At 35.1% G+C, this 57,671-nt stretch carries 48 protein-coding genes, 2 tRNA genes and 1 pseudogene (2 of these 51 cut by a window edge); 23 read left to right on the top strand and 28 right to left on the bottom strand.

Annotated elements, in window-relative coordinates:
• The 3 genes from KKG99_10610 to KKG99_10600 all read left to right on the top strand — a co-directional run.
• Positions 1–329, top strand: the 3' portion of a protein-coding gene (locus tag KKG99_10610) for a hypothetical protein (GenBank protein MBU1013447.1). Its footprint begins 142 nt before the window's first position; only the last 329 of its 471 coding nucleotides appear in the window; the start codon falls outside the window, past its left edge; it ends in the stop codon at positions 327–329.
• A 307-nt stretch (positions 330–636) separates the two neighbouring features.
• A complete protein-coding gene (locus KKG99_10605) occupies positions 637–1,305 on the top strand; it encodes an OmpA family protein (GenBank protein ID MBU1013446.1) in 669 nt (222 codons plus the stop codon).
• Positions 1,306–1,764: 459 nt separating this feature from the next.
• Complete coding sequence (locus tag KKG99_10600) at positions 1,765–2,172, top strand: DUF134 domain-containing protein (GenBank protein ID MBU1013445.1); 408 nt, start codon at positions 1,765–1,767, stop codon at positions 2,170–2,172.
• A gap of 54 nt (positions 2,173–2,226) precedes the next feature.
• Here the strand turns inward: KKG99_10600 and sucC are convergent, their stop codons facing one another.
• On the bottom strand, positions 2,227–3,414 hold the full coding sequence (gene sucC / locus KKG99_10595) for an ADP-forming succinate--CoA ligase subunit beta (protein ID MBU1013444.1): 1,188 nt from the start codon (positions 3,412–3,414) through the stop codon (positions 2,227–2,229).
• Positions 3,415–3,571: 157 nt separating this feature from the next.
• Between sucC and KKG99_10590 the strand changes: the two genes are divergently transcribed.
• From KKG99_10590 to KKG99_10580, 3 genes are all read left to right on the top strand, one after another.
• The gene (locus tag KKG99_10590) at positions 3,572–4,225 is read left to right on the top strand and encodes an ABC transporter ATP-binding protein (protein MBU1013443.1); all 654 of its coding nucleotides are present in this window, start codon (positions 3,572–3,574) and stop codon (positions 4,223–4,225) included.
• Between the two features lie 108 nt (positions 4,226–4,333).
• A complete protein-coding gene (locus KKG99_10585; protein MBU1013442.1) occupies positions 4,334–6,622 on the top strand; it encodes a hypothetical protein in 2,289 nt (762 codons plus the stop codon).
• Between the two features lie 120 nt (positions 6,623–6,742).
• Positions 6,743–8,203, top strand: coding sequence for an aminotransferase class V-fold PLP-dependent enzyme (locus KKG99_10580; GenBank protein MBU1013441.1), 1,461 nt, complete (start codon positions 6,743–6,745; stop codon positions 8,201–8,203).
• 242 nt (positions 8,204–8,445) lie between these two features.
• Here KKG99_10580 and KKG99_10575 read toward each other — a convergent pair whose 3' ends face one another.
• Positions 8,446–9,789, bottom strand: coding sequence for a metallophosphoesterase (locus tag KKG99_10575; protein ID MBU1013440.1), 1,344 nt, complete (start codon positions 9,787–9,789; stop codon positions 8,446–8,448).
• A 381-nt stretch (positions 9,790–10,170) separates the two neighbouring features.
• On the opposite strand from KKG99_10575, the gene KKG99_10570 reads away from it, so the two are divergent.
• The 9 genes from KKG99_10570 (at position 10,171) to gldM (ending at position 21,329) form a co-directional block, all read left to right on the top strand.
• The gene (locus tag KKG99_10570) at positions 10,171–11,613 is read left to right on the top strand and encodes a response regulator (GenBank protein MBU1013439.1); all 1,443 of its coding nucleotides are present in this window, start codon (positions 10,171–10,173) and stop codon (positions 11,611–11,613) included.
• 1 nt (position 11,614) lies between these two features.
• Positions 11,615–12,259: a response regulator transcription factor gene (locus KKG99_10565; GenBank protein MBU1013438.1), complete on the top strand. Its 645-nt coding sequence runs from the start codon at positions 11,615–11,617 to the stop codon at positions 12,257–12,259.
• 168 nt (positions 12,260–12,427) lie between these two features.
• Positions 12,428–12,994, top strand: coding sequence for a hypothetical protein (locus tag KKG99_10560; GenBank protein MBU1013437.1), 567 nt, complete (start codon positions 12,428–12,430; stop codon positions 12,992–12,994).
• 181 nt (positions 12,995–13,175) lie between these two features.
• The gene (locus tag KKG99_10555) at positions 13,176–13,751 is read left to right on the top strand and encodes a hypothetical protein (protein MBU1013436.1); all 576 of its coding nucleotides are present in this window, start codon (positions 13,176–13,178) and stop codon (positions 13,749–13,751) included.
• Positions 13,752–14,056: 305 nt separating this feature from the next.
• Positions 14,057–14,620: a hypothetical protein gene (locus tag KKG99_10550; protein ID MBU1013435.1), complete on the top strand. Its 564-nt coding sequence runs from the start codon at positions 14,057–14,059 to the stop codon at positions 14,618–14,620.
• A 475-nt stretch (positions 14,621–15,095) separates the two neighbouring features.
• Entirely contained in the window at positions 15,096–15,887 is a 792-nt protein-coding gene (locus KKG99_10545; protein ID MBU1013434.1) for a hypothetical protein, read from the top strand.
• 256 nt (positions 15,888–16,143) lie between these two features.
• Positions 16,144–19,185 (top strand): hypothetical protein, encoded by a 3,042-nt coding sequence (locus KKG99_10540; GenBank protein ID MBU1013433.1) that lies wholly within the window; start codon positions 16,144–16,146, stop codon positions 19,183–19,185.
• A 36-nt stretch (positions 19,186–19,221) separates the two neighbouring features.
• Positions 19,222–19,716, top strand: coding sequence for a hypothetical protein (locus KKG99_10535; GenBank protein ID MBU1013432.1), 495 nt, complete (start codon positions 19,222–19,224; stop codon positions 19,714–19,716).
• 5 nt (positions 19,717–19,721) lie between these two features.
• Positions 19,722–21,329: a gliding motility protein GldM gene (gene gldM, locus KKG99_10530; GenBank protein MBU1013431.1), complete on the top strand. Its 1,608-nt coding sequence runs from the start codon at positions 19,722–19,724 to the stop codon at positions 21,327–21,329.
• A gap of 100 nt (positions 21,330–21,429) precedes the next feature.
• Here the strand turns inward: gldM and KKG99_10525 are convergent, their stop codons facing one another.
• Positions 21,430–21,948 (bottom strand): class IV adenylate cyclase, encoded by a 519-nt coding sequence (locus KKG99_10525; protein MBU1013430.1) that lies wholly within the window; start codon positions 21,946–21,948, stop codon positions 21,430–21,432.
• A gap of 140 nt (positions 21,949–22,088) precedes the next feature.
• Here KKG99_10525 and KKG99_10520 point away from each other — a divergent pair.
• The 3 genes from KKG99_10520 to KKG99_10510 all read left to right on the top strand — a co-directional run bounded on the left by KKG99_10520 (position 22,089) and on the right by KKG99_10510 (position 23,344).
• Positions 22,089–22,177: transfer RNA gene (locus tag KKG99_10520), tRNA-Ser, on the top strand.
• A gap of 300 nt (positions 22,178–22,477) precedes the next feature.
• Positions 22,478–22,552: transfer RNA gene (locus KKG99_10515), tRNA-Pro, on the top strand.
• Positions 22,553–23,107: 555 nt separating this feature from the next.
• Positions 23,108–23,344: a CDGSH iron-sulfur domain-containing protein gene (locus KKG99_10510; GenBank protein ID MBU1013429.1), complete on the top strand. Its 237-nt coding sequence runs from the start codon at positions 23,108–23,110 to the stop codon at positions 23,342–23,344.
• Between the two features lie 209 nt (positions 23,345–23,553).
• Here KKG99_10510 and KKG99_10505 read toward each other — a convergent pair whose 3' ends face one another.
• The 7 genes from KKG99_10505 to KKG99_10475 form a co-directional block, all read right to left on the bottom strand.
• Positions 23,554–24,087: an archaemetzincin family Zn-dependent metalloprotease gene (locus KKG99_10505; GenBank protein MBU1013428.1), complete on the bottom strand. Its 534-nt coding sequence runs from the start codon at positions 24,085–24,087 to the stop codon at positions 23,554–23,556.
• Between the two features lie 95 nt (positions 24,088–24,182).
• Complete coding sequence (locus KKG99_10500; protein ID MBU1013427.1) at positions 24,183–25,526, bottom strand: sigma-54 dependent transcriptional regulator; 1,344 nt, start codon at positions 25,524–25,526, stop codon at positions 24,183–24,185.
• A 10-nt stretch (positions 25,527–25,536) separates the two neighbouring features.
• On the bottom strand, positions 25,537–27,156 hold the full coding sequence (locus KKG99_10495) for a HAMP domain-containing protein (GenBank protein MBU1013426.1): 1,620 nt from the start codon (positions 27,154–27,156) through the stop codon (positions 25,537–25,539).
• Positions 27,157–27,294: 138 nt separating this feature from the next.
• On the bottom strand, positions 27,295–28,014 hold the full coding sequence (locus KKG99_10490) for a glycine cleavage system protein H (GenBank protein MBU1013425.1): 720 nt from the start codon (positions 28,012–28,014) through the stop codon (positions 27,295–27,297).
• A 43-nt stretch (positions 28,015–28,057) separates the two neighbouring features.
• Positions 28,058–29,287, bottom strand: a complete 1,230-nt coding sequence (nrfD, locus tag KKG99_10485) for a polysulfide reductase NrfD (protein MBU1013424.1) — start codon at positions 29,285–29,287, stop codon at positions 28,058–28,060.
• Positions 29,280–30,143 (bottom strand): 4Fe-4S dicluster domain-containing protein, encoded by an 864-nt coding sequence (locus KKG99_10480; protein ID MBU1013423.1) that lies wholly within the window; start codon positions 30,141–30,143, stop codon positions 29,280–29,282. The genes nrfD and KKG99_10480 overlap by 8 nt, the downstream gene beginning before the upstream one ends.
• A gap of 45 nt (positions 30,144–30,188) precedes the next feature.
• A complete protein-coding gene (locus KKG99_10475; protein MBU1013422.1) occupies positions 30,189–31,865 on the bottom strand; it encodes a hypothetical protein in 1,677 nt (558 codons plus the stop codon).
• Between the two features lie 449 nt (positions 31,866–32,314).
• Between KKG99_10475 and KKG99_10470 the strand changes: the two genes are divergently transcribed.
• A complete protein-coding gene (locus tag KKG99_10470) occupies positions 32,315–34,936 on the top strand; it encodes a carbohydrate binding family 9 domain-containing protein (protein ID MBU1013421.1) in 2,622 nt (873 codons plus the stop codon).
• Between the two features lie 212 nt (positions 34,937–35,148).
• Here the strand turns inward: KKG99_10470 and KKG99_10465 are convergent, their stop codons facing one another.
• The 18 genes from KKG99_10465 to KKG99_10380 all read right to left on the bottom strand — a co-directional run bounded on the left by KKG99_10465 (position 35,149) and on the right by KKG99_10380 (position 54,871).
• Positions 35,149–36,072 (bottom strand): DMT family transporter, encoded by a 924-nt coding sequence (locus KKG99_10465; GenBank protein MBU1013420.1) that lies wholly within the window; start codon positions 36,070–36,072, stop codon positions 35,149–35,151.
• A 126-nt stretch (positions 36,073–36,198) separates the two neighbouring features.
• Positions 36,199–36,639 carry a CGGC domain-containing protein gene (locus KKG99_10460; protein ID MBU1013419.1) on the bottom strand — a complete coding sequence of 147 codons (441 nt, stop codon included), beginning with the start codon at positions 36,637–36,639 and terminating at the stop codon, positions 36,199–36,201.
• A 146-nt stretch (positions 36,640–36,785) separates the two neighbouring features.
• Positions 36,786–37,169, bottom strand: coding sequence for a NifB/NifX family molybdenum-iron cluster-binding protein (locus tag KKG99_10455; protein ID MBU1013418.1), 384 nt, complete (start codon positions 37,167–37,169; stop codon positions 36,786–36,788).
• A 12-nt stretch (positions 37,170–37,181) separates the two neighbouring features.
• Complete coding sequence (locus KKG99_10450) at positions 37,182–37,370, bottom strand: DUF5320 family protein (GenBank protein ID MBU1013417.1); 189 nt, start codon at positions 37,368–37,370, stop codon at positions 37,182–37,184.
• A 1-nt stretch (position 37,371) separates the two neighbouring features.
• Positions 37,372–37,659, bottom strand: coding sequence for a DUF134 domain-containing protein (locus KKG99_10445; GenBank protein MBU1013416.1), 288 nt, complete (start codon positions 37,657–37,659; stop codon positions 37,372–37,374).
• 95 nt (positions 37,660–37,754) lie between these two features.
• A complete protein-coding gene (locus tag KKG99_10440; protein ID MBU1013415.1) occupies positions 37,755–39,719 on the bottom strand; it encodes a GNAT family N-acetyltransferase in 1,965 nt (654 codons plus the stop codon).
• Positions 39,720–39,818: 99 nt separating this feature from the next.
• Positions 39,819–40,466, bottom strand: a complete 648-nt coding sequence (locus KKG99_10435; GenBank protein MBU1013414.1) for a response regulator transcription factor — start codon at positions 40,464–40,466, stop codon at positions 39,819–39,821.
• A 2-nt stretch (positions 40,467–40,468) separates the two neighbouring features.
• The gene (locus KKG99_10430) at positions 40,469–42,562 is read right to left on the bottom strand and encodes a Cache 3/Cache 2 fusion domain-containing protein (GenBank protein ID MBU1013413.1); all 2,094 of its coding nucleotides are present in this window, start codon (positions 42,560–42,562) and stop codon (positions 40,469–40,471) included.
• A gap of 43 nt (positions 42,563–42,605) precedes the next feature.
• The gene (hydE, locus tag KKG99_10425; protein MBU1013412.1) at positions 42,606–43,688 is read right to left on the bottom strand and encodes a [FeFe] hydrogenase H-cluster radical SAM maturase HydE; all 1,083 of its coding nucleotides are present in this window, start codon (positions 43,686–43,688) and stop codon (positions 42,606–42,608) included.
• On the bottom strand, positions 43,678–44,886 hold the full coding sequence (gene hydF / locus KKG99_10420) for a [FeFe] hydrogenase H-cluster maturation GTPase HydF (GenBank protein MBU1013411.1): 1,209 nt from the start codon (positions 44,884–44,886) through the stop codon (positions 43,678–43,680). Before hydF ends, hydE begins: the two co-directional genes overlap by 11 nt.
• An 11-nt stretch (positions 44,887–44,897) precedes the next feature.
• A complete protein-coding gene (gene hydG, locus KKG99_10415) occupies positions 44,898–46,325 on the bottom strand; it encodes a [FeFe] hydrogenase H-cluster radical SAM maturase HydG (protein ID MBU1013410.1) in 1,428 nt (475 codons plus the stop codon).
• Positions 46,326–46,336: 11 nt separating this feature from the next.
• Positions 46,337–47,458 carry a HAMP domain-containing histidine kinase gene (locus KKG99_10410; protein MBU1013409.1) on the bottom strand — a complete coding sequence of 374 codons (1,122 nt, stop codon included), beginning with the start codon at positions 47,456–47,458 and terminating at the stop codon, positions 46,337–46,339.
• A 2-nt stretch (positions 47,459–47,460) separates the two neighbouring features.
• Positions 47,461–47,859, bottom strand: a complete 399-nt coding sequence (locus KKG99_10405; protein ID MBU1013408.1) for a response regulator — start codon at positions 47,857–47,859, stop codon at positions 47,461–47,463.
• Positions 47,860–48,047: 188 nt separating this feature from the next.
• Positions 48,048–50,027: a 4Fe-4S dicluster domain-containing protein gene (locus tag KKG99_10400; protein ID MBU1013407.1), complete on the bottom strand. Its 1,980-nt coding sequence runs from the start codon at positions 50,025–50,027 to the stop codon at positions 48,048–48,050.
• A gap of 11 nt (positions 50,028–50,038) precedes the next feature.
• Positions 50,039–51,763 (bottom strand): [FeFe] hydrogenase, group A, encoded by a 1,725-nt coding sequence (locus tag KKG99_10395; GenBank protein ID MBU1013406.1) that lies wholly within the window; start codon positions 51,761–51,763, stop codon positions 50,039–50,041.
• A gap of 17 nt (positions 51,764–51,780) precedes the next feature.
• A complete protein-coding gene (locus tag KKG99_10390; protein ID MBU1013405.1) occupies positions 51,781–53,730 on the bottom strand; it encodes an NADH-quinone oxidoreductase subunit NuoF in 1,950 nt (649 codons plus the stop codon).
• A 3-nt stretch (positions 53,731–53,733) separates the two neighbouring features.
• On the bottom strand, positions 53,734–54,192 hold the full coding sequence (gene nuoE / locus KKG99_10385) for an NADH-quinone oxidoreductase subunit NuoE (GenBank protein MBU1013404.1): 459 nt from the start codon (positions 54,190–54,192) through the stop codon (positions 53,734–53,736).
• A gap of 178 nt (positions 54,193–54,370) precedes the next feature.
• A complete protein-coding gene (locus tag KKG99_10380) occupies positions 54,371–54,871 on the bottom strand; it encodes a response regulator (protein MBU1013403.1) in 501 nt (166 codons plus the stop codon).
• Between the two features lie 489 nt (positions 54,872–55,360).
• On the opposite strand from KKG99_10380, the gene KKG99_10375 reads away from it, so the two are divergent.
• From KKG99_10375 to KKG99_10360, 4 genes and pseudogenes are all read left to right on the top strand, one after another.
• Positions 55,361–55,906, top strand: a complete 546-nt coding sequence (locus KKG99_10375) for a hypothetical protein (GenBank protein MBU1013402.1) — start codon at positions 55,361–55,363, stop codon at positions 55,904–55,906.
• 223 nt (positions 55,907–56,129) lie between these two features.
• Positions 56,130–56,461: pseudogene (locus KKG99_10370) on the top strand (KilA-N domain-containing protein).
• 470 nt (positions 56,462–56,931) lie between these two features.
• The gene (locus tag KKG99_10365) at positions 56,932–57,534 is read left to right on the top strand and encodes a hypothetical protein (GenBank protein MBU1013401.1); all 603 of its coding nucleotides are present in this window, start codon (positions 56,932–56,934) and stop codon (positions 57,532–57,534) included.
• A gap of 20 nt (positions 57,535–57,554) precedes the next feature.
• Positions 57,555–57,671, top strand: partial view of a PRC-barrel domain-containing protein gene (locus KKG99_10360; GenBank protein ID MBU1013400.1) — the 5' portion only. The gene runs 411 nt beyond the window's last position; only the first 117 of its 528 coding nucleotides appear in the window; its start codon is at positions 57,555–57,557; its stop codon lies off the right edge, out of view.

Genomic DNA, 57,671 nt, shown 5'->3' with positions numbered 1-57,671 from the left:
CACTCGAATTTTTAGTAGCAAGCCGATGGCACGGATTTAGCCTCACAGGTCTTTATGAAATTCATAATCAAGCTTTTAATGCAGATGGCTTAAAATGGTACTATGGTGTTGGAGTTCATGTTGGGTTCTGGAATGGAAAGCATGTAAAATGGGCAGATGACGATGTTGCATATACGGTTATTGGATTCGATGGGATTCTTGGTTTGGAATATAGCTTTCCTGATATCCCAATAAATATTAGTATCGACTGGAAACCTGAACTGAATGTAAGCGGTTACTCTGGATTTTGGGGAGATGGAGGTGCAATTTCTATCAGGTATATCTTCTAAATAATTAGAAGATTTTCCAATAATTCAACTCTTTAAAATCAATGCACCGCACATAGGAAAAAAGTGCGGTGTTTTATTATCCTAACCCATCAGAAATTATCATTAATGAAAAGTAAAATATTTTTATCATATGTAGGTCAAAAATCGCAATCTCACTGTAAATGTTCATAGGATGTATTATTCTACGTATTAATTTGTAACAATCAGAGATAATATATGCCAATTTATACTGGTAAAAACTTAATAATTAGAATACTTAAAAGCAAAAATCAATTCAAAAACATTAATAGTATTAAACACGATAATTATGAAACAATTAAGAAGGAGTATGATCATGGTTTTAATTACAACTATGATATTTTCAAGCTGCGCATCTTTAAATAAAACACAAAAAGGCGGAGCAATTGGAGTTGTTGCAGGTGGTGCTATAGGCGCCGTGGTTGGTAAAGCTGCTGGTAATACTGCCTTGGGTGCAGTTATTGGAGCAGCCGTAGGAGGTACAACAGGTGCCGTAATTGGCCATAAAATGGACAAACAGGCCGAGGAAATTAAGCAATCGGTACCTGATGCAAAAGTTGTGCGAGTTGGCGAAGGAATTATTGTAGAATTTAGCAGTAATGTTTTGTTTGGCTTTGACAGCTCAAATCTTTCTGCTGATGCAAAAACCAACCTTGACAAACTTGTTAAAGTTCTAAATAGTTATGTAGATACAGATATTGAAATAAGAGGACATACCGACAGTAAAGGAAGTCAGGTATACAACCAAATCTTATCGGAAAACAGGGCAATGGAGGTTTCATTATATCTACATAATAAAAATATCTCCAGCAACAGAATTACAACAAGAGGTTATGGCGAGAATTCGCCAAAATATGAGAACAATACTGAAAATGGACGATCTCAAAACCGAAGGGTTGAATTTCTGATCACTGCTAATGATAAGATGAAAGCTGATGCTGAAAAAGAGGCTAGATAATAAAAATCCTGAATAAAAAATTCAGGACTCTCTTAAGTTTTAATCCTCCTTCGCGTTCGCTTTACATAAATGTCTCTGTCTTTCATGTTGTTACTCGTTTTGTGTAACGCTATTTCAGGACGTGACATCATTAATAAATAAAACGTCTTCCACTTAAAATGGAAGGCGTTTTTTATTAGATTTAATTTATTTTACGAACCTACGTTCATTATCTTTATCTAAAAATAAACCTTATGAAAACTTCTCTAATAATAAAATTCTGTATTGTTCTTCCTATTGCTTTTTGTTGATTATGTCATCATGGTCCTATTGGGATGTGCCTCTTGCTTATTTGGATTTAGAACAGATTTTTTTGTAATTCGTATTGCATTGTTGGAAAAATAATTTTAGGACTGTCACTGGCTTTCTTTTTATTTTTAATATTGCCTGATATTAAAGCATTATTTAAAATAACTAAAAATGCCGCGACCGCAGAAAAGTAGGAAAGTTTGTCTTCCGCCTAAAATGCTTGGATTCAAACCATTTGGCATTGCAGTTCGAGATACGGTAACGATAGTATTACAATATGATGAATATGAAACGATCAAATTAGTAATCTATGACAATCTTTCTCAGGATGAAGCGGCGGAACGTATGGAAGTTTCACGCCCAACTCTTACACGAATTTATAATAGTGCATTGAGCAAAATTGCAATTGCTTTCATCGAAGGAAAATCAATTATTATCGAAGGAGGTAATTTTGAATTTGATAAAGATTGGTATCGATGCAAAAAATGTCACAAATTAATTGAGGGCATCGAGAATCACACTAAATGTGAGAACTGTCCATTATTTGGTGTAGATGAGCTAATTAGTTTAAATAAATAAAAAGGACGCTATCTCAAACGGGATAGCGTCCTTTTTCTCTATTATATTTTTTAATTATTTCAAAACTTTAGTTACTAAATTAGCTGCATCCTGCAAAGCGATTGCCGATCGCACTTTGATTCCACTTTCATCAATCAGTTTTTTACCTTCTACTGCATTGGTTCCTTGTAAGCGAACAATTAAAGGCAAGGTCAAGTTAACTGATTTAGCAGCTTCAACTACTCCTGCAGCTACCCTGTCGCATCGTACTATGCCACCAAAAATATTAATCAAAATAGCTTCAACATTCGGATCTTTTAAAATAAGCCGAAAAGCTTCTTCAACACGTTTTGCATCTGCCGAACCACCCACATCTAAAAAGTTAGCAGGATCGCCACCCGATAGTTTAATGATATCCATGGTGGCCATTGCCAAACCGGCACCATTTACCATACAGCCAACGTTACCATCTAATTTAACATAATTCAAATCGAATTTGGAAGCTTCAACTTCAATCGGATCTTCTTCCATCAAATCTCGCATCTCTGCAATATCAGGATGACGGAATAAAGCATTATTGTCGATTGCCACTTTGGCATCAACAGCTAAAATTTTATTATCGGAAGTTTTAACAACCGGATTTATTTCGAACAAGGAAGCATCTGACTCGACATAAGCCTGATATAAGGAAGCTACAAACTTCACCATCATTTTATAGGCAGTACCTGTTAACCCATAATTATAGGCAATTTTAGCACATTGAAATGGTAAAAGACCCACCGCGGGATTAATTTCCTCTTTAAAAATAAGTTCCGGAGTTTCTTCCGCAACTTTCTCGATATCCATTCCTCCTTTAGGCGAATAAATGATCATATTTCGCCCTGCCTTACGGTTAAGCAAAACACTGATGTAAAATTCCTGAATTTCAGATTCACCGGGATAATATACATCCTGTTGGATCAGAACTTTACTTACCAACTTACCATCAGCTTTGGTTTGTGGGGTTACCAGCCTCATTCCAATAATATTACCGGCCAATGTTTTAACCTCATCCAGAGATTTAGCAAGTTTTACTCCTCCCCCTTTGCCACGGCCACCTGCATGAATCTGGGCTTTTACTACCCAAAATTTTGTACCGGTTTCCTTAGCCAAAAGCTGGGCCATTTCAACTGCTTCTTCAGGAGTTTCTGCTACATATCCTTCAGGTACGGCAACTCCATATTTTTTCAGTATGGATTTACCTTGATATTCGTGAATGTTCATCTGTTCAGATTAATTTTATGAAAAATTTATTTAACAAAAATAGTATATTAATTTTACAATCATTGAATAGTCAGGGTCATATATTGGAATTTATACATGCATATAAATAAAGAATATTCTCTACGGATTTTTTTACCTTTGTTCTAAAGCTCATTACATGATTAAAGCCTTAGGAATTACGAAATCATTTGCCTCACTTCAGGTATTAAAAGGGATTGACCTTGAAATCCAGAAAGGTGAAATCGTTAGTATTGTAGGTGCTTCAGGTGCCGGAAAATCAACCCTTTTGCAAATTATAGGCACCCTCGATCGGGCCGATAAAGGCAGTATTCACATCAATAATCGATTGATCCAGAATCTATCTGATCGCCAACTATCGGAATTTAGAAATAAAGAAATTGGATTTGTATTTCAATTTCATCATTTATTGCCCGAATTTACAGCACTCGAAAATATTTGCATTCCTGCATTTATTGCGAAAACATCAAAACGTGAAGCCGAGAAAGAAGCCATGAAACTCATGGAATTTTTAGGTTTGCAAGATCGGGCAAATCATAAACCTTCCGAATTATCGGGTGGGGAACAACAGCGTATTGCAGTTGCAAGGGCTTTAATAAACAGACCTTCGGTTATTCTGGCCGACGAACCTTCAGGCAATCTGGATTCGAATTCAGCAGTTGATTTACATCAATTGTTTTTCCGCCTGCGCGATGAATTTAAACAAACTTTCGTTTTGGTGACTCATAATACAGAATTGGCAAACATGTCGGATCGAATTCTCACCATTAAAGATGGGGTTATTGAAAATTAAAATGACAATAATAAGAAGGATAAACCGTTGCTAATAATTAACATCCTAATCGTATAACATAATTTGAAGCTTCAAAACTACATAGCCCATTCTTCCCTGATCATAATTATGATTCTGGTATCAGGCTTTACGTTTAAGGGATTTACACAAGAAACGATCGACTATCAAAAGATAATCCTAACCGCCGATTCACTTTTTAACAAAGGCAATTATATTGATGCCAAAGCATACTATCAATATGCCCTGAAGCTTCAACCAAATAATCAGGATATTAAATCACGTTTGACTAAATCAATTGAATTATTGAAAAGTCAGGGTAAAGAAAGGGAAACTTATACCGATTATATATTAAAAGCTGATCATTTTTATAAAAAGGAAGATTTAGAAAATGCTTTTAATACTTATCAGCAGGCCATTGAGCTTTTCCCTTTCGAAAAATACCCAAATAAACAGGTAGAGAAAATCAAGAACAGGATTCAGGAAAAACAACTTTTAGAACAGGAATATCAATCAGTGATTCATACAGCCGATACTTATTTCGACAATGCTGAATATAAAAAAGCAAAAATAGAATATCAGTTTGCAATCAGCTTGATTCCTGCCGAAGCCTATCCTAAAACCAAATTAAATGAATTAAACCGATTAATTGCAGATCAATCCTTCATGCTTAAAATATATGCAGAAACTATTTTAATAGCCGATTCATCCTTTGCAAAACTAAATTATAATTACGCTAAAGAATATTATCAAAAAGCCGCAGATTTACAACCTAACGAAATATATCCACGAGACCAAATAACACAAATCATCCTCCTCTTAAATCCAATTAACGAATATAATAGCTTGATTGAACAGGCTGATAATTATTATATGGTCAAGGATTTTACGAGTGCCAGGAATTTTTATGAATCGGCTGCGCAATTAAAACCGGCAGATCCCTACCCTGCCGAAATGATCAGTAAAGTAATTGAAGCAATTGAGAGCAAAGCTACCAGCGATCAGGAAGATTTTGAGAATGCCATAAAAACAGGAAATCAGCACTTTTCGAACAATGAATTGAAGGAGGCAAAACTTCAATTTGAATTTGCAAATCGCATTAAACCCGATGGAATTTACAGTAAAAATAAATTGATCGAGATTGATCAGCTAATAGATTCAATTCAAAATATTGGATTAATAGATGTTAAATACACAGAGGCAATTCAAAAGGCTGATCTGTTCTTTTCGGCCAACGAATTACTCAAAGCAAAGGGCATTTATTCCGAAGTGTTGAGTTTTAAATCAAATGATGTCTATGCTCAAGAAAAACTGAAAGAAATCGAAAACGCATTTAGGATTATTGAGGATCAAAAAAACCTTGAAACCTCTTATGCCAACACCCTCAGCAAAGCTGAAGATTTTTTAATCAAAAAAGATTATGGTTCAGCTAAAACTGAGTTTCAATATGCTGCCACTTTAAAACCAAACGAAGACTATCCGAAAACCAAAATTGTAGAAATTGATTCAATTTTGATTCAAATCGAAGCAAGTCAAATGGCAGAGGAGAATTATTTAAAAACGATTAAGGAGGCTGATGTCCTATTTGAACAAAATCTATACACGTCTGCACAAAACTCCTATAAAAAAAGCTTGAATTATAAACCCGAAGAAGAATATCCTAAGAATAAATTAGCAGAAATTCAGCAAATTTTTCAAATTCAAAGAGAAGAACTAGACAAGGCTTATAATTTGGCTATTTCAAATGCTCAGAATGACATTGCGAAAGGGCAACTTCAATCGGCTAAAACATTTTTAAACGAAGCACTTACCCTAAAACCGGAAGAAACCTACCCTAGAATCACTATTCAACAAATAGACAATCAAATTGCTGAAAGCAAACAAAGAGCACTTGCACAATATCAGCCTTTATTGGTTGAAGCGGATCAATATTTCAAGCAAAAAACCTATGATCGGGCTTTAAGTTTTTATAATCAAGCATCTGATTTATTGCCCGATGAATTATATCCTGCAAGCAGAATAAATGAAATACTTCAAATTATTAGAGATGCAACCAATATTGTTTTAGTAGATTCATCTACTTTAATTGAGAATAACCAATTGCGTCAATTCAATTTTGAACAGGTTGCCATTACTGATAGAAAGTCAAATTATATATTATTAAGCATGTGCAACACAGATGCTGCGCGCAATCTTAAAATCATATTAAATTTCGGAAAGGACCAATTGAAAAACGGGGGCATCATCATTCGGCTGAATGAAAAAACTTCCTCTCAGGATTATTTAATCAATATAGGGAACCAATATAAATGGTTTAGTGAGAACAATAACTGGATCAGCATCCAAACTGAAGGTGGCGCCGTTGAGATCTCAAAAATCAGTATTTCAAAGATTAATTAAGTTGGGTCACCCGAATCTTGTCCCTATCTGTCTTAGTAATGTGATTGATTTAGATAAAATCCTTAATTTTACAGTCACTATACTAGCGCATAAAATCCTTATTTTTTAACATCAGCTTACATGGAAAAATACTTCAAGAAATTCAGAAAACGGATCATTGGTAATAAGGTAAAATTCAATACTCCATATGGAAGTAAAGAAATGATTTATGCTGACTGGATTGCAAGTGGTCGTTTATATCAGCCAATTGAAGATAGAATTTCTAAAGTTATCGGGCCTTATGTTGGTAATACCCACACCGAAACAAGTGAAACCGGAACATTGATGACCAAGGCTTATCAATATTCACATAAGCTTATAAAAGAACATGTAAATGCAGGTCCGAACGATGTGATTATTACAGCAGGATCAGGTATGACAACTGTTATAAATAAATTACAACGTATACTGGGGTTAAAAACCTGTGGATTCCTTTCTAATCAAATATGTCAAAAAGAAAGAGTGCGTCCCATTGTTTTTATTACACATATGGAACATCACTCAAATCAAACTTCATGGTACGAGGTAAATGCTGATGTTGAAGTGATACCGCCGGATATGGATCTGCTCATTGATTTAGATGCACTGAGAGCACTTCTAGAAAAATATAAAGATCGTGATTTCAAAATAGGTAGTTTTTCAGCCTGTTCGAATGTAACCGGCATTATTACTCCGTATCATGAAATGGCCAAAATCGTACATGAATATGGAGGTGTTTGTTTTGTAGATTTTGCTGCCTCAGCACCATACGTTGATATCAATATGCACCCTGAAGATCCGATGGAAAAATTAGATGGGATATTCTTTTCGCCTCATAAATTTTTAGGTGGCCCGGGTACTTCAGGAGTTTTAATCTTTGACTCATCATTGTACCATAGCAAAACTCCCGACAATCCCGGAGGAGGAACTGTAGACTGGACCAATCCATGGGGTGAATATAAATACATTGATGATATCGAAACCAGAGAAGATGGAGGTACACCGGGGTTCTTACAATCAATCAGAGCGGCCTTATGTATTGAATTAAAGAATCAGATGGGCACGCAAAACATTCATAAACGCGAACAAGAACTTACAAAACTGGCATTTAAAGGATTCTCTAAAATTAAGGGGATGCATATTTTAGCCGACAATGTGAAGGATCGACTGGGAATAATTTCGTTTTATCTGGAAAATATTCATTTCAATCTTGTGGTTAAGATGTTAAATGACAGATTTGGGATCCAGGTACGAGGAGGATGTGCATGTGCCGGAACCTATGGGCACTTTCTGTTAGATGTGAGCCATGATACCTCTGCAAAAATAACGCAGAAAATCAATTCCGGTGATTTAAGTGAAAAACCAGGCTGGATCAGACTTTCATTACACCCCACGATGACGAATAAAGAAATTAAATCAGTAATTGATGCTGTGGGCCAAATTGCTGAAAACTACAAAATTTGGGATAAAGATTATATTTATGATAATTACACCAATGAATTTCGCCATATCTCAGAACCCAAAGATAAAACAGAGCAAATCAAACCTTGGTTTAGTTTATAAAAAAAGTCCCTTTTCAGGGACTTTTTTACTTCACTCTGTTAGATAATCACTTAGTAAAAATTAGCATTTGTTTAGCAAGTTAGAAGAATCAACCTCAATATCTGATTGCAATTATCACAAAATAAACCTAGGTATTCTTTATTTCTAATCTCTTAGAATTTAAATTAACCAAAAACAAATATACTACATATATGGTAGGATTCAAAATGCCATTTTAAAAATTAACATTTTTTTAACAAATATTATTCATTGTATAAAGTGAACAAAGTTATTTCGGGAGAGATGCCAATGCGTCCGGGATAGCCTAAATAGCCCGTTCCTCTGTTTACATAAAGATATTGTGATTTGATCCGATATAAACCTGCCCAGTATTTATATAGATATTGAGCAGGGCTCCATCTGAACAAGGATGTTTCTATCCCAAACTGAAAACCATGTGTATGTCCGGAAAAAGTCAGATCAATGTGTTTGTACTTTTTTGAGATGACTTTATCCCAATGACTTGGATCATGTGAGAGTAAAAGTTGTATAGTATCATTCTCGATACCTTTTAATGTTTCATTCATATCTGCCTTTTTTGGAAAGCGAGGATTGTCGCCCCAATTTTCGACACCAAGTATAGCCAGCTTACTTCCGTTTTTCTCAATAATATGGTTTTCATTTCTTAATAGCTTCCACCCTATTCTATCATGTAAATCGTATAATTGCTGCATATTATCTTCTTTGGCTTCATCAGTTTCCCAATTTACATAATCGCCATAATCGTGATTACCCAATATAGAAAATACTCCTAAAGGTGCAGTAATTTCTTTTAAAATTTCCTCAAATTTAAATGCCTCAGAAGTAGAAAAATTTACCAAGTCACCGGTGAAAAAAACCAGGTCGGCATCCTGCTCATTAATAATTTCGGCAATCTCAGAAATAGGTGTACTACTGGGCCAACTTCCTAAATGCAAGTCGGAAAATTGAATAATTTTTAACCCATTAAAAGCTTGAGGTAATTTAGGTAAAATAAGATCTTCCGTCCGAAGCTTAAAGGCTGAAGCCCATTTAAAACGCCCAACCAATATCCCACTTAAGATAACGCCTCCTGTTAACAATCCCAGATTCTTGATGAATTTATTTCTTGTTATTAGCGGTAGTTCTGCTTTTTTAATTTGCTTAGTCCTTTTGGTTTTTGCAAATCTTAATATAAATTGAATCCCTCTGATAAAATCTGTTAATAAGATGAAGAGTGTAGTAAATATTTTAGCAGTATAACAAATGATGGCAAATCCTGAAATATTTAGATAAACTGAAGTATTCCATGTTTGAATTGGCTTAAACAGACTGATAGTAGTGGTTGTAATGATCATGGCTAAAGGCAACCAATACAATAAATTAAGGCTGATCTCCCAAATTTTGCTTTGTCTACCAATCCAACTTTTTATGGCACTCCATAAATAAATATCAAGTAAAAAGATGATTACAAATGCAGGATAGCGACTTAAACTTTTTGGCAATACCTGGGCAATGGCAAAGTAGCCGCCCACTATTAAACCAACAATTAAGAGATACTTATATTTTTTTATGATTTTAAAAATCATCCTTTTGATAGCACAATTACAAAAAAAAAGACCCGTTAAAATTTAACAGGCGCTGCAAAAGTAACTATAATTATTTACTTGCTAAGTAATTTTGACAAAATTAACACTACGGTCATCGTTAAAGATTTTATCTCGTTATCAACATGAAACTAACTATTCATACATTTCGTTTGAGTGTAATTGTTTAATATTGAGTAATAGCAGAAAGGATCTAACAGATTTTTTTGATTACATTTACAAAATGGCTTATAAATCGCAAATTTTTTAGGTTCAATTCAATCTTATAATACTTAACCTATTAGTGTTTTTTCACCTTATAAATACTAATTGATTCTTGAATATTTAATTCAAATTCATCAAAATTACTTTTCGAAAATAAAAATGAGTAAAATACTTGCAATTGATGATAATACGGATAACCTCAGATTAGTAAAAGAAACCATTAAAAAGTACATTCCGGATTGTGTGGTACTTGTTGCTGAATCAGGGTTGGAAGGGATTCATTCTGCAAAATCTGAGTTACCTGACACCATTTTACTAGACATTATGATGCCAGAAATGGATGGATATGAAGTATGCGAAATTCTGAAAAAAGATCAAACAACCTGTCATATTCCAATCATCTTATTTTCCGGTTATGTAAAAGATCCGGCAGGAATAATTCGAGGATTGGAAGCGGGAGCTGATGTTTTTCTTGAAAAACCAATTGACCCGGCTGAATTAGCCGCACAAATTAAGGTGATGTTAAGAATCAAAAAAGCTGAAGATAATCTAAAAAAGGAAGTACAGAAATACCGTGTAATGACTGAAACTTTACAAGATGCGATCATAAGCATTAAACTTGATGAAGAAATTGCTTATATTTCTCCAGTTGCCATAGAACTTTTTAAACTGGATCGGGAATTAAAGTATCTAAATAAAAATGCCTATCAATTTATTTTTTCTGAAAAATCAACGGCTTTAAGGCAATTGTTGAATGAGGTTTTGGTTTTAGGGAGGGTCAAAGATATTGAAATGCTTCTTTCTAAAGGAGATGGTTCGGAATTTTACGCTGAAGTTTCAGCATCGTTGATTAATGATGAGTTGAATAATCCGCTTGAATTTATTCTTGTTATCAAAGACATTAGCAATCGTAAGCAAACAGAAATAGAAATTTTAAATTATCAGCATAATTTAAAATTATTGAATTCTGAATTATCACTTATTGAAGAAAAAGAACGTAAAAGAATAGCCAGTTATTTGCATGATGGAATTGGGCAAACATTATCGCTTGCCCGTATTAATCTGACCTCCATAAACAAGCATACTCCATCAACAAAAGTCAATGAAATTGTTGAGAGTTGTTCTGAATTGATTAATTCGGCAATTGCAAAAACCAGATCACTTACTTTTGATCTGAGTCCTCCAATTTTATTTGAACTTGGGTTAATTCCTGCTTTAAAATGGAAATTGAATCAGATTGAGGAAGAGCACAATGTTAAAACATTTTTTAAATTTGATAATAATTTTCCTGTTATTAAGGATGCAATCAGGATTTTGTTGTATAGGATTATAAGCGAATTAATATCAAATGCTATTAAACATGCAAAACCTAATAAAATAGAAATCACCTGCAGAATCAATAATGATACTTTATCGATTTCAGTAAATGACGATGGAACCGGATTTGATTATAAGCCAAAACCAAATATGATCCGGCAATACGGTTTCGGATTGTTCAGTATTAAAGAAAGACTGGATTACATGGCAGGATCTTTAGAAATATCATCAAAAATAAAAAAAGGAACTACAGCAACGATTATCATTCCATTAAAAAACTTATAAGATGTCAATAAAAATTATTATTGCCGACGATCATCAATTATTCCGTGAGGGATTGGTTAAGCTCTTATCTAATTCTTCTGAAATTGAGGTGATTGCCGAGGCCGAGAATGGCGAAGATGCGATTTTAAAAGCAAAAGATTATCAACCTGATATTATGCTAATGGATATAGGAATGCCGATATTAAATGGCATAGAAGCAACACAAAAAATCAGAAACAACTACCCTAACATCAAAATTTTGGCTCTTTCAATGCATATTGAAAAGGACTACATAAAAGATATTCTGGATGCCGGTGCTTCTGGATATTTATTAAAAAATTGCACCTATAATCAATTAATTGAAGCAATCAATTCAGTCTATTTAGGAAAAAAATACCTAAGTGAGGAAGTCACCGAAATTGTAATTCAGGATTATTTAGCTAAAAAAGAAGAAATAACCAAAGATGAAAATACCTTGTCAAATAGAGAAATTGAAATTCTGAAATTATTTGCTGAAGGTAATTCATCACGTGAAATTTCAGAAAAATTATTCATTAGTATTAAAACCGTTGGAACACACAAACAGCACATTCTTAAAAAATTAGATCTTAAGACAAATGCTGATATGGTTAGATATTCAATTAAAGAAGGCATAATTAAATTGTAATTCTTTTCAGGTATTTTAGATTTTTTCTCCTAAATCTGCTCAAGATTTAAGTACCCCTAAATTTTCATCTTTATTTTTTGTAAATATTATGGGTAAACAATTTTTAGCTATTTTTTGTGCTAACTTTAGATTAATTTTAAGACAAGAAAATTTCATATGTAAATGAATATGAACAAAAAGCTCTTGAATAACCCCTTTTATGGGTTATTATTTCTAATAGTACTTATTTCTCAAAATATTTCAGCGCAGCGAACTAATACTGCCGAAATGACTATTACTGTTTCAATACCTGCAGTTGCATTACTAGATTTTAAAGGCAATGGACAGGTGATAACATTTAAATCAGAGAACCAGATCGAGCAAGTTATCACACCTTCTACCTTAAATAAAACTTGGTTAAATTACTCATCCATCGTCGAAACTGGGTCAACAAATCATATTACAGTTCATATTAGCTCAGGTAAATTACCTGTAGAATCTTTAATTAATTTAAAGATTGGAGATGATGTTGGCGCCGGTGAGGGAAAAGTTGGAGAGCCAGTCTCACAAATTACGCTTTCAAATTATCCCCAAAATATCATTACTAATATTGGTAGCTGCTATACAGGAAGAGGTGTTGAGAAGGGACATCAACTTACGTATTCATGGTTGAATATTGATCCTTTCGAAAAAAATCTTACCTCTAATAAAGATTATGAAATTACTGTAACTTATACAATTACATCAGCCGAATAAGATACAATCCATCCAACTTCCAGATCAATCAAGTACTTTATATTAATATTTTTCTAAACAAATTAAGCTTTTAGGCAGTTTTATCAGAATTTCTGACCCTATTATCAGCTTTTCATTGAATTATTAGTCTTTTCGTTTTCTATTGGTTACTATATGGTTACTTAAGGTATTAATTAATATCATGAGACAAAATAATATACTTGGATATCTTATATTTTGGATATTTTCATCCTTCAGCAGCGTAACTTTGGCACAGAGTTTTACTGCCGGAGATATCATTACACTTCAGGTCAATGATTACACTCTGATTGAAACCAATCATGCACCGGTTGTTCTTACTATGAGTGGTTCTGTGGCGGGAGCACCGGTTAGTTCGGTATCAAATTCTGATATGTTTTTAAAACTATCATCTCTGGTTCCGGGTGGTACAGCTCGAGAGGTCACAGCCAGAATTAGTTCCGGATCAATACCTCAAGGTACAAATTTAAGCGTTGTAGCTGCACCCTGCACCTTAACAAATAGTGGTGGAAATTTAGGAAATGTAGTAACAACACCTATTAATCTTTCTTCAACAGATCAAAATTTAATACTTGGTATTGGGAGTTGCTACACCGGAACAGGATATAACGATGGATATAAGCTCACTTATAAATGGTCACCTACAAATCTACCTGCCAGTTATGGTTTAATACAGTCAACCACAAGCCCAGTAAATATTACCATTGTTTACACCATAACCGCTCATAATGGCAACTAAAAATTAATCACTTCAACTTTACTTTTTTTGATTTATATCTCTTTTTTCATCGCAAAGAACAAGGATTCAATCAGAGATAAGCTAAGAGGTTTCAGAACTAAAAACGGTGCTAAATTCTGAGTTGATATCAGTTATTTTTACCATGATATAAGCATATTGCGGATTTTTTAAATAACTCAAAATCTTAAGGTTACTATTCCTCTTTTTTCAGAACTAACTAATGAATGAATCTGTTTTTTATGTCAACAAATATAAAAACAGAATGTATTCAAATTAAAAATTAATAAACCATAAAACACACGAAAATGAAAAAATTAATTATTGTAATTGGAATTATTGGGGGATGTTTTTTATCTGTTACAAAAGCACACACCCAAGATAATGTAACCTCTCACAATATTACAATGGGATTGCCGGAGGTAGCTTTGCTTGCCACAACAAGCGGAGGTGTAAATTTAACCCTGAGTGCAGCAACTGTTGCTGGGGAGGCCGTTCAAAGTAGTATTTCTGATTCAAGTGCGTATGTGCAATTTTCATCTGTAATTTCTGATGCAGCACCACGCACCCTTAGCGCCAAGTTTACCGGAACCTTACCTGGAGGAACAACTCTGACAGCAAGAGTTTTAAATCCTAATGCCAATGCAGTAGGTACCGTTGGAACACCTGTCGCAACAGATGTGACATTAACAACCAGCGATGCAACACTAGTTAGCAATATCGGAAGTTGTTATTCGGGAACAGCAGCTGATGATGGATACAGAATGAAATACACATGGGGCCTTGATAATCCATCAGCAAATTATGCAGACATCCGTGCTACTGCGTCAGCCAGCCTTATCGTAACCTTAACACTTACAGCGGCATTGTAAAACAAGCTCTTTAGAGCGTGTTATTTTTTAAGATTTATTTCCGTGTGTGAAATAAACCTTCGTGCATGACCTTTAAACTAATGTTATTAAAGTTTTGCCGAAGAATGGTTGAAATGCGGCGGATTTATCTGCCGCATTTTATTCGCATCGAAAGTGATCTTTCATTTTACAAATCCTCTATTTAAGTTATTCAGGTTCTGATCCTGTATTGAAGTAATTCTTCTTTAAAATCAAAACTGTTGAATTTTCAAAGCGTGAATTACCTCATTTTAATCATTTAAACAGATGCTAAAATTTAATAAATGGAAGAGTTATCTTATGCAAACCATTACACCGGAAGGAATTAATAATTCAATTTAATAAAGAAATAGATGAAATGCCCATAAAATAAATTTATACAACAGAGATGATTATAGGGCATTTTCTGTCTGCCGATAGGCAGGCATATGATAATTAAAAAATAAAATTTAAAATTATGAAAAAAATAAAATATTGTCTTGCATTGATTTTTATTGGCATGCTGCCTTTATTATCATTGGCATCAATAGAGGTTTTAGGTAGCCTAAAACATCTACATAGTGGTATAGGGGGAGATACTATTAGAGGAGAAATCAAATTACACAATAGTGAAGAAATGGATCAGGAAGTGAGAATCTATCAGACAGATTTACTCTATAATTATGAAGATTACACTTTTTATGATGAACCTGTTACGCATGAAAGATCAAACGCATCGTGGATTAATTACAGTCCTAAAACTTTAATTGTAAAGGGGAAAGAAAATCGTTTCATTCAATACGAAATTGTTATTCCAAAAACCGATACATTGAGCGGAACTTTTTGGAGCATAATAATGATTGAAGGGGTGAACCCGATTGATCCTGAACAAAAAGGAGAACTGAACATAAATACTGTAACGCGTTACGCGATACAAATGGTTACCGAAATAGAAAATAAAGGAATGGGTGCATTAACTTTTTTAAACCCAACACTAATTACAGAAGGCGACAATTTGTATTTAGCAGTCGATATAGTCAATACAGGCCAACACTATATCGCTCCCGAACTTTCGATGGAGCTTTTCGATGAAACTGGTAAATCCGTAAAAGTTATTACCTCATCTAAGAAAGGGATATACCCAAAGACTTCTGTCAGATTCCGTTTAAATTTAAAAGGTGTGGAGAGTAAAAAAACATACCAATGTTTAATTATTGCAGACGGAAAAGAAGAAGATGTGTTCGGTATTGACTATGTCCTTTATTTCTAAAGTCAAGAATTTATAAAAATAAATTCAACCCGAATGAACCTCTTTATAGTTTAAGAAGAAACCAGCCAGTATTTTTAATTTAGAGTAGATTGGCATGAGAAAATCTTCAACAAATGCTATGTTTTGTATAGTACTGATCTTTTTCAATTGCATATGGCTTTTTGGAGATGGTTTATAGCATAGCAGTGCCAGAAAATAATCACTTGAAACATCAAGACTTTTTTGGATTTTTCTGACGCATAACTTGCTAAAAAACATGAGAAAACTAACACTCATATGGTTCTTTATATTTGGTTTCTGTTTTTTTGGAATGGCTCAAGAAAACCTTAAATCAACTATTGCAGAAAAGGGGGAAGGTATTTATGCATTGCTACGACGAAATGGTTTAAATCCTGACAAAAATCTGGCAGAATTTAAAAAGATAAATCAAGCATTTCTCAAAAACAATGATGAACTAATTGTTGGTCAGAAATATTTTCTACCAGGTAATTTTGCTGATAATACTTCTCTCATTTCTAATAAAGAGGTTGAAATAAATGATGAATCTGACAATCTGTTAAAAAGAACTTCAAATAAACCAATAAACGAACGTGAGCCAAATGGTGATAAGATATTAATAGTTGATAAAGATCATCAAATTATCGAAACTGAGAATAATACAGATATGGAGCTATTGGATGCTTCTTTAATCGAAAATGGGGTCAAAGAAATAATACCTGGTTCCAGCATAAATTTAGTAATCATGCTCACGAATAACAGCAAAACAGCAAAGGAATTTCATTTGAAAATTACAGCTCCAGAAGCCTGGAGTTTACTAAATGATTATTCATCAGTGATGGTTGGAAAGAATAGCAAGAAAATTAAAGTTTTGAGTTTTTATATTCAAGAATCGACGTTGGTTGGAACTGATACTATAAAGGTTGAAGTATTCAATAAAATGAATAGCAAAATGGTTAAATTATTAAAAATACCTGTTTTAATAAAGCCCAGATATGAGATTGCAATTGAGACATTGCCAACTCAGGATTATGTGTTCGCAGGAGATTCATTAATTGTACATTTCCGGGTTCGTAATTTGTCAAACTTAGAAATTGATATTAATACAAAGGTCACCACCGAAACATCAGTCGAGGATAAAATGCTCTCCATCAAACCTGATTCCTATGCGAACATGAGGATCCCATTTTCAACAAAAAAAGACATTCTTATTTATACAAGAAAAAGTGTGCACCTGACAGCAACTATAGTTGGAAAGCCAGAAGTTTCAGTTACAAATTCGTTTTCTTTCGATGTTATTCCGTCAATAACACAAAAGTTTGATGCTTATGATCGTATTCCTATTAGTATAAGAAGTTTGGCCATTTCAGATGAAAGAAATGGAGAAAAAAGATTTGGTTATATGTTTGATATAAGCGCAAAAGGAATGATCTCTCCAAATAAAAAAAGAATGGTAGAGTTTCGTGTGCGTTTACCTGATAAGGAAGGAAATCCTGTGTTCGGATTAAATAGAGAATACTTTGCAAAATATTCATCAAATCATTTAAATATAGTGGTGGGTGATCATAATTACAGATTGACTGACCTAACTGAGTCATCACGTCATGGGCAAGGAGTAGGTGTTGAGAACATTTTTAAAAAATTAATGCTTGGAGCTTTTTTGAATTATCCCAAGTATTATCCTAACGTCACCCAGGTATATTCTGTTTACAGCAGTTATTTTCCTACTAAAAATTTCAAAATTAATTTAGGATACCTAAATAAAACTTTTATCACAAATTCTATTGTAGAGCTTTTAACAGTATCAGGTACGACCAATCTTACCAAATGGGCTTTATTAGATTTTGAATACGCTAATGGCATGGAAAATGATAAAACATCTTCGGCATATAAAGGAAGTTTGAAGTTGAGTGGGTCGAAAATCAGGACCTATTTTAACTATACCATGGCAGATAAGGATTTTCCAGGATATTTTTCAAATTCAAAATATCTTTCAGCGGGAATTAGCACGTCCATTATTCCCAAATCAAATATTTCGGCCAGTTACGAGCTTAATCATATCAATAGTGCCCTAGATACGATATATTCAAATGCACCTTTAAGTACAAATATCAGTTTCTTGGCTATGTTTAGGATCAAAAAAGTGAACAGTTTAGGATTTGCTGTGTACAAGCGAAAACGAGAAGACAGATTCGAACAAAAACTCTTTAATTATGAAGAATACACAGGGAGGATTACTTTTCAAAATAGAATAAAAAGATTTGCACTCAATTTTTACGGAGAAATGGGAAAGATTAATAATCTACTGGTATATAAAGAAGGTGAACTTACAACTGTGTACAAATCTTATTTGTCAATGGATTACAAAGTAAGTAATAGCTTTTCACTCGATGTATTTGCGAATTACCAAGGAGGTCAGTATTATAAAACCCGCGATTTAAAATCAATATATTATGGTGCTTCACTTGATGCAATATTCTGGAAAAAACTCAGTATCGTTTTTGAATATCAAAATAATTATGAGATGGAGGAATATTATAAAGATCGGAGTTTAATTTCTTCCAGAATTAGTTTAGCAATGAACAATAAACATGAGTTTGGACTTTCTGCCAATTACAATCTTACCAGAAATACACTTAATAATAAAGAATTAAGCGTTGCTTTAAGCTATAATTACATCATAAACGTTCCGGTTGCGAAAAAGAAAGATATTTGCAGCCTTAAAGGCCGAGTGATTAACAAAGGGGTGGAAAATATTGAAGGAATTATATTCACCCTGTCCGGAAATATTGCTCACACAGATAAAAATGGATTCTTTGAATTTCCTATTGTTAAAACTGGTATATATTACCTTTTAATGAACGATGCAATCACAGGTCTAAATACAATTGCTGAAACACCCGGACCTTATAAGATTGAAATCCTGCCGGGAGAGACTAAAGTTTTTGAAATAGTACTCACAAAATCAAGCAGAATAACTGGTAAAATAATTATTCAGGAAGATTCTAACATCAACAGCCGAGAATATATTCCTGTTAAGGAGCAATTAGGAAACCTTATTATAGAAATCAGTAAAGGAAATGAAGTTTATAGGGTTTTTTCAAATAAAACTGGGTATTTTAATTTTGAAGATCTCAGAACTGGAGTCTGGCAATTAAAAGTCTATGATAAAGGTATTCCTTCAGGTTATCAGCTGGTTACCAAAGAACTTAAAGTTGAACTTTCATCAGGAGAAGTAAAAATAGTCGAAGTACTTATTAAAAAAGAAGTGCGTAAAATAAAATTTCAGAAAATAATTTAATTCAAGTATGTTCCTTATAAAAATTTGATAAAAAAGATGAGAAATTTAAGAATCATAATTTGCGCATTCATGGTCATGAGTATAAATTATATGTCTGCTCAGAATAAATTGTCTATTTCAAAAAAGACACCTATTTTTTTAGATTTAGCGATAATAAACAATGCAGGTAGCCGAGGGCAGATAATTGTTGATGATTCTCAATGGTTAAATTATACCTTATTGATTGGAGCATCTGATCCTACTGCCTCTATATCAGTAAATATATCTTCAGGAAGTGTACCAGAAGGTTTGGAGTTATACATAGAAGCAAAAAGATACCGAGGATTTAGTAATGGAAAAATAGGTAAACCGGTCGGGAATGTGCAATTATCGCATATTCCTAAGACGTTAATTGATAATATAGGAACCAGCTATACAGGTTCAGGAAGAAATGAAGGTCATCAACTTATATTTTCTTTTAAAATTACAGATTATGCTAAAATTCAACCAGGAATTAGCACCATATATGTCGATTATACAATAACCCAATAACACAAATGGCAGGAGCAAAAGAAACACCCAGACAACGCATGATTGCTATGATGTACCTTGTGCTTACGGCCTTATTAGCAATTAATGTTTCTAAAGAAGTGATTGATGCGTTTTTGGTTGTAAATGAAAGTATAGTATTAACAAACGAGAAATTTTCACAGAGGCTTCAAAGCACTTATGGCACTTTTGAAAAAATGTACCAGTTAAATCAGCATGAGGTTAAGCCTTATTGGGATAAAGCCAGGGAAGCAAAATCCCTTTCTGGAAAAATGATTGAATTTATCAGTAACCTTCGATATGAGTTGATTTCAGTAACTGAAAAAATATCAATAGATTCAGCAAAAACAATTGAAATTAGAAACTTAAAAAGTAAAGATAATTATAGTTTAACAACAGCCTATCTTATGGGTGATTCCCATGATGGTTCACAAGGAAAATCAAGATACTTAAAGGAAAAGATTATCGAACATCGTCAAAAAATGATTGAGCTGATAAATCCCAAAGATAGAAATGACTTAAAGCTTGGACTCATTACTGATAGTACTTACTTTAATGCTGATGGACAAAGACAGAATTGGGAAGCTCATCATTTTTACAACACAATACTGGCTGCAGATATCACGATTTTAAATAAAATTATTACCGAAGTATATGATGCGGAATTTGAAATTGTAAATAAGTTAATGGATGAAATAAATGCCGAAGATTTTAGCTATGATAAAATTGATGCAAAAGTTCTACCGGATAATAATTACATTTTTGTTGGAGATGAATATAAGGCAGAAGTGATTGTTGCAGCTTATGACACAAGCCAGAGCCCTGAAATATATTTAATGAGAGATGTGGATTCACTTCCAATTAGTGAACTAAGCAAAGCAGAACTGATTAGTAGTATTGATGGAAAATCTGATATCCGTCTACCTGCACGGAAGACAGGTATAAATAAATATGCCGGGGTTATTGGAGTAAAAACTTCATCCGGTGAAACAAATTATTATCATTTTTCTAATCAATATGTAGTAGCAGAACCTTCAGTTACTATCTCAGTGGCAGAAATGAATGTATTATATATCGGTGTTGAGAATACAGTTTCCATTTCAGTTTCAGGGATTTCTAAGGAAAATCTCCATCCGGTAATTTCGAAAGGGACCATAACTGCCGGTCTTTCATCTGATAAATGGACTGTAACGGTTCCTCCCGATGAAAGGTATACCGTAATAACGATTTCGGCAATCATCAACGGAATTAAAAAAGAAATGGGTTCACAAAATTTTAGGATTAAACGGCTACCTGATCCAATAGCAACAATTGCAAATATTAAGGAAGGTTTTATAAATCGAGAGATTCTGCTTGCAGCTGGTGCCATTGTTCCAAAAATGCCGTCCGATTTTAGTTTTGATCTAACTTTTGAAATAAAATCATTTAAATTAACAATTCAAAAAGGATTTAATATATATCAATATATTTCTAACAATGGATTATTAACTGAGGAAATGATTGCACAAATTGAAATTACAAACCGAGGGCAAAATTTATTATTTGATAATATTGTTGCAGTAGGGCCTTTTAATGATGAAAGGTCTCTATCCCCTATCATTCTGACAATTAAATAAAATATTCAAACAAATTTCACTACGACTCAGAAAAATCTGGAGGCAAAAAATCAAATAACTGATGTTAAGTAAATTAAAATTCTTACTTAAAACGAGAGGTTTACATCTTTAAAATCATATCACTATATGAATTCTCAATCAATTGATTTTTCTTAATTAAAAACAATTTCAAATAAAACTGACAAGTCATTAGCATATCATTTTCATTTAATACTCCTTGCTTATCAATAACCTCAATTTCTATAAAACTACCTAAATCTTTCACCTGATCGAGATGAAATTTAACATTATCAATAAAATAAATTTCACGTATTTTATCAACAATTACCATAATGCCAAGTGCTTTGTTGAGTATTTTTTTTAATTCACAACCACTTTCTGTTTTAAATAACGTAAAATCACTTTGTTTCGGTCCAAGCTGATCTGGTCGTTGATAATGAATCAAATTATTTTCAATATTACCTTCCCGTAATTTTAATCTACCTGAATTAACCTTAAAATAAGTGTCAACTTGATGATCGACACCAATAAATTCAGCCTTTTTATCAAGAAGAATTTTTCGGATGCGTTCTAAATCTATGCAACGAGCCTTGATCTCAATATTTTTTGAATCATTCATAGTTTCTATCAGGTATTTTATGCAAATTTCGTAAAGAATTTAATATGTCTACTTTAAAAAGAACATTAAAATAATTAGAATAAAAGTGGAAAAAACATTTGTGAATACAAAAGCTTTTTATACTTTTGCAGTCCTCTATTGGATAGGTGGGTGAGTGGCTGAAACCAACAGTTTGCTAAACTGTCGTACTGGGCAACTGGTACCGGGGGTTCGAATCCCCCCCTCTCCGCAAACAAAAGGAGAATTGTTCTTTTAAATAATTATTAAAATAAAAAAATACGGGGTATAAGTCCCGAATCTTCGGGATAAACTCCATTCGGTTAGCGCGTCCCGACTGGAAGTCGGGAAGGTCATAGGATTGGAAAATAAAATTGTTCTTTAAAATACTTATTAATAAAAATATACGGGGTATAGTCCCGAATCTTCGGGATAAACTCCATCAGGTTAGCGCATCCCGACTGGAAGTCGGGAAGGTCGTAGGATTGGAAAATAAAATTGTTCTTTAAAATACTTATTAAATAAAAATAAACGGGGTATAGCGTAGTCCGGTTAGCGCGCCTGCTTTGGGAGCAGGAGGTCGTAAGTTCGAATCTTACTACCCCGACACTGAGAGTTTCAACACGATGATGAAGCTCTTTTTTTTGATACAATCTGGTTAGCGCGTCCCGACTGGAAGTCGGGAAGGTCGTTAGTTCTCCCGGAGATTCGGGATTAACACCATGACACTAAGAGTTTTAGCAACATGCTAAGACTCTTTTTTTTATAAAATCTGGTTAGCGCGTCCCGACTAGAAGTCGGGAAGGTCGTAAGTTCTCCCGATGATTCGGGATTACTACCCATGACACTTATAATCAGCCACTTGAAACCATTCTGTAGCAAGTGCTTTTAAAATTTATAAACAAAATCACCAACAATTTATTCATATTTAAATCACAACTTACTTTTAGTTTTTTAGATCGGCAAGCATGGAAAAAGGGATTAATAAATCTTATAAAATATAAGTTTTTTTATTATGAAAAAGGCCTAAGTTTTCCGATATTCGCTTTATAGAACTTTTTGAGATTTTTAGAGGTCAATTGTATATAATAATAAAATCTTTTTCTATGACTTCAGAAACATATACAAATGAAATTTAATATTAATTTACCATCAGCTAGTTATGAAAAATAAACCAGAAGAAAAGGATGTACAATCTAAATTAATGAGTATGGAGGCCGGTGAATATCACTGGTGTGCCTGCGGAAATAGTTCTACCCAACCATTTTGCGATGGATCACATAGAGGAACAAGTAAAAAACCTTGTGCCGTTACCTTTGAAAAAAACCAAGAAGTAATGTGGTGCATGTGTAAGAAAACATCCACCCCGCCGATTTGCGATAAGAGCTGCAAAGAATAACCAAAAGACGGCGTTATACATTTTTGAATTCCTTTTCAATTATAGAAAAAAATATTAATAAAAGTTGTAGTATTTAATTACAAACTTGACTGCAGCAATCAGGTTCAACCATTTAATTCGACGACATCGCAACATGCCTGACACAGCAGTCAGAATTCCACCCGAAGGGGAATTTAAAAATATCGTCAAATCAGCAATAAAATAAAAGATCAGTGTTTCATCATCTCTTCCCTGCAGTTATTGCACAAATGATTCCTCTTCTGATCAATATCCTCCACGTAGGTACTTGATCGCATGACACAGTTTGGAACATGGCAATGAATCAATCCGAAAGTATGACCAATTTCATGAATGATGACTTTTCTGAAACGATAAAAAAGCAAATTCTGATCGGTCTTCATTCCGTATTGCTCATTTTTGAGTCGGTAAAGTGAAGCAATTCCTGAATTACCTTTAAAGAAAGCCTGACCGAAAATATAGGTGAGAATAGGGATAAACAAATCGACCCGAAATAACCCAATCTTTTTATTATAACCGGCAATATTCATTCCTTCGATTTCCTTAAGTAACTTATACCCATCATATTGCCGGCGTGTAGGATCATAAAAATTCGTCAAATCGAGTTGACTCTCTTGAACAGCTACGGAACAATTATACTCAAATGCTACTTCTTCAGCTATTTCTCTCAGAAAGCTGGTTTCGAATTGTCCATGAGCAATCAATATGATGTTATGCTTATCCAATTTATAAACGAAAGGTTAGTTATTTTAAAACAGTTAATATTTAGTCGGGTGACAGTCTTTTCATCCGGTTACAAGCCCATCTTAAATTTAAGTTTTTATGTCTTGCTTGCGTTCAAATCGTATTTTTTGATTTTATTGTAAAGGGTTACCCTGTCAACTTTTAGGGCTTTAGCGGAACGGGTAATATTCCAATCATACTTGTTTAGAATTTGCAGTATGTATTTTTTTTCAAGATCATCCAAACTTTCAACTGAACTGTAAATGATGTCTTTCCCCATCGGAAGATCTGCCAAACGGATTTCTTTCCCATTCCCGATTACAATGGCACGTTCGATCATATTTTCGAGTTCACGTACGTTACCCGGAAATTCAAATTCCTCCAGGCGTTTTAAGGCTGCCGGTTCAATTGTGACCATATCCCTGCTCATCGCAGTACAATACTTAATTATAAAATGATTCATCAGCATTGGAATGTCCTCTACCCTATCGCGAAGCGGTGGGATATTGATATTAACCACATTCAACCGATAAAATAAATCCTCTCTGAATGTTCCGTTCTCCACCATCTTTTTCAAATCTTTATTGGTTGCACAAATCACCCTGAAATCGGAACTGATTTCTTTATTACCCCCTACCCGCATAAAACTCTTCGATTCCAGCACACGTAGCAATTCTACTTGTGTTTTTGAAGAAATTGTAGCTATTTCATCAAGAAATATCGTTCCGCCATCGGCCATTTCGAACCTGCCTTTTCGGTTATACATGGCACCTGTAAATGCTCCTTTTTCATGACCAAACAATTCACTCTCCAGCAAACTTTCCGTCAAAGCTCCACAATGAACACTTACCAAAGGGAAATACCTGCGGGAAGAATTAAAATGAATGGCCCTGGCAATAAGTTCTTTTCCTGTACCACTTTCTCCGGTAATGATAACGGAAGAATTAGATTGCGCCACACTCTTAACTTCCTTGAGCACTTTCAGCATACCTTCACTTTTCCCGATAATGTCTTCGACATTTTCAAGCTCATTCATTTTGTTCCTTAAGGCTTCATTTTCTGCTTTTAAAGTAATTTGTTTGGCAGCATTTCTAACCAGATGTGAAAGATCGTCAGGATCAAATGGCTTGGTTATGTAATCGTAGGCACCATCTTTTAAGGCCTGAACAGCTGTATCAACCGATGCAAATGCAGTCATAACTATGACGATGGTTTCTTTATTTTGCGCTTTTATTCTACGATGCATTTCCAATCCATCCATGCCGGGCATTTTAATATCCGCTAGTACGATATCAAATTCTCTGGATTCGATAATAGACAATGCCTCTTTAGCATTACCGGCGCATTCGACACGATAACCATCTTCGATAAACCAGTTGTATAATGAATCCCTTACAGATTCTTCATCATCAACGATTAGTATTGAAATATTTTTTGACATAATCAATCCGTTAAATTTTTACTAATGGTAAAATAATGGAAATGGTAGTTCTTTTACCCAGTTCTGAATCCACTTCAATCTTACCTTTATGATTTTGAACTATACCGTGAACAATTGCTAGTCCTAAACCAATCCCACTTACTTTTTGTTTGGCAGAAAAGAATGGTTCAAAAATATGTGGTATATCATCAGGGGTAATTCCTACGCCATTATCAATAATTTCAAGCTTTATGTGATCCTTATCAGGATTAGAAGTTTTCATCACTATTTCACCATTTTGTGATACCGCTTCGGAGGCATTCACTAAACCTGCAATGCTAGCTTGCTTTATTTGGTTTTCACGACAACTTATCAAGTCATTCGAGGCTGTAAAATCAACATAAAAATTGATATTCAATATTTTCATTTGATGTGCCATCAAATCGTAGGCATCTTTTAAAATCTTGTGAAGTGATTTATTTTCAAAATTTACTTCATCTTTCCTCGAAAAATCCAAAAGACTCTTTACAATGTCCCCACAACGTTTTGTTTCAGCCTCTATCACCTTCAAATATTTCAACATCGATTCCTTTGATTTTGAATCCATTTCCAATTTTTCAAGTTGCTTATGAACCAGCTTTGTATAAGTTAATACACCTGATAGCGGATTGTTTATTTCATGTGCAACTGATGATGACAATTTCCCAAGTGAAGCAATCCGTTCAATATGTATTAACTCCTGCTGAATTTCTGAAAGTTCCACGGTTTTCTTTTGTACCTTGTATTCAAGCTGATGCGACCAGTTTTCGAGCTCAATATTGGCCGCATTCAAATTATCCAGCATATTATTGAAGGCCTGTGACACCAATCTCATATCATCCAGCAGATTGGGTTTAATTTCCAATCTTGTGCTTTTATCACCTCTGGCAACAGATTCACTTGCTTGGATAATGGCATTCAACGGTTTTTTAATTTTATCACTGGTAAATAAAATCAAAAAGGACACTAAAAGAATTGTGGTTAATATGGCTAGAATAAAAAATTCGGCAGAAGATTTTTGAATAGCGGTATCAAGATCATTTAATGGAATTTTAATAATCAGCGAACCAAGAAGTTCATCACTTTCATTATGCGCATGGCATGAACTGAGATAGCATGATTTTTCATTCATGATCGGGGTTCGGATCAGAAGTTGCCTGTGACCTTTTTCGGTCTTATTCATACTACAGGCACTTTTTATATCTATAATTTTATACGATTTCTCATTCCAGACAAACATTTCGTTTAAATCATCATGACAGGCAACACAATTGGGGTTGCCTGAATTAATAGAATCAGAAAAAAAGGAAGAATAAGCCAAGCTGTCTTTGCTATCGTACATATTTACTTCATCGATTCCATTCATGGTATTGATAATATCCATCGTACTTTGGAGGCTGCCCTTGTCGTTCGTAAGCATGGAATAATATAAAGCACCTTCTACTACCGACCCGACATTGTTTCCGCTTTGGCGAATTACCGTATTTAAATATTCCCGATAAACTGATCTGAAAATGATACCGAATGAAAGAAAAAGGATTACTGAAAGTATAGTAATGATATAAACAACCCTGCCATAAATCGAAGAATGAAACCTCAAATATTTGTGCATAAATGAATTTTCGAAACCAATCTTACTTTTTTGCCTGAATAAATTCATATCACGAAATGATTACAAGATGCCAGAGATTTAAATATAGCCTACAAAGTACAAAAAACTGGTGATAAATCACCAGTTTTGTACAATCTTTTATACCTCACTATCTAAAAATATTTTTTGAAAATCCTGCCAAACATCCTTAGGTAAATCATAAAGTGGATGATCGCGAAGTTCTCCACCTTCCTGCATTATAATCAAGGAGCTTTCAGGATGGTTTTTAGCCAACGAAATGGAAATAAAATCTTTAAACCGTTCCAATTCTATCTTAAGCCATTGCTTAGCTTCCTCACCAACATAAAAGGAAGAAGTTTCGGATTTCCAACTTGAAGGTTCTATTTTACAGATCCAACCCTTCTTATATGGATCTTGCCCAATTATTGAAGCATCTTCACGAAGCATGGGATTGGTATCTATAACCACCCCGGATATGGGTGAAATGATATTCAAGAACCTACCTTTACTAACTATTTGAGTAAGTATTTCACCTTTCTTTATCTCAGCTCCTTTTTCCTTGATCTGACCAAACTCGACTTCTCCGGCTAAATGGAGTAACCAATCATCCAGACCAACCTCAGCGACTCCTGATTTTTCAAGATGAGCCCAGGTATGATGATTACTAAAAAATACCCCTTTAGGGATTTTTAAAATGTCTGATGTGAGAATTCCAAATGTTTCCTTTATTTTCCGAATGATTATGTCTTTTCGATTAATAATGATCCAGAAAGGAATAAGGATAATCAGAAATGCAATAATTACAAGATATTCTATTCCTTTTGTTTGGAAGATATCATGATAAGTAAATCCGTCCATTGCTTTTATTTTTTAGGTATTCAAAAAAAGAATACAGGTTAATTTATTTTTGATTTTTCGCCCAGATGGGAGATTCCCTTAAAACTGGCATGCGATTAATAATCCATCGGAATATCCAAATTTCGGTAAAGATTATAGCCAGTGAAACAACAATTTCCATCCATGATGGATAATAACGAGGAACCGCATCCCATCGAAAACCTATAATCGTCACATTCAATCGGTTAATTATAATCCCTAGCATAGTGATGATGGCGGCGATCTTAACCAACAACGAGTTATCTCTTCGGTAACCATAGAAGAAAAGCAACATTGGAAAAAGTACAAATCCCAACATTTCGGTCAGGTACCAATAACCCATCGATGTATTTAATAAATCCCAATGTTGACCGTGTACAAAAACCAGAATCTGAAGAAAAAAGTAAGCAAACATGGTAACGGCACAAACTTTTGCAAAGCTGATGACTATTCCGTGGTGTGCCTTGTGGTTTTTATCACTTATCTGATCAGAAAATACTTTTTTACTTATGGAGCCTTCAAAAATAACCAGTGAAAGCCCTGCAAAAATACTGGAAACGAAGAACATGACCGGGATAAACTCAGAATACCAGAGAGGGTGTATTTTTTCTTTGGCCATTAAATACATGGCTCCCAGACCAGACTGATGCAGCGTTGACAAAGTAATACCAAAAATAACAGCAGCCAGCGTCATCCCGGAAAGAATTTTATGAGCCCGTCTGGCACCCAACCATTCTGCAATTGCCGGTGAAAATTCGATCAGTTGGGCAATCATGTAGAGTAAGAAATGCCAGGCTACCAAAAACAGAACCGAGCTGGCACCAAAGCTGTTACCGATAATCGGGTTGATAATATTCCAGGGTTTTCCTAAGTCGAGAACCAGAGCCCCGGCATAAAACATGTAGGCAAGAAAACCGTTGAGAACCGTAATCCTAACCAACGAGTGAAACTTCTTGACATTGAGAATGTAAACAATAAATGTAAGAACATAAGCACCACCGGCAAAGGCAACTCCGGTTACCACATTAAAACCTTTCCAAAGCCCCCATGGAATTTCTTGCGAAATGTTTGAAACCGAACCCAATCCGTGGATAAACCGATAGACAATAATTACTGTTCCGACCAGAATTACCGGTACGGATATAATATTAAAAGGCGTGATTATTTTACCTTTTGGTTTCAATTCACCTAATAAAAATTTCAGCATATTTTTACCATCATTATCCTTTGCAATGGCATACTTCGTATTACTCATTTTCGTCTTCTTTTACGTGATTATTTTTAGTGGCTTCATTTATTCCTAATAATAGTGCGGGCCAAAGGACAAATATGGTTGGTACACTATAAAGAAATCCCTTGGACAATTCAGGGTAAGAGGTTTTGTGAAGGTTCGTTCTAAATCCCAGTTCGTTAAATGGCACAGATGATAAATACAGGCTGCCAGTGCCACCGGCTTCATGTTCGCCATAAATTTGATCTACATATGTATCCGGATCTTCAACTATTCTTTTTCTGGCTTCCTTTATCAATTCTCTTCTCGTTCCAAAAACTAACGCTTCAGCAGGACAATTTTCGACACAGGCCGGTATTTTAGCTTCTTCGAGCCTGTCGAAACACATATTGCATTTCTGGATTTTTGGATTTACGCTATAGAATTCAAATTTAGGAATATCAAATGGACAGGATATCATGCAATACCGGCATCCCATACACTTATTGTCTCTCCAGATCACCGGGCCTTCCTTTGTTTTATGCATGGCATTTGTGAGGCAAGCTGAAGAACAAGCCGGCTCGTTGCAATGCATGCATTGTTGTTTTACATATATCTCCCCTTTCGAAGTGTTGTAACAATTAATCACACACCGATTGGTCTCATCAAGTTTACGGATTATACCGGGTTCAGGTGAACCCACAGGCTCAGGTAAATCATGCGCTTCGGCACAGGCAAATTCACAACTTTGACATCCTACACAGCGGGTTGAATCGTATAGGATGCTTAAGAAATCTACTTCCTGGCTCTTATCAGATTGGGCAACAGATTCCTTTCCAACAGCTAGAGTTAGTCCTGTTAGGCTAAGGAACTTAAAAAAATTTCTTCGATTAATACTCATGGTTTTAAATATTATTATGAATTAAAAATTTCAATAAGCTTTTCTTTATAAAGCGGTATCTATAAAATTGGATTGAAAATCTTCCCATACTTCAGGTCGAGAATCTGCAAGTATAGCTTCTTTAAGTTCACCTCCTTCTTGAAGCACTAAAGGCATATTTTGGGTTTGAGAAAGAAAATCTTTGAGTCGGGTAAATTCGGAGATTAACCATTTTTTGAATTTTTCAGACATGAATAAAAACTGAATCTCACGAAACCAATTGGTCGGCTCAATTACATAAACCCAGCCTTCAGAATACGGACATTCTTTAATAATAGCGGCATTTGCGTTTAGTTTTTCGTTTTGTTGACTAATAATACCAGAAACCGGTGACTTGATGTTTAATTGTTTCCCATTTTGAATAAGTGTGATTATAGTATCTCCTTTCCTTATTTCTTCCCCTGGATTCTTCATCTTAATACCTGTGAGGTCACCTGTAATTCTGGTAATAAAATCATTTATTCCTATTCTTAGAACACCATCCATTTCCATATATACCCAGGTGTGGGTTTTATCGAAAAATAATCCATTAGGAACACTTATTGATTTTGCATCAAAATACCCAATCGGTTTTGAAATTAAAGTCGGTTTTTCTGTACTTTTTTGTCTTTTGAAATAAAAAGTTGAACCGACTATTAAACCTATAATGGTTGCAATTATTAAAATGAAAAGACCAACTCTTTGACGACTATAGTTCAGGTTTTCGATTGCGTTAAGAATTATCTTATCATTATATAATACATCTAATTTAGATTGTCGCTCGCTAAGCATCAATTCAGAATATCCATCGGTGCTTAAAAATTGTTGTCCATCGGTAAGCATCCATTTGATGAATTCTTTTTCTTTACCATTATCAACATTTTGGTTAGAAACAGCATAAATATTTGTGACCAATTCCTTTGAATACTTCCCAATCCAAACACCTCTTGAAAATGCATTCAAATCATTATAAATCTGTTCAAAAGAGTCCATTTTACCATTCCCATTCTTATCTATTGGCAGTAAGGTGATATTTTCAAGCATCTCATTATTCATAGGATTTATAACATCTGTGATCCTGCAAAATGCAATGGAATAAATATCTTTCTGAACTGACGTAATTACTTCCTGATTATTAGCGACAATTATTCCTTCAATGGCTATCCCATTCATTTTTAAAAATTCTTCAACGGCAGAACTAAGCTCATCATTATCTGATTTATAATAATGGATAGGAAAATTTGATTCAATATTCAAAAGCGAACCCCAATTATGATCCCCTTGGCTTTTAAAAAACCCGGCAAGTTTTCCTGAAGAAATCCCTTGAGTTAAAATTTCAGTTTTTAAAGGATTATTCGCATTCATGATAGGAACTAAAATATCTCTACCAACAACAAGCGATAAATTCGTTGGCTTCTTAAGTAAGTATAAAGAACTTTCCGAAACCAAACTCACATTAAAACCTGAGCTGTAAGCTTTGTCAACAGAATTATGGTCAATTTTAAGTACTTTGATTTTTAAATCCTGATTCAATTTGCCATATTCTTCAACCCATCTGTTCGTTAAATTAAATAAATCAGGTGAGCATAAAACGGTCATAGATCCTTCCTTAGAAATTTCATTATTGATTTCAGTTCCATTGCTGCTCGGACAAATACTTATTAGCATCAATAATCCGATAAATAAATAGATTAACTTTTTCATTGCTTTGATTTTTTAAATAAATTCTTCAAAAAAGGAACATAACTTTTCTATATTATCATTATGTTATTATTTATGAATTTGGGAAGTCAATTATAGTGCCAAAGCAAATTTTTAATCCTATAGAATTGATTATCTGCACATTACAACAACACCTTATTTATTCATCTCACAAAATAATATTGCATTATTCAACACCGCATATGGTATTATCATCCATAGCACTATTAATCTGCACGTTAGCATGCGTGTTGAAATTACATACACGTGTTGATATATTCAACGATATTAAATTTTTTATATTTTATTGGGATAGGTTAAAAATTCAAAACTCAGAATATGAACTGTAATTCTTGCTCTAGAAAAAATATTTAAACAATATATTGTAACAAAAATCATAAAAAGGAGTCTTACAAACAGAATAAAACTAACAATTGATTTGACTGAAGATTATGAGAAAGGCATTTTTTTTAATTGTATTCGCTTTAATAAGCTATGTAACATTTGGGCAAGATTTAATCAAAAAGAAGTACAATGCTACATTCATACAAAATCCTCCGGTAATAGACGGGATATTAAACGATGAAGCATGGAAACTTGGAGTGTGGCTCGATGATTTTACACAACATGAACCATACAATGCTGAGCCGGCAACTCAAAAAACAGAATTCAAAATATTATTCGACAAGGACAATTTATATTTGGGGATGAAAGCCTTCGACACGAGCCCTGACAGCATTGTCCAACGACTTACACGACGTGATAATCCTGACGGTGATTTTATGGGAATTGCTTTCGATAGTTATCATGATTTGCGTACTGCTTTTATGTTTGCAGTCACAGCAAGTGGTGTTAAATTTGATCAAATGCTGACAGAAGATGGAGATAATGAAGATGAATCATGGAATGCAAATTGGTGGGTTAAAGTCAATTTAGTTGAAGACGGTTGGATCGCTGAATTTAAAATTCCTTTTAGTCAATTACGATTTGAGAAAGAGTCAGACGGGGTATGGGGTCTGCAGGTTTTTCGACAAACCTATCGTCACTATGAACTCGATTTCTGGCAGCATGTTCCTAAAGATGCTAATGGATTGGTGCATCTGTTTGGAGAGCTCGGTGGCCTGGAAACCATCAAACCACGTAAAATATTTGATATCACCCCATACGGAGTTGCAAAGCTGGAAAGCTATGAAGCCGATTCAGAAAACCCTTTTGCAGATGGCAAAGGCGGAGACGCTAACGGGGGTATTGATGCCAAAATCGGGGTCACAAATAATCTAACACTGGACCTAACCATTAACCCTGATTTTGGACAAGTCGAAGCAGATCCTTCAGAAGTAAACTTAAGTGCTTATGAAACTTATTTTAGTGAAAAAAGACCCTTCTTTATTGAAGGTGCCAACATTACCTCCTTCGGAATTGGTATAGGAGACGGAGGTGTAGGTAACGATAACCTTTTTTATTCCAGGCGAATTGGCCGAAGACCTAGGCTTTATCCTGATATAAATGACAATGAATACGCCAAAGTACCGCTTTTCACACCGATTATCAGTGCAGCAAAACTAACTGGTAAAACCAGTAATGGATTATCTATTGGGGTAATAGAAAGTGTTACTGCCGAAGTTAGAGCTGAGATTGATAACAATGGTTTTAGAAGATTTGAAAAAGTAGAGCCCTTAACAAATTATTTTCTCGGCAGAATTCAAAAGGATTCGGACAATGGAAACACTATTATTGGCGGAATGGTAACAAGTACAATAAGGGAATTGGATGAGATAACAGAAGAAAATTATCATAAATCAGCGCTTACCGGTGGCATTGATTTTACAAAATATTATAAAAATAAAAGTTGGATGTTCAATATTAGTGCAGCTATTAGCCAGGTAAACGGAACCAAAGAAGCGATCACTACCACACAGGAATCATCAGCCAGATACTATCAAAGATCTGATAATAATTACACCAATTATGATCCCGACAAAACCTCTTTAATGGGCTCCGGCGGACGAATACAAGTATTCAGACAAAAAGGACATTGGTCGCATTTGGCAGTTGTTCTGTGGAAAACACCGGGCTTTGAATTGAACGATATGGGTTATCTCCGTCAGGCAGATCAGTTATTCGCGATGTACTGGGGGCAATATCGCGTTTGGGAACCAAAAGGAATTTACCGCAATTGGAATATCAGTTCAGATCTTTATAATATATGGGATTTTGGAGGAAATTTATTAGGACATGGATTTGAATTGAATGCCAACATGAACCTAAAAAACTTCTGGAATGTTTGGGGTCATATGAATATAAATACTAATGGAATTTCAAATACAGTTTTACGTGGTGGTCCCAGGATGCGCTCTCAAGGTGATTTTCAGGTTCAGATTAGTGTAAATTCTGATGAACGAAAAAAATTATCTGTTCATCTTTATTCCAGACTTTCAAATGGATTTGAGCTGAGTTCAAATGGTTTTTCATTCGAAACCGGGCTAACCTATAAACCGATAAATAATTTAACCGTTTCCGTGAATCCTTCGTATTCTAAATCATATAGGGAATTACAATATATTGATCATTTGACATATAACAATAACGATCGATATATTTTTGCGGGTTTAAATCAAACTACCATCAGTGCATCAATTCGCTTAAGTTACAATTTGACTCCCGATTTAACCTTACAGTATTGGGGTCAGCCATTTTTTGCCAACGGAAAATACAAAGATTACAAAGTGATCACAGATCCAATGAATTCGAACTACAGCAATAGGTTCCATGTCTTTAATTCCAATCAAATCAGTGGCCTTATCAATGACACATATGAAATTGATGAATCGGCTGATGGTGTTGTTGATTATACAATTAAAAAACCTGATTTTAATGTACAGGAATTTTTATCAAATCTGGTTATCCGATGGGAATATAATCCGGGTTCTTCGGTTTATCTGGTTTGGAATCAAACACGATCAGGCTATAATGATAATTCCGATTCAAACTTCAATAATAGTTTCCATGATTTGTTTGCTGGGAAACCACACAACATATTTTTGGTGAAATTTAGCTATAGAATAGGTATTTAAGAACGCAATCTTGAGAATCTACTCTACTTGATATAATTATCAATCTCCTTCCAACATCTTCTTATCTGATGATGCCTCCTCTAATCAATATGCGCTATAAAAATATTTGATTTCATGATGTAGTTTGCATGATGAAATGAATTCAATCAATAGTTGAAAAGCTTTTTTGATAAAAAAATGGAAAGTAGAAGAACGCTGAATCTCGTTCTATGCTATGTTCTAACTCTTTGTATGTGATTCCGGTTGAAGTTGATTTTCTTACCCATAATCAAGATCATAGGGCCTGCAATGGCAATGGCGCCACCTACCAGTTGATACCCCATTGGAAATCTTCCAAAGAATAAATAAGCACCTATAAGGACAAAAAGTGCTGTAGTACTTTGTATTATTGCTGATCGAGAAGCCTCAAGATATTTGAGGGCATTATATTGGCTTAAAGAAGTTAGGAATGGTCCGAGGAAAGATCCAATCGTTATATTAATCAATGCTTTAGTTGGTATCGCAAAGCCCTGTCCTAAAATTTCCAACATGATCAGGGCTGCAATTAATAAAAAAATGGCACGGCTTATGGCTAAAATGGTAGGTGTAATATTTTGAATATGCAGTTTTACTGTAATGGTTCGTACCCCATAAAAAATTGTTGAAATGAGCATTAACCCTGCGCTACTTTTAAAATACGACTCAACCGAAACGTCTTTATGATAACTGATGACCAGTACTCCAATTATTGTAAGCAAAATACCCAACACTTCGATAAATGTAAATCGTTCTTTTAATAGAATGACCCCCATAAGGGTGACAAAAATATACTCCATATTCCGGAGGAATGATGGAATTGCGGGATTTACAGAGACTGAGATTGCTGCATAAAATGTACCGGTTGCAATAATTTCAATAAAGCCTATCAGGATCAGTACCTTGATCGTTTTAGGTGTAAGTATATGAAACTGACGGTGCTCGGCTGAGCGAAGGGTAAATAAGGTATTCCAAACAATGGCCATTGCAAACCAGTAAACGCCAAATTGAGCCAAACTGATTTGATTAAAAGCTGCTTTGCTAAATATGTAAACAGTTGAACCACCAATGGTAGCTAGTAATGCAAAGGCATATCCCTTAAGTTGGGGTTTTATGGGCATAGTCGAAAATAAGGTCGATAAAATTAACTATTTTACAACCAGCTTTAACATATTACAAAAAAGTATTAACAAAGATTAAGCATGGATGTCTGCCTTAATCCTGGTAAAATATTCTTATTTAAAAAACTAATTATAGGACTCCATCATTTCCTCACTTTCCGACAATAAATGTCCTGCACATTCCGACATATTGCAATTCCCCCACATTTCAAGCTTTTCATGAACATTTTTATATTTCAAAGGAATTGGATGGGTGCCAAGTACAACTTTTGTTTTATATTTTACCTCAATAAAATGTTTGAAATCGTTGATATAAGGACAAGGTGGATATCCAACAACCAAACCGGTTGCAAGATGGATAGCATCAGCCCCATTTTTGATCATTTCTTCGGGAACATATTCCACATTACCGCCCGGACAACCGCCACATGTCGAATATCCGACCACTTCCAATGGCTCATCCTTTGAATAGATTGAAAATGCACCTTCTCGGTTTTGTACTGATCTAAAACATTTACCGCCCCCACATGTCTGGTAGCGATCGCAAATAATAATGCCAACTTTCATTTGATATATTTTTATAGGTTATTAGGTATTGTTTCTGGTTTCTGGTTTCTGGTTTCTGGTTTCTGGTTTCTGGTTGCCCTGCCTGCGGCAGGCAGGTGGTTGCTGGTTTCTACATTCTACATTCTGCATTCTACATTCTATTTATTTTAGTGATGTTCACACTGATGATCGTCCGATCCATGATGTGCATGATGCGCACAACTTTTGCCACTATCGCTAAGCATACCACTCAAATAACTACTTACAACTTCATCCACTTTCCCTTCACAACCTCTTAATACCTCTATATTAGATGATTGAAGCACATTAACTGCCCCCACCCCCATATTACCGGCCAACATTAAATATACTCCTTTTTCTGCAAGTAAAGGTGCAATATTCGATTTACATCCACAACCCTGTGGAGCGGCATATAATTCTTTATCAATAATTTCGCTTTTTTCATTTACTGTGAAAATTGAATAATACTCACAATGACCAAAGTGTGCATCAACAATGTCATTTCTGGTTGGAACTGCAATTTTTTTCATTTTTAAAGCCTTTTATTTGTTAAACATTTTTCCACTTTTCAGTCTTTTCCCTTTTCCTTCACTATTATCTTCTGCTTTTCTTTTCATTCCCTTACCAACACCAAATTCAAATTCGTTTTCTTCATCCTTTTTACATTTCCCAAGTTTTCTTCCTGTTTTAGGACCTTTATTTTCAGGGCCCTTATGATCCAGATGTGCCATTTTAAGTATTGTTTTGATGATTAATTTTAATAGCCTTTCCATGAATTAGTGCTTCTGCAATTTTTTGATGGGCACCGCTAATTATTCGTCCAAATGTTTGTCGGCTCACCATCATTTTTTCAGCTGCTTTATCCTGATATAAACCTTCCAAATCTGCTAATCGAATGGCTTCCAATTCATCAAGCTCGAGAGTAACTTCAGTGATTGTTCGTAAAGGTATCCCTGTCGGTTTGTAATAAGTAACAAATGGCTCAGTTTCAATGTATCGCTTGCACTTTGTTCTGGGCATAAGATTTATATTATTTTACAAATATAAGCATATGCCCAATATAAAAATTAGATATACGTGATTATTTTGAAAGATTTCACAATGACTATTTTTATTTATGTTAACTCAACAGCTACGAGTCGCTTGGTATTTCTCGAATCTTCTATTCGATTAAAAATAGTTTGCATTACTTTTGTGTAGAGTTCATCTTTTAAAACAAAGTCTTCAATATCTGCATCTATATTTGGATTATCATTTACTTCGATGACATAAACCTTATCCCCTACTTCCTTCAAGTCAACCCCATACAATCCATCGCCCATTAAGGCGGCTGCCTTTAAAGCAACCTTCAATACGTTTTCAGGTACCATTGAAATTGAGACAGTTTCGGCTTCTCCTGTACCCTCATCTTTTGATGCTTTCCAATTATAGATCTGCCAATGATCTTTGGCCATAAAATATTTACAGGCGAACAATGGCACTTGATCTAAAATGCCGATTCGCCAATCGAATTCAGAATAAAGGAATTCTTGTGCTATAATTAAATCCGACTTCTGAAATAATTTTTGCACAGATTCAACCATCTCTGCCGCATTGGTTACTTTGGTAACTCCCAGTGAAAATGCACTATCAGGCTGTTTCAGTACCAAAGGGAAAGTAAATAATTCGGCATTTGCCAAATTAAAAACTCCTTTTGTTAACATTTCTGTTCGAGGAGTGGCAATTTTATTCTGCTTCATCCTTTCATTCAAGTATACCTTATTGGCACAGCGTAATATTGACCATGGATCGTCGATCACAACCAATCCTTCAGCATATGCACGGCGTGAAAACTGATAAGTATGATCATTTACGCTTGTAGTTTCACGAATAAAAAGTGCATCATATTCACAAATATCATGATAATCATCCTTTGTAATAAAATCGACATAAAAACCGATTTTATTGGCAGCTTCTTTAAACGATTTCAAAGCTAATGGACATGATGGAGGATTCGGTTCATTCGGATTGATAAGAATGGCCAAATCATATTTATAATGTTTCAACCGGGGTTTTTGAAATCTTTTTTTTGAGAAGTATGTATTCGCAAAAGATTGAATTTGTTCATGTTCAACATCTTTTATTTTTTCCAGACTTAAAGGGGATATTTTTTTAATCAACCACTTATCAGTTTTAACAAAACTCACTTCCAAAATTGGTGACTCAAATAACTGATACAATTTATACCCTAATATTTTAAAAGCAGATTCAGTAGTTTGTCCAAAATAGATTTTTAAGCTAAACTCTTTCTCATTTACTTTTGCTAAAGCTGCCTGTACTATTTCATCAATATCATTTGCTATGGATCGTATAACCGATAGATTCTTAAAATCGCGCATTGTAGTAACACTGGGAATAGCCCTATGATCGCGGGCCGAAGCAAGTAGTGAAACATAATACCCGAGGCTTTGATAGCGATATGAATTGCTAAGATTGAATACCCTTAATTTCATGTTCGTTTGAAATTCAGGGTCGGCAATATAACTCTTTGAAGACACGATCCTTACGCCATCAAGTTTTAGCTTCCAATCGGAAGTTCTATCAACAACAATTAAATTTGAAATTGTAGATCGAACTTTAGGTCTTGACAAAGTAAAAATCATTCGAACTGCATCCTCGCCTTTCGAATAGTAATCTTTCTGAATATCTTTAGGTTTAAAACCAAAACGTTTGTACCATCCAATCAGCCTTTCGTCTTTAGAATGAGCTTCTAAAGAAACCTTGACACAACCCTTTGCCAGTGCAATATTGCAGGCATGGGTCAATAATTTCCGACCTATTCCCTTTCCTTGAAAAGCAGGAAGAACTGCAAGCGAGTATATTCTTAATGTATGTGAACGCAAATGAAGTATCAATGCCCCTACTTCATTATTACCTTTTCCATTTTTTATCTCAGCTATCCATACTTCCTGAAACGGACTGGTCAAACTATGGTGAAGATTTCGTCGGGAGCTTTGTTGAAACTTTTTAAAACAGGCTTTTTCGATATTATCAAGTAAATCAAGATCATTTATCTCTGATCTTCTGAGAATTACAGTCATTTTTAGTTTTTTAGTAGAGAGTATAAAAGTAATGGTTTTTTAATACGCAATGAGAGCCCATTACGAAAAAACAAACAAAGCGGTTTTTCAAGGTGCAAATTATAGTACGACCAGCTTATTTTTTATAGCGTACGACATCATGCCAATCGTGTTTTTACAGCCCATTTTTGAAAGCAGGTTTGATTTATGTCCAACGATGGTACGTTCACTCACAAATAAAATATCAGCAATTTCCTGATTGCTCAAACCCTCACAAACCAATTGTAATATTTCTTTTTCGCGACGGGTAAGTTTAACAACATCAGATTTTGGCTTATCGTCTTTTACAATTTGTTTAGTAAAGAAATCAAACAATTCTTCGGAGTAATAGTTCCCACCATTTAACACTGTTTGTATGGCCTTATCAAGGGTTTCCTTATTGATGTTTTTAATCAAAAAACCTTTAACACCAGCATCGATCATACTTTGGATGTATTCATCTTCATTAAACATGGTAAGTGCAATAATTTTCAAATCAGGCTTAATTTTCAATGCATTAATTGTTGCATCAATGCCATTCATGATAGGCATTTCGATGTCCATTAAAACGATATCCGGCTCATTTTCTTTAAGCAAGTTCAGAAAATCTGCACCATTCGAAGCTTCGGCAATCACCTTGGTATACTTCAGTTTGCCAAGCACCATTTTTAATCCGTTCCGAAAAATTTCGTGATCGTCAACTACAAATACTTTAACAGTTTCATTCATAATTATAAATCTATATTAACCCTAATTTGAAATCCATTATCCGGAAAGCTTATAAAATGATAGTCGCCATTGATCGATTTAATGCGGCTGATAATATTTTTGAGTCCCATTCCTAAATGTTCCGAATTCATAATTTTATCAATATCAAAACCAATCCCGTCATCTTTAAAACTCATGATAATTTTATTACGGCTTTTCTCCAATTCAATATTGATATTTTTAGCATTTGCATGCTTTAGTGTATTGGTAATAAGTTCTGTAATTACCCTAAATAAGATAAGTTCTAAATTTTGATCTAATCGATCGGAAATGTGTTTTGACTCTAATTGAATATTGATTTTATTCGTTTTATTTACTTTATCACAAAAAGACTCGAGTGCCTTAATCAACCCATATTTATGAATTACCCGAGGCATAAGGTTATTGGATATGGTGCGAATTGAAATGATCGCTTCATCCAGAATCTCATTGGTTTGATTAACAAAATCAGTACGTTCTTCAGTTTCGAGGTTTGGTGATTTTAATTCATTTACGTACAATTTTATGGTTGATAAAAGCGGTCCGACACTATCGTGCATGTCCTTTGCAAATCTTTCCCGCTCCCGTTCCTCAGTTCGGATAACCGTACTTAATATTTCCCTTTCGGTTTCTTTTCGAGTTCCAATATTTCGGACTACACTCAAAATCAATTTTTCATTGTTATAATCTAAAACCCTTGAAGTCGCCTCAACAGGAATGATCTTACCATCCTTTGCCATATGTTCCGACTCAAAGGTATATGTTCCAAGTTCATATATCTTTTTTCGGTTTTCTGATACCAATGTTGCATACTTTTGAGATTTGATCTCACTCATTTTTTTAGAAAGTAATTCTTCACGGGTATATCCTAATGTATTGCAACTTGCCTGATTTACTTCAACAATATTTTCATTCGTGTCGGTCACAAAAATATCGTCTCCGGTACTATTAAACAACTTTTGAAACCGATCCTCCGACTGCTTTAATGCTTCCCTGGCATAAATAAGCTTTTTATTGGAAATATCTAATTGAACAAAGTATTTATAAATACGATCAGCCGTAAGAAAATATAAAAACGACAGCAAAATGATGATGATTATGATTGCTATAAGCGAAGAGGTGAGGATGGTATTACGGATAAAATTCCCGTTTTCCCTTTCAGCTTCGATTGAGGCTAAAATATAAATCTCAAAATCTTCATAATAATTTTTAGCGGCAATCTTTTCTTTTCCCAGAAAGTTGTATCGGATAATTTTTTGATTGGGATCCTGACTTTTAACGAACAACGTACTATCCTTCCAATTCTCACCTTCAATAGATGGATGTATCAACATCAATCCACTCCTGTCAAAAACAAATGGATAGCCTGTTTTTCCAATTTTCAAACTATAAAGGATTTCTCTTAATTTTGGCAGATCTTTTTCCCTGTCGCCAACATATAAAATCCCAACTATTTGATTTTTTATAACAATCGGTTCATAGGCAGTAATATACCAATCATTAACCACAAAAGCACGACCAAAATAGGTCTCGCCTTTTTCTATTGCCTGAACCACAGGCGATGAATTAGGGATATAAGAATTTACAGCTCTGACACCATCTGCATTTTGAACATTGGTAGATACCCTGATATAACCACTATCGATTTTTTGAAAGATAGTCGCCGTGCCTCCGAGTAAATTTTTAATGCTATCAACAAATACAAAATTATTATTGAGCAATTCTCCATTCAATAACCACTTATTAATAAGTGCATTATGCACTGAACCGTTTTCCTGATTTATTGCATGAACACTTATCTTATCACCGGTAATTTTAAAGGTTTCATTATAAAAAAGGCTATGCGCCACTTTTAAATTGGTTTTTACCTTTTCCAGCTTTAATTGCCTTTCCCGTTCAAACATTTTAGTAATGGTTTTCACTTCCAATTCTAAATTGTTTTCAATTTGCAGATTGAATGTTTTGATTGAGCTATTGATGAATAGCAAAGTAGCCACTGCGATAATAAATATGATAATGAAAGCAATTGGAAAGAAAAGCCTTAACTTAAGAGGTATAATTGATTTGAACCTTCCCATTTTAATAATTTTTGTTCAGGAAACATACCTCAAATTTACGAATTTATCTGTTTACAAAACGCAGCGAATCACCGGACTCTTCATAAGCAACAACACAATTTGCTTTTTCAATGGTTTGAACCGAATAATTTAACTCATCTTCAATACTTAAGCCTGATCCTGGTTTGTCTTTATACAGATGATAATTGGATTTATATTTCACCGGGGTGATATTTGGCATGATTACATTAGCTCCAACTTCTAAACCACTGCGTTTACCACGAGGGTCAATGGCCTGCAAAGCAGTTGTTGATGCAATATTGATATCTTTCATAACAATGCGTAAAACAGCAATCATTTTAAGTCCTAATTGATAACGTGCCTGTAATGGAAGTAAAGATTGTCTATGGCTGTATAATGGGGTGTTTTCATGTTCAATAAATGGCCCCATTCCGCACATGTCGATATCAATATCGCGCATAAAAATTATATCATCGGCCAAATCTTCAATGGTTTGGTAGGGAAGACCTATCATTACTCCCGTGCCTGTTTGAAACCCTATCTTTTTCAGGTTATTTAAAGCATCAATTCTATTCTGATAATTATGAATACCATTGTCGGGGTGAATTTTTTTATACAATTCCTGATTGGAAGTTTCAATCCTCAACAAATAACGCTCGGCACCTGCATCGAACCATTTTTGATAAACTTCGGGTTTTTGTTCTCCACAAGATAAAGTGATGCGCATTTTTCCGTTGGAACGGGATTTAATTATTTTGATAAGCTCCAATATTTTATCGGTAAATGCATCTGATTGTAATTCGCCACTTTGCACGACCATTGAACCCAATCGATTTTGAACAGCAAAATTACATGCCTCAGCTATCTCCTGCGGAGTAACTTCATAACGGCAAAAATAATGGTTTGACGATCGGATACCGCAATAATAACAATCCTTTTTACAAATATTTGAATACTCGATCAACCCTCTCAAATAAACCTTGTTTCCGACATTTTGATTTTTGACCATCGAGGCATATTCAAATAACAATTCCTTTTCCGCCCCGTAAGTGTTGAGAAGCATAAGAATGTCTTCTTTCTCAAGAAAAGATTTTTGAAGGATTTCCTTTAAACGATTATGTTTCATCTTGATAAAAAGGTTGAATAACTCTCTCAAAAATACCATTCACATAAGCAATCAGCATCCCATAATTAGTAATTGGAATATTTTTCCCCGATACGATTTGCAACCTGTTCAGGACTTGCTTGCGGGTTGCAACACAGCCACCACATTGAATAACCAAAGCATATTCAGTCAGATCTTCTAATGAGGCATTTAATCCAGATCGGAATTCGTAATGTAATTTTTTACCGGTATGCTTCTCCAACCAAACGGGTATTTTAAACCTTCCGATATCTTCACAACTTAACTGATGGGTGCATGATTCCAGGATCAATATTTTATCCTCATTTTGTAATTTATCGATTTGATTAGTTCCTTTGATGTAAACATCCAGATCGCCCTTTAATCGGGCAAAAAGAATACTAAAACTTGTTAATGGGATTTCTGCAGGAAGAACTGAATTTACATAATCGAAAACCTGACTATCGGTAACCGCCAACGCAGGTTTAATTCCAAGTTTCATAAAATATTCCAGTTCTGTTTCTTTCACCGACATGCAGATACAATCCTTGTCGAGCACATCGCGCCAGGCCATCACCTGAGGTAAAATCATTCTGCCATCAGGAGCTTCCGAGTCGATTGGTGTTACCAAAAGCACCACGTCTTTTGGTTTTAGGATTCCTTTGAATAAAGAAGGTTTTTGGTATGCCGTTTTTGGAATATTTCTTTTGATGGCTTCAATTACTTTTTCCTTATTCTCCTTATCAATGGCGCTAAAATCAAGCACTTCAGAGTTTAAGAAGAATTTAATCCGATCAAGCGTATCAAAATCAAGTTCCTCAATATCAGCTTTATTATGAATAATGATGGCCGGGATATTAAACGCTTTAAATTCATTCAACAGTTCAACTTCGTCATCACCAAAAGTGTTTTTTGCAATGATTAAAATGGCCAGATCGATGGTTTTAATCACCTCCCGTGTTTTCGCTACCCTTTTTGAGCCCAATTCGCCTGTATCGTCAATTCCGGCCGTATCGATCATTACAACAGGACCAACTCCAAAAATCTCAACCGATTTTTTTACAGGATCAGTGGTTGTACCTGACTGATCCGAAACAATCGCTACTTCCTGACCAATAATAGCATTTATAAATGAACTTTTCCCATTGTTCCTTCTTCCAAAAATACCTATATGCGGTTTTAAATCTGTTCCTTTGCTCATGGCTTTATAAGCTAAAAATATAAATCGCGTTCCCCGTTTTTTATTCTCTGTAAACGAGCATGTACTTCGTCGATGTCCTGAAACCCTTCCAAATCAAGCATGCTTTTTTCTATAAGCGTCCATCCTCTCTCAGCAGTTTTAGGAGGTGCATAGTCCATCAGGTATTCTGCCAGGGTTAGTAAAGCATTCGATGAACAATACCTTTTGATAAAACCGGGTACCGAAAACTCCATAAAATGCTCTCCTGTTCTACCCAATCGGTAACATGCCGTGCAGAATGAAGGCAGGTAATCCTGATCAATTAATTCTTCGATAACGTCATTTAACGAACGATTGTCGTTAATTTGAAACTGCTCCTTCTTAAGTTCCTGGTTCTTCTGAAATTTTTCAGCATAGGCTCCAATTTCAATTTTTGTTCCTGCATCAATTTGCGAACAACCATATTGCAATACTTCTCTTCTAATTTCGGCCGTTTCCCTGGCTGTTAAAATCATTCCTGTATAAGGAACTGCCAATCGGAGAATGGCAATGATCCGGGTAAATTCCTCATCACTTACTAAATACCGATCATCGACATCAAGATTTAGCGCTTTTTGCAAACGGGGAAAGGAGAGCGTATGTGGCCCAATATTATAACAGGCTTCCAGATGATTGGTGTGCCTAACCAAAGCCAAAACCTCATATTTCCAATCATACAAACCAAATAAAACACCAATCCCAACATCATCAATTCCGGCTTCCATGGCACGATCTAGGGATGTGATCCGATAGTTAAAATCTGCTTTTTTTCCGGATAGATGATATTTTTTATATGCTTCAGGATGATAAGTTTCCTGAAAAATCTGATAAGTTCCGATTCCTGATTCTTTGACTGTTTTAAAATCTTCAATTTCCATAGGTGCAGCATTGATATTCACCCTGCGGATTTCACCATTTCCTGATCGTATGGCATATACCTTTCGAACGGTATCGGCAATGTATTGTGCATTATATTTTTGATGTTCACCAAAAACCAAAATGAGTCGTTTTTGACCATTTTGTTCTAAAGCAACTACATTTTCGTGCAATTCCTGATCATTAAGGGTTTTTCGTTCAGCATTGCTGTTCGATGCCCTAAATCCACAATATTTACAATTATTATTGCAAAGATTACCGACATAAAGAGGTGCAAATAAAACAATCCGGTTTCCATAAACATTGCGTTTAAGGGTCTTCGCCCCTTCCTTAATCATTTCAATTTGTTCAGGATCTGTAGCTTTTACCAGCAAGGCAACTTCCTCTAAATTTAATCGCTCTTTGTTTAATGACTTTAAAATCACTTGCCTAACCATTTCAGTTGTTGGTTTGGCCCGATCTAAATAATCATTTATTTCTTCGGGATCAATGAAATCAACCATTGATTCATCCTTGATGTTATATTTTTGTGGCTTAAAGATCATCTTATTAGTCTTTATTTAAGCGGTAAGACTACCGTGAATTTACTTCCCACATCGGGAGTACTATCGACATTAATGGTACCTCCATTTAGTTCCACCATTTTTTTAGTTATTGAGAGTCCCAATCCACTTCCGGTCACATTTTTGGTTTTTGAGTTTTTAATTCTCACAAACTCCTGAAACAGTTTTTCCATATCCTCCGAACTCATACCTATTCCGGTATCTTCAATGATTATCTTAACGCTCTTCTCATCTTTTAAAATATTTAAAAAAACCTTCCCTTCGTCTTTATTATATTTTATTGCATTCGATAAAAGGTTATTCAATATTATTTCCAACTCATCTTTATCAGATGATATGTACATATTCTCCTCTGCATTCAAATAAACCTTTACCTGCTTTTGAATTGCAAGAGGTTCAATGGTATCCATCGCCATTTTAGCGACTTCATAAATATCAACCTGATTGATGGTCCTGGATTTTTTCCCTGACTCAAGCTTAGTCAAATCAAGTAAATCAAGGATTAGCGTCCGCATTCCTTTTAGTCGTTCAATCGAACGATCAATCATAATGGCATAATCATCAATATTATCTCCTACTTGCTTTTCCTGCATTATTTTCAAATAACCTTCGATGGCATTAATAGGCGATTTTAATTCGTGTGAAAGCACCGAAAGAAACTGAAAGCGGATTTGTTTTCCCTCCTTATTCATTTTCCGGGTCATCCGCTTTAAATACAGTTGCTTGGTTATGCTTTCGATAGCAGTTTTAAGTTCCTGGGGTGTAAAAGGTTTTGGTACGAAATTGTATGCTCCGATATTTGTTGCTTTAACGGCCAAATCGAGTGAAGCATAGCTGGTGATCATCATTACCAATGCATCGTACTGAATTTTGCGGATATACTCCAACACTTCAATACCGTTAATACCCGGAAGCTGATTATCGAGTAAAATGATATCGATATTTTGCGATTCAATAATCTCAATCGCCATTTCACCTGTCTCGGCATCGATTAATTCAAATGCGAAATCTTCTTCCATGAAAGGATAACTGACCGTGAAATTGCGCATGATCCTCCCGATTCCTGAACGAATTCCGGGTTCGTCGTCAACTACCAATACCTTTAAAATTTCCATTTTTAGAGCTTTAGAAGTTTATTAATTTCCCTGTGAAGTTGATCCAATCTTAATCCTTTTTCAAGATAAAGATCAGCTTTAATCCAGGTTTTATCCTCTTTCGATTCCAGACCAAAGATCATCCCTGTTTCAGCAGTAACGGCACTTGCAATAATAACAGGTACATCGGGGTATTTTTGTTTTATTTTATGACCAAGAATAAATCCGCTATCCATATTCTCCATCATTAAATCAATAATTGCCATATCAGGCTTAGTAGTTTCAAGAACTTTAATTCCTTGATTTTGACCTTCAGCGGTTATAACATTAAATCCAAACTTTTCAATCTGGAGTTTCATCTGAAACAGATAATCGCTATCATCATCAACTACTAATATTGTTTTTCGTATGTCGCTTTTCATTTTTTTATTTTTTTAAGTTGTTCGATTCAAGATTCAGATTTTAGTTTGCTGGTTACTGGTTGCTGGTTACTGGTTGCTGGTTACTGGTTACTTGATACTTGTTACCCTGCCTGCGGCAGGCAGGTTGTTACTTATTACTTATTACTTATTACTTGTGTCTTCTGTATTCTGTCTTCTTGATTAAAACCCTAAAATTTAGGAACATCTATTATAAATGAAGTACCCGTTTGTCCTTTACTCTTATCCGTATTTGACACCACATTAATTTGGCCCCTATGCATTTTAACAATTCCATATACCAACGGTAATCCTAGTCCGGTGCCTTTCCCCAATGCTTTTGTTGTAAAAAACGGAGTATAAAGTTTATCCATGTTCTCCTGCGGAATACCAACCCCCGTATCGGAAATTATAATTTTAAAATTTGACTCGGTATCAGTAATATCGATGCTTAGAATACCTCCGTTTGGCATGGCTTCTATGGCATTTTTCTCCAGATTGGTTAAAACCTGCATCATCTGATCCTGATCGATCATTACCAGTGAATCAGTCAGATTTGTTTTTACTTCCAATTCAATATTTGATGGTAAAACAATAGATTCAGTGCTGTGAATTACAAATTTTTCGAGATTTGTTTCAACCTTTTTAACCTGGCTTTTGCGGGCAAAATTCAACAAGCCGCCTACTATTTTTTTGCATCGCTCTGTTTGGTCAACAATCAATTCCAAATCCTTAAACATTGGATTATCAGGAGTTGTTTCTTCCTTCAGGATATTGCTGTACATGGTAATGACCCCCAAAGGATTGTTCAATTCGTGGGCAATACCGGCCGACAATTGGCCCATATGCGCAAGTTTTTCCGATTGTTTAAGTGCTATACGCGCATTGTCAAGATTTTCGTTCGAAATATTTAAATCTTCGATTGATTTATGCAATTTTTCAATGCTATATGGCAAACACATTTCAGTTTCGGCATATCCCTGAACAATAGCTACCGCGTGTTCTATGCACGTATCATATCCACAGGTTCCGCAATTCAGATAATCAGAAGCCTTTCTCTTACCCATGCTTAATAGCACTTTCTCGATAGATTTCTGATCGGGTCTGGCTACTCTTCGATCGTTTGAAGTGAAATTTTGTGACAAGTCGAGATGGCTGTACTTTTTAATATAGCCCTCCCACTCTTCCTGATCAAACACTTCCAGCTTTTGTTTTACATAATTGCTGATTTGGCTTCTTTTGAAATATCGCTTATCCTTATTGGTCATACCCGGGCCCATGATGCATCCTTTGCAGCATAGCAATTCCATGTATTTACAATCAATTTCCCCACTTTCAAATTCTTTGATAATTTCCTTGAAGTTATCCTTACCTGAAGCAGTAATAATTTTTCCATTCACCAAATCATCACTTTTATCAATAGATTGAATTAAACCCCTGGAAACAGGAAATACAGCTCCTCTGGAAGCTCTGGGCGGATCAAAATCGCAACGATCGGTTTTTTGCGGCACGATTTGATATTTCTCAAATAATTCCCTAAGCTCTTTAAACGTGATGGCTTCATCAACCTCATTTGATTCTGCTTTTTTGGCGATGCAGGGCCCGATAAAAACAACCTTCACATCTTTTCCATATTCTTCATGAATCACCCTTGTTATTGCAACCATTGGCGATGCTATCGGCGATAGATTTTTGACCAAATCGGGATGATAATGTTCAATATAATAAACAATAGATGGACAGTCAGAGGAAATGTAGGGTGTAGGGTCATCGCTTTCTATCATCTGACGATATTCACATGCAATCAAATCGGCTCCAAAAGCAACTTCCACGACTTTTAAAAAACCCAATCTTTTAATCATTCTAACCAAACACTGATAATCCTTAATATCAGAAAACTCGGCCGGAAAGCTTGGAGCTATACATGCGATGACCCTTTCATCGGAATTAAGCAATTGTTCAACCTCGCTTTTTGAGTCAAGAAAAACTTTCGCTCCCTGACTGCACACCTTCACACAATTGCCACACCCGATGCACCTTTCATTTATTACTTCTGCCTGCCCATTATTAATCTTTATTGCCTTAACCGGGCATTCACGCACGCAGGTATAGCACACACGGCATTTGTCTTTTACCGTGATAACCAGCTTATTTCGTTCTGCGTGTCCCATATTGACTGTCATTATTTTAACACATTTCTTTTAGTGTACTTAGTATGTAAGAGATGGTGACTTTTATTTCCCAATGGCTCTTCCAAATAGTTTTCGTACAAAGCAATCACTTCAGGGTTTTTATGAGATACCCTTATCATTGCATCATTATCAATCGAGTAAATAGATTGCATTCTTGCCCTGATTGCTTCTTCAGAGGCGCCAATATGTTGACCTCCTCCATTGATGCAACCTCCTGGGCAAGCCATCACTTCAATAAAATGAATGTCATTTTTTCCTGCTTTAATTTCATCAAGAAGTTTGGCTGCATTTGCCAATCCATTCACCACGGCTACACCAATCTCAAGTTCACCAATCTTTATTTTTGCTTCTTTACGACCTTTAAGTCCTCTTATTTCAGGTATTTTAAGATCGGCTAATTCTTTACCGGTGATTTTAAAATAAGCTGTTCGGATTGCTGCTTCCATTACCCCTCCCGATGCGCCAAACAGTTTTCCGGCCGAACTCATGAAACCATGAGGTGAATCGGCTTGTTCAGGCTCAATATTATGCACATCAACACCCATCATTCGAATAAAATCGCCTAACTCACGGGTAGTAATTACGGCATCCACATCGGTTATTCCATGCTGGGTCATTTCTTCTCTCTGTGCTTCAAACTTTTTGGCAGTACACGGCATGATTGAAACAGAGTAAATATTTTCAGGTTTAATTCCTTCGCTTTCTGCCCAATATGATTTGATAACCGCTCCTAACATTTGCTGTGGCGATTTACACGAAGAGATATTCGGTATCAGTTCAGGATAAAACTCTTCGGCATATTTGATCCAGGCAGGGCAACAGCTTGTTATCATTGGCATTACGCCACCGGTAGTAATCCGATCAATCAATTCGGCAGATTCTTCCATGATGGTTAAATCGGCTGAAAAGGTGGTATCAAAAACGCGATCGAAACCGATTTTTCGTAAAGCCGAATTTAAAATCCCGTTCAAATCTTTGCCTGCTTCCATATTAAATTCCTCGGCAATAGATACTGAAATAGCAGGTGCATATTGAATAACCACCGTTTTTTCAGGGTTTGCAAGTGCATCCTGAATTTCACCAAAGTGATTTTTTTCGGATAATGCACCCGTTGGGCAAACCAAAATACACTGACCACAATTCACACAACTTGAGGTATTCAACCCACGGTTAAAACTGGTTCCGATTACGGAGCGACTTCCTCTGTTAATAAAGTCAATTGCTGTAACGCCCATCATATCCTGGCAAACCCTGACACATCTGCCACATAAAATACATTTATCCGGATCCCTAACAATACTGGCGCTTGAGCGATCGATATTATAATTATTTTTTTTACCTCTGATTTTTCGTTCGCGAACCTGAAGTTCGTCGGCCAAAGTTTGGAGTTCACAATTCCTGTTTCGAACGCAATACAAACAATCGTCGGGATGATTTGAAAGCAACAATTCAACGATAGTTTTACGCGATTCAATTACCCTTGGCGAATGCGTTAATATATTCATTCCCTGTTCGGAAGGATGAGAACAAGCAGTGATTAATTTACCCGACTTTTTGTTTTCAACTACACACATTCGGCAAGCACCGGATGGCATTGAATTTTTCAGATGGCACAATGTTGGAACCTTAATACCATTTCTGTTTAATGTTTCCAAAAGCAGTTCTCCCTCTTGTGCCTCCAGCATTTTATTATTTACTTCTATTAAGAAACTCATCTCCTTAGTATTAAAAATTAAACGACGCTAATCGCATTAAACTTACAAACCTCTTCACATGATCCACATCCAATACATTTATCTTCAACGATAAAATGCGGTGTTTTTTTGGCTCCGATAATGGCTCCTGTAGGGCATTTCTTCGAACAAACAGTACATCCCGTACAAACATCTACATCAATTTTGAAAGTCCTCAGATTAGTACAAATCCCGGCCGGGCATTTTCGATCATAAATATGTGCATCATATTCGTCCCGAAACCAAAGGAGTGTGCTCAATACCGGATTTGGAGCTGATTGTCCCAATCCACATAAGGAAGTATCTTTAATGACCCTTGCCAATTTTTCAAGCTGCATGATCCCTTTAAATCGTTCGAGTGCCTCATTATTGGTTTGGCTATGGGGCTTATTGGTGATACTTTCAAGAATCTCAAGCATACGTTTGGTTCCTTCCCTGCATGGGATGCACTTTCCACAACTTTCACGTTGAATAAAATCCATAAAGAATTTAGCCACATCAACCATACAGGTATCTTCATCCATTACAACAAGTCCGCCTGAACCCATCATAGCACCCACAGCTAATAATGAATCGTAATCTATTTGAATATCCAGATTCTGCTCAGTAATACATCCCCCTGATGGACCTCCGATTTGAACGGCTTTGAATTTCTTACCATCTTTAATGCCTCCGGCAATTTTGAATAAAATATCACGAATGGTAGTTCCCATTGGCACTTCGATCAAACCGGTCAACGTGATTTTTCCGGAGAGTGCAAAAACTTTTGTTCCTTTACTTTTTTCGGTTCCAATCGAAGCAAACCATTCTTTGCCTTTTTCAATTATTTCAGGGACATTCGAAAGCGTTTCAACATTATTAATAACAGTTGGTTTACCAAATAATCCACTGGTGGTCGGGAATGGGGGCCGAGGCTTTGGCATTCCTCTTTTACCTTCAATACTCTGCATTAGGGCAGTTTCTTCTCCACAAACAAATGCCCCTGCACCCATTTTAACCTTAATTTCAAAATCTACACCCGTGCCAAAAATATTTTTTCCAACCAAACCATAATCTTTGGCTTGCTGAATGGCCAGATACAATCGCTCAATAGCCAATGGGTATTCGGCCCTGATATAGATGTATGCCTTTGTAGCTCCAATTCCGAAAGCTGCAATGGCCATTCCTTCAATTAATTTATGCGGATCCCCTTCGATAACTGCGCGATCCATAAATGCGCCCGGATCACCTTCATCTGCATTGCAGATCAAATATTTTTGATCACTGATTTCTTTATTAGCAAATTTCCATTTCATTCCCGAAGGAAATCCCCCTCCTCCTCTGCCTCGCAAACCGCTGTCGAGAATAAGTTGGCACACTTCTGCCGGATTATATATGCTGATGGTTTTTACAAAACTTTTATATCCGCCTTTGGCGATATACTCTTCGATGCTGACCGGATCAATAATTCCGCAATTCTTCAAAACCAATCTTTGCTGGTTCGCAAAAAATGGATGTTTGTTAATATCAACTACACCTTCCCAGATTCTGCTATCCGGTAGTATAAACTGACCAATTGGCTTTTCACCGGGAAGTTCGAGTTTAAAAATGGCATCAAGTAATGCATCAACTTTATCCTCGGTAATCGCTTCGAAAGATATACGGTTATGCCCCGGTAATTGAACATCCATAATAGGTTCTGATGAACATAAACCAATACAACCGGTTTTAACGATACGCGCCTCAATGTTTTTATCTGCTAAATATTGTCTTGTTTTATGGATGGTTTTATCGGCACCTGCTCCTAAACCGCAAGTTCCGGCACCAATATAGATGATTGGTTTATCAATAGTTTCATTTTTGTAAAACGACAACTTTTTAAGCGTTTCCTTATCTTTCGAATTATTGGAATAATCCCGTAAAACTTCATTTATGAAAAATTCCTTAACTGTATTTTCAGTGCCTTCCATGATTTATTCGCTTAAATTCCTATAATTATCAATAATTTCAACAATTGACTGATTTGTGACTTTTGCATGAAAATTTCCATTGATGCAGATTACCGGAGCCAATCCGCAAGCACCGATACATGCCACCACTTCTATACTGAACACTCCATCTTTTGTGGTTTCTCCGGCTTTTGTTTTTAATGTTTTTTCCAGAATTTCCAGAACAGATGCAGAACCCAAAACGTGACAAGCCGTTCCCCTGCATATTTGAATATGATATTTGCCAGTAGCATTAAACCTGAATTGGTTATAAAAGGTAGCTACGCCATATATTTTACTCGTTGGCAAATGAAGATACTTGCCTACCTCAATAATTGAATCTTCTGATAAAAATCCCTCTTCGTTTTGGATGTCCTGTAAAACAGGAATAAGATTTTCTCTCCCTGATTCCTGATATTTTGAAAATATATCTTTCCTACTCATCTTATCTGCATTAAGTTTTATTAATGATTGAAAGTTTTTGAAGGATTTTGAGCGCCTGCCTGCCATTCCTTCGGCAGGTAAACCGTCAGGCAGGAAGCCGAAACTCTATTTCGACCGCGCCCTTTTACCAATTCATCATTTGCTTTTATTCAAACTTTCATCATGAAAATAAATCCCCTTATTTTTTCATTAATTTATTTACTTCACTTACCAATTTAGTTCCATCAATAGGTTTGGTAAGGAATCCGCCAACAGGGAAAAACACTGAAGTTCCGTCATCGGTTTTATAATCGATACCTGCGCTGCCATCGGTAACATTTTTAACCAGCAGTACATTTAAATCTTTAAAATTTGAATCGCGACGAAACTCGCGGGCCATATCCTGAACACTGGCCTTAGTTGTGGTCAGAACATCAATAGATGTTTGGATAAGGAATGGGACATTTTTAAGATCAGGATTGTTCAGCATTTCATTTGCCAATTCAAATCCTTCGTAATGAGTTGTCATCATTACGTCCAATATGGCCATATCGGGTTTTTCGGTTCGAAGCAGTTCAAGTCCTTCTTCTTTTCCGGATGCGGAAATTACGGTATATCCTTCTTTTGTCAGGATGGTTTGGGCTACCGTGATTACATCAACGTCGTCGTCAACGATTAAAATCTTTTTGTTAGTTTTCATGACTCTTCTTTTTTATTGTTATTAATTGCAGGTTTTTTTTATTCGTTAGATTAATTAAATTTTATGGTGTAAAGGTATTTCGGATACGGTGGCCGAAACAGGGCGCAACGTACCGTTTTAATCAGCGACAAAGCAGCAGGTTTTTCAATTAAAAACCAGTAAAAAAAGGAAGGGTTTTGCGTAAAATTACGGGCTAATCTTATTCGGCGGGCTTATGGTTTTGTGTTTACCGGAGACCTTATCAACTAAGGATTAGGACTTATGATCCTGTTAAATCAGTATTTTTTAAACTATTAAGTTGAAATATTGATCTTTTATGTATATTTGATTTTCTCCCCGTTTAAAAATTAAAATCATGAAGATGATTGAAGAATTTATGATAGATATAAAACCACAAAAAGTAAACAATACTTGCAAATTTGGATGTTTTTGTGGAAGAAAGGTGAACATTTAACAGAGTTGGCGTGCATTTTTATAAACTGAACTGTGATGAATAAAAAAGTACTTATTGGAACATTAATTCTTGTAATCATAATCATTTCAATTTTTGGAACTATATGGACAAGAAAGTTTCTTGCGATTGATTCGTGTCTTGACAGTGGTGGAAGCTGGAATTATGAATTGAATAAGTGTGAAAATTATTATGACTTCAATTCTGTGATAATTACAGACTTTTATTGGCATACTGAATTTGACACAAATAGAAATTATGAATTCTTGGAAAAAGGCAAACTTTTAGACTCAGTTTCAAAGACACCTAGTGAATTAATTGAAATACTAAATAGAAGGACAGCAAAAAGCAAATTAGAATATATTGACCAATCGTCAGACACAATTAGAATTCGAATAATAGAAGACGAATATTTAGGTGAACAAATGGGTTCTACGGGTGCATTTTGTTTTCTTGGTGAAACAGTTTTTACATTGACAGAAAATAATTCAATTAAATATGTGAATATTGAAATGAATTATGGTTCGCATGCAAGTCCTGGAATATACAGCAGGAATGACTTTAAAGAATTAATGAAGAGATAAAAACGACATGCCAACAGCGGCTCAAAAGGGCATGCGGGGTGAAGAAAATCTCAAGCCTTTGTACTACTTTTATACATTATCAACGGCGGACTGGAAAGCAACACGAAAAACCCGCACGCATCTATGCCGCAACCTTTATCATACATTGTAAGTGCCGTAGTGCCAGCAAGATAAATTGGATAAGAATTGTATATTTGTACAAATTGAAAAACGATCTGACAATATAACCAATAAAACTCAGATAGAAGTTGAAAATAAGCTTATTTCGATAGTTAAACAAGACGAGCAAGATTATATCTGCCTGACAGATATGGTTAGAGATGAAGAAGAGACGAACCATATTCGCAATTGGATGAGGAATCGCAATACGGTAGAATTCATTGGATTATGGGAGCTTTGAATAACCCGAATTTTAAACCTGTCGAATTCGGCACCTTTAGAAAACAAGCCGGATTAAACAGTATCAATTTGACACCGAGAAAGTGGATTGAAACTATTGATGCAATCGGGTTAATTTCAAAATCAGGCAGATACGTAGGCACATATGCCCACAAAGGTGAAATGGCAAATCAGCGGATTGCAGATTGGCTGCCCTACGAATATAAACCTCAATAATATAATTTCCTAAAGATTCAGAAAAAGCAATAAGATGCCGAATATTTTGGTCGGGGGAAACAAATAATTATTTCGTCACCCCTGCGAGCCTTATTTTCCTTGCCTAATAGTCTTTCCAACTTATCATTTAAAAATTGTCTTAAAAAAGGGAAACTTACAGGGTTGAAAAGCAAATTTCAAACTCGACAAAGACAATAAATTTGAAAATGAATGAAAAAAAGTGACAGGAAAAACAAAATATTTCTTTTTTTGAGTACCTATATAAAAGTAAATGAAAGCTATTAGTTTGGGTGTGGATAATGTGTGAATGTTGTAAAATTTTACAATAGTTGTGTAACACTTTTCAGTTTATATGTGCTGACCTTTAACCTAATTATTCACAAATAGAATTTCACTTAAAGAAAATTATTATGGCAGAAATTAAAATTGAACAGAAAAAACAGGCATGGCCATGGATGATCGTAGGCCTTGTCATAGTTGCATTGCTTGCATATTTCCTGGTATTTAGTGATGACGGCAAAAATACAGAGGCAGTAACTGAAGCAGATCATATCACCAATACGAGTGAAACCGACCTCTTAGGGGTAAAAGAAAATAACGGCACTGTTGCGGCATATATAAATTTTGCAGAAAACAGTAAGGAAAAGATGAGTCTGGACCATGCATATACAAATGAAGCGCTATTAAAACTAATTGATGCTACAAATGCTATGGCCAATGAGGTTGGATATGAAGTTCGGGCAGATTTAGAAAAGGTAAAGGAATATGCAAATATGATTACAATAGATCCTTTTGAAACAACTCATGCGGATAACATTAGAAATGCGGTTGATATTTTAACCAATGTATTGCAAAATATCCAAAAGGCAAAATATCCAGGTTTGGCAGATGAAGTTGATGAATTAAAAAGTGCATCAGAATCAATAAAACCGGAAGTACTTACGCTTGATCAAAAGGATGCAGTTAAGAATTACTTTGCAAAGGCTTCTGACCTTCTTCAAAAAATGAATTGAATAATCTTTAAAAAATTAGAATGATGACAGATACAAACAAAAATCTTTTTAACCTGGCCGAATTATCCGGTTATAAAGTGGCCGAAAATTATAGTGATGTAAGAGGCTGGGATGTACAAGATGCAAATAACCGCACC

Source organism: Bacteroidota bacterium, from assembly GCA_018816945.1.
In the GTDB taxonomy this organism is placed as follows: Bacteria; Bacteroidota; Bacteroidia; order Bacteroidales.
This window is presented reverse-complemented; position numbering and strand designations above follow the sequence as displayed.

Excerpts from the sequence above, each read along its gene's own strand:
- KKG99_10605 (MBU1013446.1), top strand. The coding sequence starts at position 637 with ATGAAACAATTAAGAAGGAGTATGATCATGGTTTTAATTACAACTATG.
- KKG99_10600 (MBU1013445.1), top strand. The coding sequence starts at position 1,765 with ATGCCGCGACCGCAGAAAAGTAGGAAAGTTTGTCTTCCGCCTAAAATG.
- sucC (MBU1013444.1), bottom strand. The coding sequence starts at position 3,414 with ATGAACATTCACGAATATCAAGGTAAATCCATACTGAAAAAATATGGA.
- KKG99_10590 (MBU1013443.1), top strand. The coding sequence starts at position 3,572 with ATGATTAAAGCCTTAGGAATTACGAAATCATTTGCCTCACTTCAGGTA.
- KKG99_10585 (MBU1013442.1), top strand. The coding sequence starts at position 4,334 with ATGATTCTGGTATCAGGCTTTACGTTTAAGGGATTTACACAAGAAACG.
- KKG99_10580 (MBU1013441.1), top strand. The coding sequence starts at position 6,743 with ATGGAAAAATACTTCAAGAAATTCAGAAAACGGATCATTGGTAATAAG.
- KKG99_10575 (MBU1013440.1), bottom strand. The coding sequence starts at position 9,789 with ATGATTTTTAAAATCATAAAAAAATATAAGTATCTCTTAATTGTTGGT.
- KKG99_10570 (MBU1013439.1), top strand. The coding sequence starts at position 10,171 with ATGAGTAAAATACTTGCAATTGATGATAATACGGATAACCTCAGATTA.
- KKG99_10565 (MBU1013438.1), top strand. The coding sequence starts at position 11,615 with ATGTCAATAAAAATTATTATTGCCGACGATCATCAATTATTCCGTGAG.
- KKG99_10560 (MBU1013437.1), top strand. The coding sequence starts at position 12,428 with ATGAACAAAAAGCTCTTGAATAACCCCTTTTATGGGTTATTATTTCTA.
- KKG99_10555 (MBU1013436.1), top strand. The coding sequence starts at position 13,176 with ATGAGACAAAATAATATACTTGGATATCTTATATTTTGGATATTTTCA.
- KKG99_10550 (MBU1013435.1), top strand. The coding sequence starts at position 14,057 with ATGAAAAAATTAATTATTGTAATTGGAATTATTGGGGGATGTTTTTTA.
- KKG99_10545 (MBU1013434.1), top strand. The coding sequence starts at position 15,096 with ATGAAAAAAATAAAATATTGTCTTGCATTGATTTTTATTGGCATGCTG.
- KKG99_10540 (MBU1013433.1), top strand. The coding sequence starts at position 16,144 with ATGAGAAAACTAACACTCATATGGTTCTTTATATTTGGTTTCTGTTTT.
- KKG99_10535 (MBU1013432.1), top strand. The coding sequence starts at position 19,222 with ATGAGAAATTTAAGAATCATAATTTGCGCATTCATGGTCATGAGTATA.
- gldM (MBU1013431.1), top strand. The coding sequence starts at position 19,722 with ATGGCAGGAGCAAAAGAAACACCCAGACAACGCATGATTGCTATGATG.
- KKG99_10525 (MBU1013430.1), bottom strand. The coding sequence starts at position 21,948 with ATGAATGATTCAAAAAATATTGAGATCAAGGCTCGTTGCATAGATTTA.
- KKG99_10510 (MBU1013429.1), top strand. The coding sequence starts at position 23,108 with ATGAAAAATAAACCAGAAGAAAAGGATGTACAATCTAAATTAATGAGT.
- KKG99_10500 (MBU1013427.1), bottom strand. The coding sequence starts at position 25,526 with ATGTCAAAAAATATTTCAATACTAATCGTTGATGATGAAGAATCTGTA.
- KKG99_10495 (MBU1013426.1), bottom strand. The coding sequence starts at position 27,156 with ATGCACAAATATTTGAGGTTTCATTCTTCGATTTATGGCAGGGTTGTT.
- KKG99_10490 (MBU1013425.1), bottom strand. The coding sequence starts at position 28,014 with ATGGACGGATTTACTTATCATGATATCTTCCAAACAAAAGGAATAGAA.
- nrfD (MBU1013424.1), bottom strand. The coding sequence starts at position 29,287 with ATGAGTAATACGAAGTATGCCATTGCAAAGGATAATGATGGTAAAAAT.
- KKG99_10480 (MBU1013423.1), bottom strand. The coding sequence starts at position 30,143 with ATGAGTATTAATCGAAGAAATTTTTTTAAGTTCCTTAGCCTAACAGGA.
- KKG99_10475 (MBU1013422.1), bottom strand. The coding sequence starts at position 31,865 with ATGAAAAAGTTAATCTATTTATTTATCGGATTATTGATGCTAATAAGT.
- KKG99_10470 (MBU1013421.1), top strand. The coding sequence starts at position 32,315 with ATGAGAAAGGCATTTTTTTTAATTGTATTCGCTTTAATAAGCTATGTA.
- KKG99_10465 (MBU1013420.1), bottom strand. The coding sequence starts at position 36,072 with ATGCCCATAAAACCCCAACTTAAGGGATATGCCTTTGCATTACTAGCT.
- KKG99_10460 (MBU1013419.1), bottom strand. The coding sequence starts at position 36,639 with ATGAAAGTTGGCATTATTATTTGCGATCGCTACCAGACATGTGGGGGC.
- KKG99_10455 (MBU1013418.1), bottom strand. The coding sequence starts at position 37,169 with ATGAAAAAAATTGCAGTTCCAACCAGAAATGACATTGTTGATGCACAC.
- KKG99_10450 (MBU1013417.1), bottom strand. The coding sequence starts at position 37,370 with ATGGCACATCTGGATCATAAGGGCCCTGAAAATAAAGGTCCTAAAACA.
- KKG99_10445 (MBU1013416.1), bottom strand. The coding sequence starts at position 37,659 with ATGCCCAGAACAAAGTGCAAGCGATACATTGAAACTGAGCCATTTGTT.
- KKG99_10440 (MBU1013415.1), bottom strand. The coding sequence starts at position 39,719 with ATGACTGTAATTCTCAGAAGATCAGAGATAAATGATCTTGATTTACTT.
- KKG99_10435 (MBU1013414.1), bottom strand. The coding sequence starts at position 40,466 with ATGAATGAAACTGTTAAAGTATTTGTAGTTGACGATCACGAAATTTTT.
- KKG99_10430 (MBU1013413.1), bottom strand. The coding sequence starts at position 42,562 with ATGGGAAGGTTCAAATCAATTATACCTCTTAAGTTAAGGCTTTTCTTT.
- hydE (MBU1013412.1), bottom strand. The coding sequence starts at position 43,688 with ATGAAACATAATCGTTTAAAGGAAATCCTTCAAAAATCTTTTCTTGAG.
- hydF (MBU1013411.1), bottom strand. The coding sequence starts at position 44,886 with ATGAGCAAAGGAACAGATTTAAAACCGCATATAGGTATTTTTGGAAGA.
- hydG (MBU1013410.1), bottom strand. The coding sequence starts at position 46,325 with ATGATCTTTAAGCCACAAAAATATAACATCAAGGATGAATCAATGGTT.
- KKG99_10410 (MBU1013409.1), bottom strand. The coding sequence starts at position 47,458 with ATGGAAATTTTAAAGGTATTGGTAGTTGACGACGAACCCGGAATTCGT.
- KKG99_10405 (MBU1013408.1), bottom strand. The coding sequence starts at position 47,859 with ATGAAAAGCGACATACGAAAAACAATATTAGTAGTTGATGATGATAGC.
- KKG99_10400 (MBU1013407.1), bottom strand. The coding sequence starts at position 50,027 with ATGGGACACGCAGAACGAAATAAGCTGGTTATCACGGTAAAAGACAAA.
- KKG99_10395 (MBU1013406.1), bottom strand. The coding sequence starts at position 51,763 with ATGAGTTTCTTAATAGAAGTAAATAATAAAATGCTGGAGGCACAAGAG.
- KKG99_10390 (MBU1013405.1), bottom strand. The coding sequence starts at position 53,730 with ATGGAAGGCACTGAAAATACAGTTAAGGAATTTTTCATAAATGAAGTT.
- nuoE (MBU1013404.1), bottom strand. The coding sequence starts at position 54,192 with ATGAGTAGGAAAGATATATTTTCAAAATATCAGGAATCAGGGAGAGAA.
- KKG99_10380 (MBU1013403.1), bottom strand. The coding sequence starts at position 54,871 with ATGAAAACTAACAAAAAGATTTTAATCGTTGACGACGACGTTGATGTA.
- KKG99_10375 (MBU1013402.1), top strand. The coding sequence starts at position 55,361 with ATGAATAAAAAAGTACTTATTGGAACATTAATTCTTGTAATCATAATC.
- KKG99_10365 (MBU1013401.1), top strand. The coding sequence starts at position 56,932 with ATGGCAGAAATTAAAATTGAACAGAAAAAACAGGCATGGCCATGGATG.